The sequence below is a fragment of the Streptomyces sp. NPDC058274 genome (assembly GCF_042881375.1).
In the GTDB taxonomy this organism is placed as follows: domain Bacteria; phylum Actinomycetota; class Actinomycetes; order Streptomycetales; family Streptomycetaceae; genus Streptomyces.
In genome coordinates this window covers 226,851-284,180 of record NZ_JBHVXW010000010.1, presented here as the reverse complement: position 1 = coordinate 284,180, position 57,330 = coordinate 226,851, and the positions used below count along the sequence as shown (strand labels likewise).

Below are 57,330 nucleotides of genomic sequence, written 5' to 3'. Positions count from 1 at the left end.
GCGGGCCACGGCCGAGGTGCACACGGCGCTCGGCCGCGCGCTCCCCACGCTCACCGTCGGCCACAGCCAGCTGGAACTCATCGTCGGCGGGATGACCGAGCGGCTGGAGGCGGCGGCGCAGGCCGTCCCCGCGCTGCGGCCGTACGCCCCCGGACTGCGCTCCGCCTTCGAAGCGCTCGCCGATCTGGCCCGCGAGGGGCACACCTGGACCGCCCAGCGCATCCACGGTGATCTGCACCTCGGCCAGTGTCTGCGCTCCCCGTCAGGTGAGTGGTCAGTGATCGACTTCGAGGGCGAGCCGTCGAAACCGCTCGCGGAACGCCGGATGCCGCAGCCGGCCGTACGGGACATCGCCGGGATGCTGCGCTCCTTCGACTACGCGGCCCACTCGGCGAAGACCCCGGTGCCCGGCTGGGCCGAGGCCTGCCGGGCCGCCTACTGCAGCGGGTACGCCGAGGTCAGCGGGCGCGACCCGCGCACCGAACCGGTACTGCTGCGCGCCTACGAGACGGACAAGGCGGTCTACGAAGTCCTGTACGAGGCCCGGCACCGGCCCGACTGGCTGCCGGTACCGCTGACCGCGGTGCGCCGGCTCGCCGCGGACGCCGGCACACCGTGAAGCGCGTCCAGGTGACGTGCGTCCCGACCCCTCCCACCTCACCCCTGCCGAGGAGGCCCCGCCCGTGACCCCCCGTCCCCCGTCCGAGGACAGTCCGAAGAAGACCGGCGCGAACGCGAAGAAGCCGGCCGCCGCCGACAAGACGGCCGCCGGGAAGCAGGCGGCCGCCGCCAGGAAGGCGGCCGGGAAGAAGACCGCGGCGACCGCCAAGCGGTCCGCCGAGGAGAAGGCGGCGGTGCAGAAGGCGGCGAAGACGCCGAAGGTGTCCGGGAAGAAGGCCGGCCCCAAGCGGGACACCGTCACCGGGCCCGGAGCCACGCAGCCCACCGTCACCGGGCCCGGCGTCACGGACCCCCCTGCCGGCGAGCCCGGGGTGACGGGCGTGGGCGTCACCGAACCCACTGCTGTCTCCCCCAGCCCCGCAGACCCGCCGGAGGCGCCGCCCTTTGCCGGGGTCGAGTCCTGGGACCGGGAGCGGTTGCTCGGCGGCACGCATCACGACCCGCACGGCGTACTCGGCGCGCATCCCGTGCCCGGCGGCGTGGCCTTCCGCACGCTGCGCCCGTACGCCCTGAAGGTGGCCCTGGTCACCGACGGCCTGCGGGCCGAACTGGACGACGACGGCGACGGGTTCTTCTCGGGACTGCTGCCGCTGCGCGAGATCCCGGAGACGTACCGGCTGGTGGTGACGTACGAGGGGTCGGTCCTGGAGACCGAGGACGCGTACCGTTTCCTGCCCGCGATCGGCGAGTTCGATCTGCATCTGCTCGGTGAGGGCCGGCACGAGCAGCTGTGGAAGGCGCTCGGCGCGGAGCCGATGGAGCACCAGGGCGTGCGCGGCACCCGCTTCACGGTGTGGGCGCCGAACGCACGCGGTGTGCGCGTGGCCGGCAGCTTCAACTACTGGGATCCCACGGGGTATCCGATGCGCTCCCTGGGCTCCACCGGGGTGTGGGAGCTGTTCGTGCCCGCCGTCGGCGAGGGGGAGCTGTACAAGTTCGAGATCACCCGGCCCGACGGTTCGAAGACGCTGCGGGCCGACCCGATGGCCCGGCGCACCGAGGTCCCGCCGAGCACCTCCTCGATCATCGACGCCTCGCACCACGAGTGGCAGGACGCGTCATGGATGTCCGCCCGCGCGCTGCGGCCGGCGCACGAGGCCCCGTTCTCCGTGTACGAGATCCACCTCGCGTCCTGGCGGCCGGGTCTGACGTATCGTCAGCTCGCTGAGCAACTCCCGGCATACGTCTCCGACCTGGGCTTCACCCATGTGGAGCTGATGCCGGTGGCCGAGCACCCGTTCGGCGGCTCCTGGGGCTATCAGGTGACCGGCTTCTACGCGCCCACGGCCCGGATGGGCACCCCCGACGACTTCAAGTACCTGGTCGATGCCCTGCACCGGGCCGGGATCGGGGTCCTCATGGACTGGGTGCCCGCGCACTTCCCGCGCGACGACTGGGCGCTGGCCGAGTTCGACGGACGCCCGCTGTACGAGCACGAGGATCCGGCGCGGGCCGCCCACCCCGACTGGGGCACGCTGGAGTTCGACTACGGCCGCCGGGAGGTGCGCAACTTCCTGGTCGCCAACGCGGTGTACTGGTGCGAGGAGTTCCACATCGACGGGCTGCGGGTGGACGCCGTCGCCTCCATGCTCTACCTCGACTACTCCCGCGAGGCGGGGCAGTGGACCCCCAACGAGCACGGCGGCCGGGAGAACCTCGACGCGGTCGCCTTCCTCCAGGAGATGAACGCCACCGTCTACCGCCGTAACCCGGGTGTCGTCACGATCGCGGAGGAGTCGACCGCCTGGGACGGCGTCACCCGCGCCACCCACCACATCGGGCCCGGCGGTTTCGGCGGTCTGGGCTTCGGGCTGAAGTGGAACATGGGGTGGATGCACGACTCGCTCGACTACGTGCAGCACGACCCGATTCACCGCAGGTTCCACCACAACGAGATGACGTTCTCGATGGTGTACGCCTACAGCGAGAACTACGTGCTGCCCATCTCCCATGACGAAGTCGTGCACGGCAAACGGTCGTTGGTGTCGAAGATGCCGGGCGACTGGTGGCAGCAGCGGGCGACCGACCGCGCCTACCTCGGCTTCATGTGGGCCCATCCCGGCAAGCAACTCCTCTTCATGGGGCAGGAGTTCGCCCAGGGGGCGGAGTGGTCCGAGGCGCACGGGCCCGACTGGTGGCTGCTCGATCCCGCGTACGGGGCCGAGCCCGATCACCGGGGTGTACGCGATCTCGTCCGCGACCTCAACACCGTGTACCGGCACGAGGCCGCCCTGTGGGAGCGCGACACCGAGCCCTCCGGGTTCGCCTGGGTTGCCGGGGACGCCGCGGAGGACAACGTCTTCGCCTTCCTCCGTTACGACGCCGACGGCTCTCCGCTGCTTGCCGTGTCCCACTTCTCGCCGGTGGTCCGGCACGAGTACCGCCTCGGGGTTCCCGACGACGTCCCCGCCTGGCACGAGGTCCTCAACACCGACCTCGCCCGCTACGGCGGTAGCGACGTCACGAATCCCGACCCGGTGAAACCCGAGCCCCACCCCGCGCACGGCCGTCCGGCCAGCATCCGTTTGACCCTGCCCCCGTTGGCCACGGTCTGGCTCCGCCCCGCCTAGGGATTTCCGCCCTCGCCGCCCCTACCCGTCCCGGGGGCCAGCCCCCGGACCCCCGCTCCTCAAACGCCGGAGGGGCTGAATTTTCCCCGTCCGACCCGAGAAATCCTGCACCCCGGGCGGGGAAAGTCTTCAGCCCGTCCGGCGATTGAGGACGAGCGCGAAGCGCGACAAGGGGGTCTGGGGGCTGGCCCCCGGTAAGGGACGGGTAGGGGCGGCGGGGGCGAGAACCCCGTAGGGGCCGCCCCCGCCGAGGGGTCAGGGAGTCTTGAGGGAACCCGGCAGCTCCCCGGTGTGCAGCACGCCGAGTGACTGCGTGGCGCGGGTCAGTGCGACGTACAAGTCACTCGTGCTGTAGCGAGCAGGCTCGACCACCAGGACGGAGTCGAATTCGAGCCCCTTGGCCTGACGGGGGTCGAGCAGCACGACCGCCCGGGTGAGGTCGGGCTCCTCCCCGGCCGTCACCCCGTCGAGCCGCGCGGCCAGCGTTCGATGGAGATCACGGGGCGCGATCACCGCGAGCCGCCCCTCCACGGGGGCCAGCTCGGCGACGGCCTTGGCGACGGCACCGGGCAGATCGTGCGCGAGGCGCACCCAGGGCCGTACACCCGTCGACCGCACCGAACTCGGCGGTTCGAAGCCGGGGTTCTCGGCCCGCGGGACGGCCGCCGCGAGGTCCATGATCTCGGACGGGGTGCGGTAGTTGACGGCGAGCCGGGTGTGCTCCCAGCGGTCCTCGACGTACGGGGCGAGGATCTCCGACCAGGAGCCGACCCCGGCGGCCTCGGAGGTCTGCGCGGGGTCGCCGACCAGGGTCATCGAACGGGTCGGACTGCGCCGCATGAGCAGCCGCCACGCCATCGGCGACAACTCCTGCGCCTCGTCGACGATGATGTGCCCGAACGCCCAGGTGCGGTCGGCCGCGGCCCGCTCGGCGGCGCTGCGGTGGTCGTCCTCCTCGTGCCGCTCGGCGAACCGTTCCGCGTCGATGATGTCGTGCGCGGACAGGATCTCGGAGTCCTCCTCGTCCTTGTCCTCGAACTCGTAGGTACGGGAGGCGTAGGAGACGTCCAGCACGCCCTGGGCGTAGGCGACCTGTGCGTTCCGGTGCCGCTCGGCGAGCGCCCGGGCGATCCGGTCGTCCTCGCCGAGGAGTTCGGCCGCCTCGTCGAGGAGCGGGACGTCCGCGGTGGTCCAGTCCCGGGTGACGGGACGGCGGATCGCCGCCGCGTCCTCGTCGGACACGTATCCCCCGGGCTCCGCGAGGAAGTCCGCCACCAGACGGGCCGGCGTCAGCCGCGGCCACAACTGGTCGATGGCCGCCCAGACTTCGGGGTTCTCGGCGAGTTCGTCGCGGATCTGTGTGATGTCGCTCGGGTCGAGGAGGTTGGATCCGTCGAAGGGGTCCGTGCCGATGCGTTCGGCGAGCATGTCCGTGAGGGTGTTGAGGATGTGGCCCTCGAAGTGCTCGCGGGCCGCGTTGTGCGGGAGTCCCACCGCGCGGGTGCGCTCGCGGGCCACCTGCACGAGGCCCTCGTCGAGCATCAGTATGTCCCGGTCGTGCTCGACGGCGATCACCGGATCGGGGAGGGCCTGGCGGTCGCGTACGACGTCGACGAGGACGTCGGCCATGTCCGCACGGCCCTTCACGGCGGCGGCCCGGGGAGTGTCCTGGGCGGTCGCCTTCACGCCGGGGAAGAGCTCGCCGACCGTGGCGAGCAGGACGCCCGTCTCACCGAGCGAGGGCAGCACCTCGCCGATGTAGCCGAGGAAGGCCGGGTTGGGGCCGACGATCAGGACGGCCCGCTTGGCGAGCAACTCCCGGTGTTCGTAGAGGAGATAGGCGGCCCGGTGCAGTGCCACGGCCGTCTTGCCGGTGCCGGGGCCGCCTTCGACGACCATGATGCCCCGGTGCGGGGCGCGGATGATGCGGTCCTGCTCGGCCTGGATGGTCTGCACGATGTCGGCCATCCGGCCGGTGCGCGCCGAGTTGAGCGCGGCGAGGAGGACGGCATCGCCCGTCGGGTCCTCGTGGCCGGTGCGCTCCTGGTCGCCGAGGTCGAGGATCTCGTCGTGCAGGCCGGTGACCCGCCGGCCGTCGGTGGTCAGGTGCCGGCGGCGGCGCAGGTCCATCGGCGTATGGCCGGTGGCGAGGTAGAAGGGGCGGGCGACCGGGGCCCGCCAGTCGATGAGGATCGGGGTGAGCTCGGCGTCGTCGGCGCGGATGCCGATACGGCCGATGTGGTGGCTGACTCCGTTGGTGAGGTCGATGCGGCCGAAGCAGAGCGAGCCGTCCACGGCGTTCAGCGCGGCGAGCAGCCCGGACCGTTCGGCGACGAGGACATCCCGTTCGAGGCGGGCCTGCATGGGCGTGTTGCCCTGCCCCAGCGCGTCCACGACGGAGGCCTCGGTGCTGCCCCGCAGCGCGTCCACACGTGTGTACAGCCCGTCGATGAATTCCTGCTCCTGCCGCAATTCATCGTCTGGAAATTCGGTGTTTGACAATTCCGCTCCCGGCCGGATATACTGTGCCCAGTGAACTTCTTCGTGACCCAATATCCTTGAAGTCGCGAACCATTGAATATACGCAAAAGAATCCCCCGAGCGCAATTGCTCGAGGGATTCTTTTGCGTTCAGTGGCCGGTTCGGCCGGCCCGCCGGGTCAGAGCACGTCGGCCAGCTCCGCCAGCAGCCGCCTCTTGGCCCGCGCCCCCACCATCGATTTCACCGGCTCCCCGTCCCGGAACACCATGAGGGTCGGCATCGCCATGACGCCGTACGCGATGGTGGTCCCCGGATTCGCGTCCACGTCGAGCTGGACGACCTTGAGCCGCTCGCCCTCTTCGGCCGCGATGTCGCTGAGGACGGGGGCGAGCTGACGGCACGGGCCGCACCAGTCGGCGGTGAACTCCACCAGCACCGGCAGGTCCGCCCCGATCACCTCCGCCGCGAAGTCCGCGTCCGTCACTTCCGCCACGCCTGCTGCCTTGATCACTGCGTCCGTCCTCCCAGTTCGCACACGGGTTCCGGGCCGCCCGGAACCTCCGCGTCGGCCGCCAGCACGTCGCGCGCCCGCTCGGCCCTGGCCAGCTGGGCACCGACGTGCGCGCGCACGGCTTGCAACTCGCCGATCAGCGCGTCGAGTTCGCCGAGCTTGCGGCGGTACACGGCGAGCGACGCCGGGCAGGAGTCGCCCTCCGGGTGGCCGGCCCGCAGACAGTCCACGAAGGGCCGCGTCTCCTCGAGGTCGAACCCGAAGTCCTGCAGCGTCCTGATCTGCCGCAGCAGCCTCAGATCGTCCTCGTCGTAGGTCCGGTACCCGTTGCCGCCCCGCCGCGCGGGCAGCAGCCCCCGCGACTCGTAGTAGCGCAGGGTCCGCGTGGTCGTCCCGGCCCGCGCCGCCAGCTCGCCGATTCGCATGCCCCGACGGTAATCCTTGACGCCGACGTCAAGGCAAGCGGTCTCAGGGCGAGCGGTCGGCCACGGGCGGGAGCAGCGGCTTCCGCTCCACCGGGGAGGACAGCACGATCGACGTCGTCGTCCGGCCCAGGGCGGAGGTCTGTTCCAGGATCTCCTCCAGGTGAATGGTGTCCTGGACCGCGACCTTGAGGATCCAGCAGTCCTCCCCGACCACGTGGTGGACCTCCACGATCTCCGGGCGGGCGAGGAGTTCGAGGGTCCTGGGGTGCCTGAGGTTGTAACCGCCGTGCGGATTGACGCGGATGAAGGCCCGGATGCCGTAGCCGAGGCGGGCCGGCGCGACATGGGCGCCGTAGCCGGTGATCGCGCCCGTCGACTCCAGGCGGCGCACCCGCTCGGCGACGGCCGCCGGGCTGAGTCTGACCCGGCGGCCCAACTCGCTGAGCTTGATGCGGCCGTCGCTCTGCAGCAGCTCCAGGATCTGCCGGTCCAGCGCGTCGAAGGCCACCGATGTTTCGTTGGCGGCGGCGCGTAGATGCCGTGGTTCCTTCGGTGCGGCGACCAGATCTCCCATGACTCCCCCTTCAGACCTGCTGCGTACGGAGGAAGAATTATGACCACAGACAAGGCGGGAGCACGGCACAGAAGCCGCCGGAACAATCCGCGGGGAACAGTCGCGGGAATGGACATTCGGGAGGGACGTCGTGCGCGACGTATGTGTCATCGGTGGCAACCGGTATTTCGGAAAGAGGCTGACAGCCCGGCTGCTGGCCGCCGGGGACCGGGTCACCGTCATCAATCGCGGCTCTTCGGAGCCGCCCGTCGGAGCGATTCATCTGGTCGCCGACCGGAATGACGAGCATTCCCTGGAAAAGGCGCTGGGCTCGCGCACCTTCGACGTCGTCGTCGACCAGGTCTGCTACACACCCCGGCAGGCGGCCGTCGCACGCAGCGTCTTCGCCGGCCGCACCCGCCGGTACGTCATGACCTCCACGGTGGAGGTGTACGGATACGAGGACTCGGCAGCACCGGTGCGCGAGGAGGCCGTCGACCCCCGATCGGTCGCCGTCGACCTCGAACTCCCCTGGGACGACCCGGATTTCCTCGCATCCCACTACGGGGAGGGCAAACGGCAGGCCGAGGCGGTCCTGGCGAGCGACCCCGCCTTCCCGTACGTGGCCGTGCGCGTCGCCCATGTGCTGGGCGGGGGAGACGACTTCACCGGACGGCTCGACCACTACGCCCGGCGGATCGAGGCGGGTGAGCCGATTGCCGTACCGACGGTGAACCACCCGGCGACGTACATCCATGTCGACGAGATCAGCGATTTCCTGGCCTGGGTGGTGGACGGGGAATTCACCGGGCCGGTGAACGCGGCGTCCCACGGAGCCCTCACCACGGAGGAGTTGTGCGCGGCCGTGGCCGCGCGCATTCCGGGTGGAAGGACGGTGTTCCGGAGCGTGGAGGTCGGCGAGGTCTCGCCGTTCTCCTTCACCCGCTCGTACGGGATGGACAACTCCCGGGCCACCGGGCTCGGTTTCACCTTCGGGCAGGCCCGGGAGTGGCTGCCGCGCGCCGTCGCCGAAACCCTCGCCTCCGTATCTCCCGGGAAGGACAACTGACGTGCGATATCGCGCACTTGGCACGCTGCGCGTGGGGGCGGTCGGGCTCGGCGCGATGCCGCTGTCCATCGAGGGGCGCCCGGACGAGGCCCGCGCCCTGGCCACCGTGCACGCCGCGCTCGACGCGGGCGTCACCCTCATCGACACCGCCGACTCGTACCACCTGCCCGGCGACGGGCCCGGCCACAACGAGCGGCTCGTCGCCCGCGCGCTCGCCACCTACGGCGGTGACACGGCCGACGTGCTGGTCGCCACGAAGGGCGGCCGCGGCAGGCCGGCCGACGGAAGCTGGACGGTGACCGGCACACCCCGCCACCTCAAGGCGGCCGCCGAGGCCTCCCTGAAGCGGCTCGGGGTGGACGCCATCGGCCTCTATCAACTGCACAAACCCGACCCGCCGTCCCCTTCGAGGAGTCCGTCGGCGCCCTGCGCGAGATGCTGGACGAGGGCAAGATCCGGCTCGCCGGTATCTCGAACAGCGACACGGCCCGGATCCGGCAGGCGCACGCGATCCTCGGCGACAGCCTGGTCTCGGTCCAGAACAGGTACTCCCCCGCGGCCCGGGACAGTGACCCCGAGCTGCGCCTGTGCGCCGAACTGGGCCTCGCCTTTCTGCCCTGGAGCCCCTTGGGCGGGATCTCCCGCAGCTCCCTCGACGGACCGTCGGAGGTGGAGTCCGACGGCTTCGGAGCGTTCCATGAGGTGGCGCTCGCACGCGGAGTGAGTCCCCAACAGGTCTGCCTGGCCTGGCATTTGGCCCAGTCCCCCACCGTGGTCCCGATTCCGGGCGCGCGCCGCCCCGTGACGATCGAGGACTCGGCGGGCGCGGCGGACCTGGTGCTGGAGGCGGAGGAGCTGGCGCGACTGAACGCGGCGACGGGGCGATAGTGCTGTGCCGCCCCGGCAGGACCGCGGGACACCCGGGCGCACCGTCGGCACGCGGGACGGCACGGGTGCCCGTCGGAGCCCGGACCGTCGTGCGTCGCACCCGCGGAGCACAAGGGCGGAACCGGTGAAAACGGCGGTGCACCGGCGATGATTCCGCCGGGTCGAGGAAGTCTTACCTCAGAGACCACTCCCCTCCCGAAGGCGGACCGATGAGCACCCTGCACGACCTTCTCGAGCACTACGTCAGCGACGGCTGGACCCCCGGCGCCGTAGGTCTGATCGCCCGCGGTGACCAGGTCGAGGTGGCCGCGGTCGGTTCCCTCGACGTCGAGGGGACGGCGCCCATGGCACGGGACTCCGTCTTCCGTATCGCCTCCATCACCAAGCCGGTCACCGCCGCGGCGGTGATGATGCTGGTCGAGGAAGGGCGCGTCGCGCTGCACGACCGGGTGGACCAGTGGCTCCCCGAGCTGGCGAAACCGATGGTCGTACGGACGCCGGAGAGTCCCGTCGACGATCTGGTGCCGGCCGCCCGGCCGATCACCGTGGAGGACCTGCTCACCTCCCGCGCCGGGTACGGCTTCCCGTCCGACTTCTCGCTCCCCCAGGTCCAGGAGCTGTTCACGGTGCAGAAGGACGGCCGCAACCCGGAGAGCTTCCCGGCGCCGGACGAGTGGATGGCCGCGCTGGCCCGGATCCCGCTGCTGTACCAGCCCGGCGAGGCGTGGCTCTACGGCACCTGTTCCGACATCCAGGGCGTGCTGATCGCCCGGGTCACCGGCCGGCCCCTGCACGCGTTCATGGCCGAGCGGATCTTCGAGCCGCTGGGGATGACGGACACCGGCTTCGCGGTGCCGGCCGGCCGGCGCGACCGCTTCGCCGGCTACTACCAGGTCGACGGCGCGGGCGGCCTGGAGCTGGTCGACGGTCCCGACGGGCGGTGGAGCAGCCTGCCGGCCTTCCCGTCCGGCGGTGGCGGGCTCGTGTCCACCGCCGACGACTGGCTGGCCTTCGGCCGGATGCTGCTCGCCGGCGGGGCGGCCCCCGACGGCCGGCGTCTTCTGTCGCCCGAGTCGGTACGGCTGATGACCACCGACCACCTCACCGACGTCCAGCGCGCCGTCGGTGCCCTGTTCCTGGAGGGCCAGGGCTGGGGCTACGGCGGCTCGGTCGACATCGCGCCGCTCGCCCCCTGGTCGGTCCCGGGGCGGTACGGCTGGGTGGGTGGCACCGGCACCACCGCCCACATCATCCCGTCCACCGACACCGTGGCGATCCTGCTCACTCAGCGGGGCATGGAGAGCCCGCTGCCGAACGCCCTGCAGCGGGACTTCTGGCAGCATGCGGCCACCCACGGCGTCGGGCCGGCCTGACCTGCCGGCCGACCGACCCGCCTGCCGTCCGGCAGGCCCCAGGGGTTGGCACCCGCCCCCTGGGCACCCGCCCTCTCCGCCCCGGGGTCCCGCATCCCGAGCACGGCACGGGACCCGAGGACGGGGTTCCTTGGAACGTCAGCGCGTCGCGCCGTGGACGGACTCGGACTCGTCGGCGGACTCGTCGGCGGACTTCCCCGTGAGCGCCTCGGCGGACTTCTCCGTGAGCGCCTCCGTGCCGTCGCCGGCCGCCTTCGCGGACCCCTCCGTGAGCGCCTCCGTGCCGTCGCCGGCCGCCTTCGCGGACCGCTCCTCCGTGGGCCGCCCCGCCTCGGGCTGCTCCTCGGCCGCGTTCGACCCGCGCGGCAGCAGGACCGCCACCAGGACCGTGCCGATGCCGAGGATCACCGCGCCGACGAGGCTGGTGTGCGCGACCGCGTCCGCGAAGGACGAGCCGACCGCGTCCGCCATCTGCCGGGCGCCCTGGGTGAGCTGGTCGGCCTGGGCCTTCAGCTGGGCGGCCTGCTCGGTGCTGCCGGCGTGGGCCGCCTGCTCGCCGAGCTGCCGTGCCTTGTCCCCGATGCCCTGAGCCACCCCGTAGCCCGCGCCCACCGAATCCTGGGCGGTGGACAGGGCGCCCGCCGGCAGCTTGCTGCCGGCGACCTCGTCGGAGAGGTGCGAGGAGTACGAACTCGCCAGCACCGAACCGAGGATCGCGATGCCGAGCGAGCCGCCCAGCTCCAGCGACGTGTCGTTCACGGCACCGCCGACGCCCAGCTCGCTCTCGGGGAACGCGCCCATGATGGCGTCCGTGCAGGGCGAGAGCGCCAGCCCGATCGCGAGTCCCAGGATGGCAAGCGGCAGGACGAAGTCGCCGTACGAGGAGGCCGCGTCGACCTGGGTGAGCAGCGCGAGCGCCGCCGTGCCGCCGACCATGCCCGCGGTGACGGTGATCTTCATGCCGACGCGCGGGGTGAGGTACGCGGTGAGCGCCGAGCCGACGAACACGGCCCCGGCGAGCGGGAGCATGCGCACTCCGGTGTCCAGGGCGTCGTATCCGAGGACGAACTGGAGGTGCTGGGTGAGGAAGTAGAAGGCGCCGAAGACGGCGAGGAAGAAGAGCGCGACGGCGAGGTTGGAGCCCGCGAACCGGCGGTTGGCGAAGCGGCGCACGTCGATGACCGGGCGCGGGTGGCGCAGCTCCCACAGGACGAAGAGCACGAAGCCGGCGCCGGCGACCACCGCGGCGGTCACGGCCTTCACACCCCACCCGAAGTGCGGACCCTCGATGATCATGTAGACCAGCGAACCGATCCAGAGCACGGACAGCAGGCCGCCGACGTAGTCGATGCGGTGGTCGTGCCCGGCCTTGGACGGCGGTACGAGGACGAAGGCGCCGATGATGGCGAGCGCGGCGATCGGCACGTTGATCAGGAACGTCGAGGACCAGCCGTGGTGCTCCAGCAGGGCGCCGGCGACCAGCGGTCCGGCCGCGATGGCGAGTCCCGCGGTGGCCGTCCACAGCGTGATCGCCTTGGCGCGCTCGGCGCGCGGGAAGGTCGCGGCGAGGAGGGAGAGGGTGGCGGGCATGATGAGCGCCGCCCCGACGCCCATCACGGCACGCGCGGCGATGACACCCGTGGAGCTGTCCACGAGCGAGCCCGCGACGGCGCCGCCGCCGAAGACGACGAGGCCGAGGACGAGGGCGCCCCGGCGGCTGTACTTGTCGCCGATCGCGCCGAGCAGCAGCATCAGCGCGGCGTACGGGACGGTGTAGCCGTCGATGACCCACTGCAGGTCGGCGCTGGACAGACCCAGGTCCTGGGTCATGTCCGGGGCCGCGACCGTGAGGGCGGTGTTCGCCATCACGATGATCAGCAGACTCAGACACAGCACCAGCAGGGCCCACCAGCGACCCGCGTAGGGCCGGCACATCTGCTCGACCGGTTCGTTCTTGACGAGACGCATGGGTACGGTCGCCCTCCCTCAATCTACTTGCACACTGCTGTGCAACTACGTGACACTGGCAATGTAGGCCTGTTGCACACCGCTGTGCAAATCAAGGAGGTGAAGCCCTCGCGAGCGAGCCGTGGCTCGCCTCGGGGGCGGGCAGAATGGCAGCCATGACGACGGACAGCCCCAGCCGCGCGGAGGTGAACCGCCGCCGCATCCTCGACATCGCGCTCACGGAGCTGCTGCGCGACCCCGACGCGTCCATGGACCAGATCGCGAAGGCCGCGGGCGTGGTACGACGCACGGTGTACGGGCACTTCCCCAGCCGTGAGGCGCTGATCGGCACCCTGTTCGAAGCGGCGGTGCAGACGGTGGAGGCGGCGCATGCCGCGGGCCGGGAGGGGGTCGAGGACCCGGCGGAGTCACTGATCCGCTCGATGCTCGCGGTCTGGGAGATCGCCGACCGCTACCGGCTGCTGGTGGCGCTGGCCCAGCACAGTGTCACGGTCCAGGGCATTCGCGAGCGGCTGGCCCCGGTCCGCGATGCCTGCGTGGAGGTGCTCCAACACGGCCTGGACCAGGGCGTGTTCGAGTCGCCGCTGCCCGCCCCCGCACTCGCCTACGCGCACGAGCAGATGCTGTTCGCCCTCATGGAGGCGGTGAACGACGGGCTGCTGGCACCGGAGGAAGCGGGCCGCTCCGCTGTGATCACCGTGATGACGACGGTGGGCGTACCCCTCGCGCGCGCCACCGAGCTGGTGACGGAACTGAGCGGCTGACCCGGCCGAACCGGCGGGAACCGGGTGCCACGGACACCCACCGCACCGCCGTCTCCGCTGACCCCGCCGAACCGGCAGGAACCGGGCGCCACGGACAGCTGCCGCGTCGCCGGCCGAACCCGCGCGGAAATGACCGAGTGGCCCGGCCACGGGGGATGGCCAGACCACTCGGCCTGAACCGAGGGCCAGGCCAACGGGGGGTGACCCGGCCACTCGGCGGCTTTTCTTGAGCGGCGCCCGTGCGGGCGACGCGGGGCGGCTACGCCTTGGCGAGCTCCTTCTCACCGCCCTGCTCGGGCACCTCCGCCGGGACGGGGTCCCGGCCGTCGTCCAGCAGGGTCTTCTCGTCGAAGGGCAGTCCGCCCGCGAGGACCAGGTCCACCCGCGCCTTGTCGACCTCGCCGGTCCAGGTGCCGATGAGCAGCGTGGCGACCGCGTTGCCCGCGAAGTTGGTGACGGCGCGGGCCTCGCTCATGAAGCGGTCGATGCCGATGATCAGGCCGACGCCGTCCACCAGGGCGGGCTTGTGGGACTGCAGACCACTGGCCAGTACGGCGATACCGGAGCCGGAGACACCCGCGGCGCCCTTCGAGGCGATCATCATGAAGAGCAGCAGGCCGATCTGCTGGCCGATGCCCATCGGCTGGTCCATCGCGTCGGCGATGAAGAGCGAGGCCATGGTCAGGTAGATCATCGTGCCGTCGAGGTTGAACGAGTAGCCGGTCGGCACGGTGATGCCGACGACCGGGCGGCTGACACCCAGGTGCTCCATCTTCGCGATGAGTCGCGGCAGCGCGGACTCGGACGACGAGGTGGAGACGATCAGCAGGAACTCCCGGCCGAGGTACCTCAGCAGGTGGAAGAGATTGACCTTGGCCACCAGCTTCACCAGCGTGCCGAGCACGATCACGATGAACAGGAAACAGGTGATGTAGAAGCCGAACATGATCGTGGCCAGCGCCTTGAGCGCGTCCATGCCCGTCTCGCCGATGACCGCGGCCATCGCGCCGAAGGCACCGACCGGAGCGGCCCACATGATCATGCCGAGGACCCGGAAGACCAGCTTCTGGATGTGTTCGACCCCGCGCAGCACCGGCTCACCGGCGCGCCCCATGGCCTGCAGCGCGAAGCCCACGAGCAGCGCGACCAGCAGCGTCTGCAGCACCTGGCCCTCGGTGAACGCCGAGACGAACGTGGTCGGGATGATCCCGAGCAGGAAGTCGACCGGTCCCTCGGCGGCGGCCTGCGCCTGGGTGTGGCCCACGCCCTTCACGGCCTCGGTCAGATGCATCCCGCTGCCCGGGTGGATGATGTTGCCGACGACCAGGCCGATGGCCAGCGCCACGAAGGACATGCAGATGAAGTAGCCGAGGGCGAGACCGCCGACCTTGCCGACCTTGGCCGCCTTGCGGACCGAGCCGACCCCGAGCACGATCGTGCAGAAGATGATCGGCGAGATCATCATCTTGATCAGGTTCACGAAGCCCGTGCCGATCGGCTTGAGCTCCTTGGCGAAGTCCGGCGCGGCGAACCCGACGATGATGCCGAGAACCACCGCGGCGATCACCGCGATGTACAGGTAGTGCGTGCGGTCCCGCTTGGCGGCGGGTGCGGCAGGTGCCGCTTCGGGTGTGCTGGTCACGACTGCCCTCCTTGACGACGTCGTCGGCATCATCCGGCGTGCGGCTCACGTCCGGGGGGACCGGGGGCCTGCCCCGGGTGGGGGCCGAACCAGGAGCGAGGCTCCCGGGTCGGGGTCGGACCGGGGTCTCGTTCCCGGGCCGGTCCCGGAAACACGCGACCGGGATGCGGTGACTATCTCCCGCCCTGTGAGGGCGGTCACCCTTCCGTTCATTTAGTTCACACTGATACGGGGAGGCAGACTGACGACATGCGCATTCCCCGCGTACCGCGCCCCCGCAGTCTGGCCGGCCAGCTGTTCGCCATGCAGGCCGTGCTGATCGCCGTCGTCGTGGCCGGGTACGCGCTGTTCACGTACATCAGCGACCGCAGCCAGGCCGAGGAGGCGGCGGGCCGCCAGGCCATGGCCGTCGCCCGCTCGGTGGCGGACGCCCCTTCGGTACGGGCGGCGATCCGCACCGACGACCCGACGAAGACCCTTCAGCCGTACGCCCTCCAGGTGCAGCGGCACACCGGCGTCGACTTCGTCACGATCATGAACCCGCAGGGCATCCGCTGGACCCACCCCAACGAGAAGCTGATCGGCGAGCACTTCCTCGGCCACACGGCCCGTGCTCTGCGGGGCGAGTCCTTCACGGAGACGTACACGGGCACCCTCGGTCCCTCCGTGCGCGCCGTCACGCCGATCGACGACGGCGGGCAGGTCGTCGGCCTGGTCAGCGCGGGGATCAAGGTCGAGGCGATCAGCGCGCGGGTCCAGGACCAGGTGACGGCCCTGATCGGGGTGGCGGCGGGCGCCCTGGCGCTGGGCGGTCTCGGCACGTACGTGGTCAACGCCCGGCTGCGCCGGCACACCCACAACATGAACGCGGCCGAGCTCAGCCGTATGCACGACTACCACCAGGCCGCCCTGCACGCCGTACGCGAGGGTCTGCTGATGCTGGACGGGCAGTACCGGGTGGCGCTGGTCAACGACGGGGGGCAGGAGCTGCTGGGGGTGTCCGGCGACGCTGTCGGGCTGTCGGTCGCGGAGCTGGGCCTCCCGGCGCCCCTGACCGGCGCGCTGCTGTCCTCCGAGCCACGGATGGACGAAGTGCATCTGACGGCCACCCGGGTCCTGGTGGTGAACACCTCACCGGTCTCGGGCGGCGAGCGCCGGGGCACCGTCGTGACCCTGCGCGATGTGACCGAACTCCAGTCCCTGATGGGTGAGTTGGACTCGGAACGCGGCTTCACCCAGGCGTTGCGCTCACAGGCGCACGAGGCGGCGAACCGCCTGCACACCGTGGTGTCGCTGATCGAACTGGGCCGTGCCGAGGAGGCGGTCGACTTCGCCACCGCGGAGCTGGAGCTGGCGCAGACCCTGACGGACCACGTGGTGGCGGCGGTCAGCGAACCGGTCCTGGCCGCCCTGCTCCTGGGCAAGGCCGCGCAGGCGAACGAGCGGGGCGTGGAACTGGTGGTCGCGCAGGAGAGCGCCATCGACGACGGGCTCCTGCCCGACTCGCTGCCCGCGCGTGACCTCGTCACCGTGCTGGGCAACCTGATCGACAACGCGGTGGACGCGGCTCAGGGCACCGCGGGAGCCCGCGTCACCGTCACCGCGGTCACCGACGACGACGGCCTGGTGCTCCGGGTCGCCGACACCGGTACCGGAGTGGACCCGGCCCACGCGGAGGCGGTCTTCCAGCGCGGCTGGTCCACGAAGCCCGCGGGACCCGGTGGCCGGGGGCTCGGGCTGGCTCTCGTACGGCAGGCGGTGAGCCGGCACGACGGGACACTGACGGTGCGGGAGGCGGCCGGGGGCGGGGCGGAGTTCGAGGCGCGGTTGCCGTTGCCTACGGTTGCCTCGGCACCGGCGGTCGCCGGCAGGGCGGACGCCGGGCCCGCCGAGTCCGCCCGCGGGAGCGACTCCGTGTCTCAGCACGTCAAGCCCGCCCAGCCCGTGCCTGGAGGCGACGTATGAACGAGCCGATCCGCGTCCTGGTCGTGGAGGACGACCCCGTCGCCGCCGACGCGCACGTCCTGTACGTCGGGCGCGTGCCCGGCTTCGTCGCGGTGGGCAAGGCGCACACCGGCGCGGAGGCCCGGCGCGCCCTGGACCGTACGCCGGTGGACCTGTTGCTGCTGGACCTGCATCTGCCCGATGTGCACGGCCTGCAGCTGGCGCGCTCGCTGCGCGCCGCCGGCTACCACGCGGACGTGATAGCGGTGACGTCCGCACGGGACCTGGCCGTCGTACGCGAAGGGGTCTCGCTCGGGGTCGTCCAGTACGTCCTGAAGCCGTTCACGTTCGCCACCCTGCGCGACCGTCTCGTGCGGTACGCCGAGTATCACGCGGCGGCCGGTGAGGCGAGCGGCCAGGACGAGGTGGACCGTGCCCTCGCCACCCTCCGCGCCCCCGGCCCCGCCGCGCTCCCGAAGGGGCTGAGCGCCCCGACCCTGGAACGCGTCACGGTCACCCTCCGGGACTGCGCCGGGAGCGGCCTGACCGCGGCCGGTGTCGCCGAGGCGGTCGGCATCTCCCGGATCACCGCGCGCCGGTATCTGGAGCACCTGGTGGACTCCGGCCGGGCGGCCCGCAGCCCGCAGTACGGCCAGGTGGGCCGGCCGGAGCTGCAGTACCGCTGGGTGAAGGGGTAAGCCCGTCAGACGCGCACGAACCCGGCGGCGGGCCGGCCCGGCAGACGCGTGACGGCCACGAACACCCCGTCAGTCACGCACGGGTCCGCCGGCAGGCCGGCCCGGCAGACGCGTGACAGCCACGAACACCCCGTCAGACACGCACGGGTCCGCCGGCAGGCCGGCCCGGCAGACACGTGACAGCCACGAACACCCCGTCAGACACGCACAGGCCCGCCGGCAGGCCGGCCCGGCAGACACGTGACGGCCACGAACACCCCGTCAGACACGCACGGGTCCGCCGGCGGGCCGGCCCGGCAGGCGCGTGACGGCCACGAAGATCGCGAAGGCGGCCAGGCTCCCGGCGGCGAGGCCGGGGTAGTCGGCCCAGTCGGGATCGGTGGGCGCGGACGTCACGGCCCGGACGAGCCGGTCGACCGCCCAGCCGGCTCCCAGCGCGGCCACGAAGGCCGGCCACCGGTGCCGGACCCCGTTGTTCACCTCGTCGACCAGGGCGTGCAGCACCCCGAGCACGCACACGATCACCACCATGTCCCCCCAGCCGAGGGCGGCGAAGCCGGCCCCGACCACGGCGAGGGCGGCCCAAACCCGGGCCAGGGGCCGGATCGGGGCGGCATCGCGCGGGGCGTCCCGCGGCAGCCAAAAGAACCGCCGCACGCTCCGCGTGAATCCGCGCGGGGCGTGGTCCGAGGTGTCGTCCGAGGTCATGGCGCTCCCTGACGGGTGAAGGTGATCGATTCCCCTTATATGCGGACCAGTTCGGCCGGCACCAAGTGGACTCGCCACCACGCCCGATGGTTGCGCGCCCGCGGCACGGCGTGCTCCCTTCGACCGTAGCCACTGCACAGTCATTGACCTGACATACGCACATCTCATACGTTCACGAGCAGCCAAACTCGGCCACCGACGATGTCGGCCAGTAGGAGGTCGTGCCCGTGCGCCCCACCGCCGCCCGCCCCCGTACCACCGCTCCCCTGCTCCTCGCGGCCCTGCTCACCGTGTCCGCCGCCGGAACCCTGACCGCCTGCGGCAGTGGTTCCGGAAGCGATCCCGACACGGTGAAGGTGTCCTTCAAACAGTCGACGGACAACTCGATCAAGGTGACGGACACTTATCTGGCGGACATCAAGAAGCAGTTCGAGAAGGCGAACCCGGGCAAGAAGGTCGAGCTCGTTCCGATCAAGGCCCCGGACTCCGAGTACTACACGAAGGTCCAGCAGATGCTGCGGTCGCCCAAGACCGCGCCCGACCTCGTCTACGAGGACACCTTCCTCATCAACTCGGACATCACCAGCGGGTACTTGAAGCCCCTCGACCCCTACCTCGACAAGTGGCAGGACTGGGACCAGTTCGTCGACACGGCGAAGACCGCGGCGAAGGCGCAGGACGGGAAGACGTACGGCGTCCCGGACGGCACGGACACCCGGGGCCTCTGGTTCGACAAGGGGATCTTCAAGAAGGCGGGGCTGCCCGCCGACTGGCAGCCGAAGACCTGGGAGGACGTCCTCACCGCGGCCCGCGCCATCAAGAAGAAGGTGCCGGGCGTCACGCCGCTCAACGTCTACACGGGCAAGCCCGCGGGCGAGGCCGCCACCATGCAGGGCTTCGAGATGCTGCTGTACGGCACGGGTGACGGGAAGTCCGACCCCCTGTACGACACGGCGTCCAAGAAGTGGATCACCGGAAGCCAGGCCTTCAAGGACTCCCTTGAGTTCGTGGAGACGGTCTTCAAGGAGAAGCTGGGCCCCGATGTCTCGGACGCCCTCGACCCCAACATCCAGACCGCGGTCCGCGGTGACCTTCTTCCCCAGGGCAAGCTCGGCATCGACCTGGACGGCAGCTGGCTGCCGCAGGACTGGCAGAAGGGGGCCGGGCACGAATGGCCCGAGTGGTCCCAGAAGCTGGGTCTCGCCGCCATGCCCACGCAGCACGGGCAGGCACCGGGCAAGGTGAGCATGTCGGGCGGCTGGACCTGGTCGATCCCGGCGAAGGCGGGCAACCCCGACCTGGCCTTCAAGTTCATCGAGACGATGCAGACGAAGGCGAACGCCCAGAAGTGGTACATCGCCAACTCCGGTATCGCCGTGCGCAAGGACGTGGCGTCCGACCCCGCGTACGCGAAGGCGCAGCCCGGCATCAAGTTCTTCACGGATCTCGTGGCGAGCACGCACTACCGGCCCGCGTACCCGGCGTACCCGAAGGTCTCGACCGCCATCCAGGAGGCCATGGAGGGCGTGACGACGGGTGACAGTTCGGTCGACAAGGCGGCGAGCGGCTACGACGAGGAGCTGAAGTCGGCGACCGACGACCAAGTGATCAAGAAGTGAGCGTCGGCACGCGGGCGGTCCGGCCACCGGCTCCGCCCCGCCCCGCCGGCCCGAAGGCCGCCTCCCCGCACCGGGGCGGCCTTCGCCGCTCGCTGCTGCGCGCGCTGCCGGTGTCCCCCGCCGTCATCCTGCTGGTTCTCTTCCTCGCCGGGCCGATCGGTTACTGCGCCTACATCGCCTTCACCGATCTCCAGCTCACCGGCCAGGCCCACGCGTCCTTCGTCGGCTTCAACAACTTCCGCGACGCGTTCCAGGACGACGCCTTCCTGAACGCGGTCTGGCTCACGCTCGTCTTCACCGTGCTCTCGTCCCTGATCGGCCAGAACACCCTGGGCCTGGCGCTGGCCGCGCTCATGCAGCGGGCGTCGAAGCCGGTCCGCACACTGGTCGGCGCCATCGTCATCACGGCATGGGTGCTGCCGGAGGTCGTCGCGGGCTTTCTCCTCTACGCCTTCTTCCGCCGCGAGGGCACCCTGAACGCGATCCTGGACTGGCTCCATCTCCCGTCCCAGAACTGGCTGTTCACGCTCCCGATCCTGGCGGTGTCCTTCGCGAACGTATGGCGGGGCACGGCGTTCTCGATGCTCGTCTACTCGGCCGCGCTGAACGAGATCCCGCAGGAGATCACGGAGGCGGCCGAGGTGGACGGCGCGGGCGGCTGGCGCCGTATGTGGCACATCACGCTCCCGATGATCCGCCGTTCCATCGGCACCAACCTGATGCTCAACACGCTCCAGACCCTGTCGGTCTTCGGGCTGATCTGGGTCATGACGCGGGGCGGCCCCGGCAACAAGAGCCAGACCCTGCCCCTCTTCATGTACGAACAGGCCTTCCAGAAAAGCATGATCGGATACGGAACCGCGGTGGCTCTTCTGCTCCTGGTGGTCGGCTCGCTCTTCTCCCTCGTGTACATGCGGCTGCTGCGGACGGAGGTGTGACATGGCCCTTCTGACGCGCACCACACTCACCTCGCGCCGCACCGGCAGGCGTCTGGCGGCGGACGCCGGACTGCTCGTCGTGGCCGCCGCGTTCGTGCTCCCGCTGGCCTGGGTGATCCTGTCCTCGCTGGACCCGCACGCCGACCTGAGGGTGAAGGTCCCGGACGGCGTCACGCTGGACAACTTCGACGCCGTCCTCAAGCCGGACATCCTCTTCACCCCGCTGCTCAACAGCCTGATCCTGTGCGGGGGCGGGACGGTGCTGACGGTGGTCTGCGCGGCGCTGGCGGCCTATCCGCTGTCCCGCTTCCGCTCGCGGCTCAACCGCCCGTTCCTGCTGACGATCCTCTTCGCGACGAGCCTGCCGATCACCGCGATCATGGTCCCGGTGTACGCGCTGTTCGTCCAGGTGAACCTGATCGACACCGTGCAGGGCACGATCTTCTTCTTCGCGGCCTCCCAACTGCCGTTCGCCATCTGGCTGATGAAGAACTTCATGGACGGCGTGCCGAAGGAGCTGGAGGAGGCGGCCTGGACGGACGGGGCGTCGTCGTTCCAGTCGCTGGTGCGGATCGTGCTGCCGCTGATGGGGCCGGGTGTGTCCGTGGTGACGGTCTTCTCGTTCGTGATGATGTGGGGGAACTTCTTCGTCCCGTTCATGCTGCTGCTCACCCCGGACCAGATGCCGGCGTCCGTGAGCATCAACGAGTTCTTCGGGAACCGCGGGATGGTGGTGTACGGGCAGCTGGCGGCGTTCTCGGTGATCTATTCGACGCCGGTGCTGCTGCTGTACGTGCTGGTCGCCCGGCGCCTCGGCGGGGGCTTCGCGCTGGGCGGGGCCGTCAAGGGGTGAGGCGGTGGCGCCCGGCGCCCGGAAGGAGTGGCGGGGCGGGGCGGTGGGATTGCGCCGGGCTCCACGTGACCCTCGGCCGCTTGGCACCTGACGTACCCGCCCTCGATGTCGAACCGCCGGTGGGCGACTCGCGGCGTTCCACCGCACCGCGGCCGACGCGGGCGGGTCCGGGCAGCCGTCCGCGCATATGCCCGCTCACCTTGCCCTTCGCTTGGCCGTCGGCGCGCCGGGCGCCGGACCGAGGAGCTCGGCCTCCGCTCGGAGCGGGTGGCCGGCGCCCGTTCCGGGGTCTTCGATCAGCTCCGGCCACGGCCGAAACCGTATGTTACTACAATCCGTGATTGTGGCCGAACAGACCGTAGTCACCGCAGTCCCGTGCTCATAGCTTGTGCGCGTGCACCAGCCCCCTGCCCCTCAGCCCACGCCGCCCTTCAACGCCCTCGCCGCCCGCCGGTTCCGCGCCGGTCTCGGCATGGGGCCCGAGCATGTCGCGTACGGACTGCGCGCCTCGTACGGCATGCCCTATGCCACGCCCGACCTCGTCGTCGCCTGGGAGCGCGGCATCGCCTCCCCGAGCAGTGCCGAGCTCACCGCCCTCGCGGGCGTGCTGTGGTGTTCACCGGGTGAGCTCATCGGCGCGCCCCGGACGCTGCGGGAACACCGCATCTCGCGCGGTCTGGCCGCGGAGGACGTCGCGCGCACGGTCGGTCTGGAACTCCTCGCCTACCAGCGGATGGAGGAGACCGACGAGTGGCGGGGCAACGAGCGGCAGTCGTCCGTGCTCGCCGATCTGCTCGAACTCTCGCTGCCCGACTTCATCACCGTGACCGGGCGCGACGAGCGGCTCGCGGAGTTGCTGCGCAGTGCGGTGGCGACGCGCTGGCAGGCGTATGTGCGGCCGGTCGGCAAGATGGTGCCCCTGGACCGGCGGATCCTGGAGGAGGCCCTCCAGGAGCTGCACACCGACTACCAGGGGCAGATGGCCGCCTCGCTGAGCTGGGCGTCCGGCTCGGCCGCCGGGGACTCAAGCGACGCCGGCCGGGACTTCCTGGACCGGATCGTCGACAACTTCTGGTCGATGGTCCAAAGGAGCACGTACTGAGGAACGGGATGTAGGCACAGGGCGAGGAGTGCGCCCCGGGCCAAGAAGCCTGGGCCCGGGCCACTCCATCCGGAAGCCCTTGGAAGACCGGTCTAGAAGACCGACTCCGCCTCGTCCATCCGGTCCTTCGGGACCGTCTTCAGCTCGGTGACCGCCTCCGCGAGCGGCACCATCTCGATCTCCGTGCCGCGCAGTGCCGTCATACGGCCGAACTCGGCGCGGTGCGCGGCCTCCACCGCGTGCCAGCCGAAGCGGGTGGCGAGCACCCGGTCGTACGCGGTCGGCGTGCCACCGCGCTGGATGTGACCGAGGATGACCGGCTTGGCCTCCTTACCGAGGCGCCGCTCCAGCTCGTACGCGAGGGCCGCGCCGATGCCCTGGAAGCGCTCGTGGCCGAACTGGTCGATCGCGCCGTGGCCGTAGTCCATCGTGCCCTCGGCGGGGTGGGCGCCCTCGGCGACGCAGATGACGGCGAACTTCTTGCCGCGGGCGAAGCGCTCCTCCACCATCGCGACGAGGTCCGAGGGGTCGAAGGCCCGCTCGGGCAGGCAGATGCCGTGCGCGCCGGCGGCCATGCCGGACTCCAGGGCGATCCAGCCGGCGTGCCGGCCCATGACCTCGACGACCATCACGCGCTGGTGCGACTCGGCGGTCGTCTTCAGGCGGTCCATCGCCTCGGTGGCGACACCGACCGCGGTGTCGAAGCCGAAGGTGCGGTCCGTGGAGGAGATGTCGTTGTCGATCGTCTTCGGGACGCCGACGACGGGCAGACCCGCGTCCGACAGCATCCGGGCGGCGGTCAGGGTGCCCTCGCCGCCGATCGGGATGAGCGCGTCGATGCCGAATTCGCGGGCCATGTCCTGCGCGTTCTCGCAGGCCTCGCGGAGCCGGTCGCGCTGGAGGCGCGAGGAGCCGAGGATGGTGCCGCCGCGGGCGAGGATGCCGCTGACCGCGTTCAGGTCGAGGGTGCGGTAGTGGCCGTCGAGCAGGCCGGCGTAGCCGTCCTCGAAGCCGATGACCTCGTCGCCGAAGTTGGTGACCGCTCGGTGCACGACCGACCGGATCACGGCGTTCAGCCCCGGGCAGTCGCCGCCTGCGGTGAGAACTCCGATGCGCATCGTGCTGTGTCTCCTGCTCGCTGTTGGTACGTGTGAGCCAATCCGATTGTTTCACGGCCCACAGGGGTCCGCCGCCCCCGCCCACACCGCCCCGCGCCGCCGTTGTGGGACCTCGGCCCCCTCACCAGGACGTTCGCCCTGACGGGCGCCTTAGCCAGCGCCAGAGGTATTGTCAAGAGGGCTCTGCTCACGTTGGCGGGGCCACTTTTCGGAGCCCCGGACACCGCTACTTTTCGGAGCCGGAACACCGCGACGCAACGGATGGAGAGCACGCGTGACCCGCAGCGTGTACGTGACCGGGATCGACCGCGGCGACGGCCGCCAGGTCGTCGAGCTGGGAGTCATGGAGCTCCTGACCCGCCAGGTCGACCGGGTGGGGGTCTTCCGGCCCCTCGTCCACGACGGCCCGGACCGGCTCTTCGAGCTGCTGCGCGCCCGCTACCGGCTCTCCCAGGACCCGGCGACCGTGTACGGCATGGACTACCACGAGGCGTCCGCGCTCCAGGCCGAGCAGGGGACGGACGAGCTGGTGTCGACCCTGGTCGACCGCTTCCACCTGGTCGCACGCGACTACGACGTGGTCCTCGTCCTCGGCACCGACTTCGCCGACACGCAGTTCCCGGACGAGCTGGCGCTCAACGCCCGGCTGGCCAACGAGTTCGCCGCCTCGGTGATCCCGGTCGTCGGAGGCCGTAAGCAGACCGCCGAGTCGGTGCTCGCGGAGACCCGCAACGCGTACCGCGCCTACGACGGGCTCGGCTGCGACGTCCTCGCGATGGTCGTGAACCGGGTCGCCGCCGCCGACCGCGACGGGATCCACGAGCGGCTCGACTCCCGTCTCCCGGTGTCCTGTTACGTGCTTCCGGACGAGCCCGCGCTCTCCGCGCCGACCGTCGCGCAGATCACCCACGCGCTCGGCGGCAAGGTGCTCCTCGGCGACGACTCGGGCCTGGCGCGCGACGCGCTCGACTTCGTCTTCGGCGGTGCGATGCTGCCGAACTTCCTGAACGCGCTGACCCCCGGATGCCTGGTGGTCACCCCCGGCGACCGCGCCGACCTCGTCATCGGCTCGCTCGCCGCGCACAGTGCAGGGACGCCCCCGATAGCCGGCGTGCTGCTGACCCTGAACGAACGGCCCAGCGACGAGATCCTCACCCTCGCGGCCCGTCTCGCGCCCGGCACCCCGGTCGTCTCGGTGGCCGGCAACAGCTTCCCGACGGCGACCGAACTCTTCGGCCTGGAAGGCAAGTTGAACGCCGCGACACCGCGCAAGGCGGAGACGGCCCTCGGCCTCTTCGAGCGGTACGTCGACACCGGCGACCTGCTCAAGCGGGTCTCGGCGCCGAGCAGCGACCGCCTCACCCCGATGATGTTCGAGCACAAACTGCTGGAGCAGGCCCGCTCCGACAGGCGCCGCGTCGTCCTGCCCGAGGGCACCGAGGCCCGCGTCCTGCACGCGGCCGAGGTGCTGCTGCGCCGGGGCGTGTGCGACCTGACCCTGCTCGGCCCGCTCGACCAGGTCCGCAAGAAGGCCGCCGACCTCGGCATCGACCTGGCCGGCGCGCAGCTCATCGACCCGGGGACCTCCGAGCTGCGGGACCGCTTCGCCGAGAAGTACGCGCAACTGCGCGCCCACAAGGGCGTCACGGTGGAGCTGGCGTACGACGTCGTCGCGGACGTGAACTACTTCGGCACCCTGATGGTCCAGGAGGGACTGGCCGACGGCATGGTGTCGGGCGCCGTGCACTCCACCGCGGCCACGATCCGCCCGGCCTTCGAGATCATCAAGACCAAGCCGGACGCGAAGATCGTCTCCTCCGTCTTCTTCATGTGCCTGGCCGACAAGGTCCTGGTCTACGGCGACTGCGCGGTGAACCCCGACCCGAACGCGCAGCAGCTCGCCGACATCGCCGTGCAGTCCGCCGCCACCGCCCGGCAGTTCGGCGTCGAGCCGCGGATCGCGATGCTGTCGTACTCCACCGGCACCTCCGGCTCGGGCGCGGACGTCGACAAGGTCCGGGAGGCCACCGAGCTGGTCCGCGCGCGCCGCGACGACCTGAAGATCGAGGGCCCGATCCAGTACGACGCCGCCGTCGAGCCGACCGTCGCGGCCACCAAGCTGCCGGGCTCCGAGGTCGCCGGCCAGGCGTCCGTGCTGATCTTCCCGGACCTCAACACCGGCAACAACACCTACAAGGCCGTGCAGCGCTCGGCCGGCGCGATCGCCGTCGGCCCGGTCCTCCAGGGGCTGCGCAAGCCGGTCAACGACCTGTCGCGCGGTGCCCTCGTCCAGGACATCGTGAACACCGTCGCCATCACGGCGATCCAGGCCCAGACCCCGAACGAGAAGGCTCCCCAGCAGTGACCGCGACTCGTGTCCTCGTCCTGAACTCCGGCTCGTCGTCGGTGAAGTACCAGCTGCTCGACATGAGTGACCACAGCCGGCTGGCCATGGGCCTCGTCGAGCGCATCGGCGAGGAGACGAGCCGCCTCAAGCACACCCCGCTCGTCGGGGACGGCGCCGGGACCCGCGAGAGCACCGGCCCGATCGCCGACCACGCGGCCGCGCTGAAGGCCGTGGCCGAGGAGCTGGCCAAGGACGGCCTCGGCCTGGACTCCCCGGAGCTGGCGGCGATCGGCCACCGGGTGGTGCACGGCGGCAAGTTCTTCACCCGGCCGACCGTCATCGACGACAGCGTGCTCGCGGAGATCCAGCGGCTGATCCCGGTGGCCCCGCTGCACAACCCCGCCAACCTGACGGGCATCCTCACGGCCCGCACCCTGCGCCCCGACCTCCCCCAGGTCGCCGTCTTCGACACCGCGTTCCACACGACGATGCCGGAGTCGGCGGCGCGCTACGCGATCGACGTGAAGACGGCCGACGAGCACCGCATCCGCCGGTACGGCTTCCACGGCACCTCGCACGCGTACGTGTCCCGGGCGACGGCGAAGCTCCTGGACCGGGCGCCGGAGGACGTGAACGTCATCGTGCTGCACCTGGGCAACGGCGCCTCGGCGTCGGCGGTGCGCGGCGGGCGGTGCGTGGACACCTCCATGGGACTGACCCCCTTGGAGGGGCTCGTGATGGGTACGCGGTCCGGTGACATGGATCCGGCCGTCATCTTCCATTTGATGCGTGTTGGCGGAATGTCCACGGACGAGATCGACACTCTTCTCAACAAGAAGAGCGGTCTGGTCGGCCTGTGCGGCGACAACGACATGCGGGAGATCCGGCGGCGGATCGACGAGGGCGGCGCCGACGCCGCGTCGGCCCGGCTCGCCTTCGACATCTACATCCACCGTCTGAAGAAGTACATCGGCGCCTACTACGCGGTGCTCGGCCGGGTCGACGCGGTCGCCTTCACGGCCGGGGTCGGCGAGAACGCCGCCCCGGTGCGGGAGGCCGCGATCGCGGGCCTGGAGGAGCTGGGGCTGGCGGTCGACGGCGAGCGCAACGCCGTGCGGTCGGGCGAGCCGCGGCTCATCTCGCCCGAGTACGCGCGGGTCGCGGTGGCCGTCGTGCCGACCGACGAGGAACTGGAGATCGCCACGCAGACGTACGCACTCGTGGGGCCGTCTCACACCCCGTCCGACGACCTCACCTGAGCGGCATCCCGCCCTTTTGTATCTTCCGCCAGACGGAATATTCCGTAGCGAAACAAACCGATAGGATCGCCCCATGCGCCGTTCGAAAATCGTCTGTACCCTCGGCCCCGCGGTCGACTCCCATGAGCAGCTCGTCGCGCTGATCCAGGCCGGCATGAACGTGGCTCGCTTCAACTTCAGCCACGGCACGCACGCCGATCACCAGGGGCGGTACGACCGCGTCCGGGCTGCCGCCGCCGAGACCGGCAAGGCCATCGGTGTCCTCGCCGACCTGCAGGGCCCGAAGATCCGTCTGGAGACCTTCGCCGAAGGCCCCGTCGAGCTGGTGCGCGGTGACGAGTTCACCATCACCACCGAGGACGTGCCCGGCGACAAGTCGATCTGCGGCACGACCTACAAGGGTCTGCCGGGCGACGTCTCCAAGGGCGACCAGATCCTCATCAACGACGGCAACGTCGAGCTGCGGGTCGTCGAGGTCGAGGGCCCCCGAGTCCAGACGGTCGTCATCGAGGGCGGCGTCATCTCCGACCACAAGGGCATCAACCTGCCCGGCACCGCCGTGAACGTGCCGGCGCTGTCCGAGAAGGACGTCGAGGACCTCCGCTTCGCCCTGCAGATGGGCTGCGACATGGTCGCCCTGTCCTTCGTGCGCGACGCCCACGACGTGAACGACGTGCACAAGGTGATGGACGAGGAGGGCCGCCGGGTCCCCGTCATCGCCAAGGTGGAGAAGCCGCAGGCGGTCGAGAACATGGAGGGCGTCGTCGCGGCGTTCGACTCCGTGATGGTGGCCCGTGGCGACCTGGCCGTCGAGTATCCGCTGGAGAAGGTCCCGATGGTGCAGAAGCGCCTCGTGGAGCTCTGCCGCCGCAACGCCAAGCCGGTGATCGTCGCGACCCAGATGATGGAGTCGATGATCACCAACTCCCGCCCGACGCGCGCCGAGGCCTCCGACGTCGCCAACGCGATCCTCGACGGCGCCGACGCGGTCATGCTGTCCGCCGAGTCGTCCGTGGGCGCGTACCCGATCGAGACGGTCAAGACGATGTCGAGGATCGTCGTGGCGGCCGAGGAGGAGCTCCTCTCCAAGGGCCTGCAGCCGCTGGTCCCCGGCAAGAAGCCGCGCACGCAGGGTGGTTCGGTCGCCCGCGCCGCCTGCGAGATCGCCGACTTCCTCGGCGGCAAGGGCCTGGTGGCCTTCACCAAGTCCGGTGACACCGCCCGCCGGCTGTCCCGCTACCGCGCCTCCCAGCCGATCCTGGCCTTCACCACGGACGAGGGCACCCGCAACCAGCTCACCCTGAGCTGGGGCGTCGAGTCCCACGTCGTGCCCTTCGTGCACAGCACGGACGAGATGGTCGACCTCGTCGACAAGCAGCTCCAGAAGCTCAACGTGTTCAGCGACGGCGACGTCGTCGTCATGACCGCCGGCTCGCCTCCCGGCGTCCCCGGCACCACCAACATGGTCCGGGTCCACCACCTGGGCGAGGGCAACCGTCCCTGACGGCCCCGCACCCGCACGCACGGCAAAGAGCTGCGGCCCGGCCCCCCGAAGTGGTGGGGGACCGGGCCGCAGCTCTGTGTGCGGCTCCCGGAAAGGTCTGTGCGACGGTCAGCTGACGTACTGGTGCAGCCCCGGCACCGTCAGATCGCCGCCGAACTGGCCGGCCTGCGTGACCTTCACATTGGTGAAGTAGATCAGCGGGATGTTCAGGGGCGGCGGGTTGTCCGGGTCGAACGTGACCGGGATCAGGCCGAACAGGTTGCCGGAGATGCTCTCCGTGTACATCACGGTGTCACCGTTGCGGATGGTGGACGTCGAGCCCTTGGCCGCCTGTACGTGGTACGTCTTGCCGGACTGGGCGTCCTTCGTCGTCTGGTGCAGATCGCCGATGTCGGTACCGCCGGAGATCACGTACTTCAGGACTTCCTTGACCGTGCCGTTGGCGGTACGGACCTTCACCACGCCCTGGTAGTCGGCACCCTTGAGCAGCAGTGAACTGGCGTTCAGATACCAGGGGTCGTCGGGCAGGGCGGCTGTCTTCTCGACCCCGCCCTCGTCGTCGGTGGAGGTCGGGCAGCCGTCCGCGTCGGTGCTCGCGCTCGCGGACGGGCTGGGCGTCGCGGAGGCCGCCGCGGACTCGGCCGCGGCGCTCGCCTCCTTGGCGGCGGCCTTGGCCTTGTCCGTGGTGTCCTCGACCGTCTTGCCGGCCTTGTCGACCGTGTCCTTCGCCGTCTCGGTGACCTTGTCGGTCGTGTCCTTGACGGGGTCGGAGGCGTCCTTGCTCGCGCTCGCCGAGGGGGTGGCGGACGGTGTGGGCGTGGAGCTCTCCGGCTTGTCGGGCGTCAGGATGTCCTTGAGCGCGTCACCGAGGCCCAGCGGGTCCAGCGGGTTGCTGCTGCTCGCGGACGCCGACGGGGCCGGCGTGGCCGTGTCGCCGCCGCTCTGGCTCGACTTGCTCGCGGTCGGAGCCGGCGTGGACTCGCCCTTGTCGTCGGAACCTGAATCCGGCGAAGAGGTCTTGTCCGGGGACGGCGTGGCCGAGGGAGTCGGTGTCGCGTCGGGGGACGCGGAGGAACTGGTGGAGGCGGAGGGCGACGGCGAGGCCGACGCGTCCTTGGCGCCGTCCAGGGCGTCGACGCACTTCTGGTACTCGTCGGCCGTCAGACTCTTGGACGACGGGTGGTCGTCGGCGAGCGCGAGGGTCGGCGTGAGGCCCATCCCCATGAGGACGGCGGTCGGCATCGCCGCGAGGGCTATGGCCTTGCCCGCGGGCACGTTCAGCCGGACGAGCAGCGGCTTCCTGGGCGCGGCATGCCGCGGTCCGGTTCTCGCACGGGACTCTCCCGCAGAGTCCACGTGGGTCACCTCGTCAGCCGGCACTGTGCCTCCCGTTCGCCCCGTTGGTCGGGCTTGTTCCTGACAGATCGTTCGGCTCCCCCGGCGCGTCCGCGGTTGCCGGAGCCACGCTGCCCGTAGCCGCGTGCGCGCCCTTGCGGGCCGGTGCGGCCGGCTGCTCGTCGGGCTCGCCCGGCACCCAGGAGATCGCCATCGCCCCGCCGATCAGGGCGAACAGGAAGCCGATGAGGAAGCCACCGAGGTTGGACACCGGGATGGACACCAGCGCCAGCAGAATCGCGGCGACGCCCGCGAAGGTCCGTACGTGCTTCTGGAACCACAGACTGACGCCGAGTACCACCAGGAGCACGCCGATGATCAGGGAGCCGGCACCTCCGGTGGTCGCCATGGCCAGGGTGAGATGGCCGATCTGGAGGTTCGCGTACGGGAAGTACATGATCGGAAAGCCACCGAGCAGGACGAACAGACCGGCCCAGAACGGACGGCCGCCCCGCCATTCGCGGAACCGCAGCCGCCAGTGGGTGAATTGGCCGCGCGCGGCAGGAGTCTCGGCGCTCATGGAAAACAGCTCCCTGGAACGGCTTTGCTGTGAGAAGTACGTACTACGAGAGAGGGGTGGGGCGGGCGGATCGGCAGGAGGCCTCCCCGCCCGCCCCCGGAGTGCCTAGTAGCACTCCTTGACACCCTTGGAAACCGACATCTTCAGGCCGCTGAGCTTGAAAGTGCCGGCCGTGGTCGCCCACGCCGTCTGCTTCACGTCGGTCAGCTTGGCCGAGTCGGCCTGCTGGGCGAACCCGTAGGGGTTCGCCTGGTCGCCCTTGGCGACACCGGGACCCTTGTTGGCGTCCTTGGCGGCGACGCCGATGTCAATGCCGTAGAACGTGGCATTGGCCTCGAGGTCCTCGACATCGATGTAGAGGTTCTCCGCCTCCACCGGCGTACCGCCGCCGCCCGCCTTCAGCGTCAGGCTGACGGAACCGAGCAGCGGGATGTCCGGGGTGACGACGGACTGGCACATGTCCGTGATCGACGCGGACTTGAACGCGGACACCGCAACCGGGTGAGCCGTCTTCTTGCCGTCGAGGGTGTACCCCGAGTCAATGGCTCCGTACTGCGAGAAGCCCGTGCCGTTGAGCTCCTTCGCCGTCACCTTGAACGACTGACCCGACACACTGAACGACGCGGCGAGAGCGCCCTGCGCGAGGGCGACACCTATCGCAGCCGTGGCGGCCACGCTGGGCACCATCACGACGGCGAACCGCTTCCATCTGGTCCCGCCACGCACCTGGGACTCCATATTTCCTCCTTCTCGGACGTACATCTCCTGGCCCTGACTGCCCCAATGACGGCGGCTCAGCCGGGCAGGGATGGGAGAAGTGCTACGTCCTCGGGAAGGAGAGCGCCCGATCTCGGAGGCACGAACAGCGCCCGAATCACCGGCGATCACCCCCGAGCGACAACCACTGGTCGCGCCTGACACGCATCACGCACAACCTGCTGGACAGGCTCCACCGAAGGCGGAGACCCCCCTGTCCAAGAACCGGCGCCACTGCCGCCGGCCCTACTCGGTGGGGACCCAGAAAAGCCGTTGACCCGATTGGCTGTCGGGGTACGGGAATGGACCGAGCGTCGCCGATCGTGGTGCATTCTGGCCGCCCGCACAAGGGGGTTCGTTACTGGCTAGTAACGGCCGGATAACCGAACAACGACCCGCCGGTATCGGTCAGCAACGCAGGGTGGTGCCCACCCCGGGGTCAAAGTGCTTGATTTGCGGACGGAATCCGACAGAAGACCGCTTCAGCCTTACTCCAAGTAACAGCGGCCGCGATTACCAAGATTTGGTAAAGCGCGGCCGCATGGTCACCGGGGGAGCCAATGTTTCACTCGGGCATCACAAGTCCGAGCGTTTAGGGACTGGTCAGAACAGGGCTCGCGCGAGGGCCCGTCGTGCCGCCGTCACCCGCGGGTCGTCCCCGCCGACCACCTCGAAGAGCTCGAGCAGCCGCACCCGTGCGGCGTCCCGGTCGTCACCGACCGTGCGCCCCACCGCGTCGATAAGTCGTCCGAAAGCGTCCTCGACGTGACCGCCCACCAGATCCAGGTCGGCGGCCGCGATCTGCGCCGATACGTCGGCGGGCTTGTCGGCCGCCTCCTTGCGCACCTGCTGCGGGTCCGCACTCTGCACACGCTGGAGCAACTCGGCCTGCGCCAGGCCCAGCTTGGCCTCCGTGTTGCCGGGGTCGTCGCTCAGTACGTTCCGGTACGCCTGGACGGCACCGCCCAGATCGCCCGCGTCCAGGGCCTGTACGGCCGCTTCGAGCAGCGCGTCATAGGGGCCGGCCGGGATCTCGGGAGCCTTCGGCGCGCTGCCGGGCTCGGTCTCCGCGTCGACGGTCAGACCGGTGAGCCCGAAGCGCTGCTCGGCGACCTGCACGAGCTGGTCCAGCGTCCCCCGGATCTGCTCCTCGCCCGCGGCACCCTGGAAGAGCGGCAGCGCCTGTCCGGCGACCACCGCGAAGACGGCCGGGATCCCCTGGATCCCGAACTGCTGCATCAGCATCTGGTTGGCATCGACGTCGATCTTTGCCAGAACGAAGCGCCCGTTGTACTCGAGTGCCAGTCGCTCCAGGACCGGGCTCAGCTGCTTGCACGGCTCGCACCACTCGGCCCAGAAGTCGATGACGACCGGTACCTCGGTGGAGCGCTGCAGGACATCGCGCTCGAATCCCGCCTCGTCTACGTCGATGACGAGACCGGCGGGGGACACGGCCCCGCCTCCGTCGCCCTGCCTGGCGGCTTCGGCGCGCGCCTGCTCCGCCTTCGCCTTGGCCTCCTGGGCCGCCTTCACCGCGGCGAGGTCGACGACTCCGCTCATGGACATGTTCCGTGGCTGCATGAGTACATCCTCCCCCCTCCGCGCGCACGTGTGAAAAGCGTGCTGAAAGCCAGACCCGCTACGGCCTGATGTGGTCGTTCCCCGTGGTGCTCAGTGCGTGTGGTCGGCGCCGGGTCCCCACCTGGCGCCAGTGGTCGTCGCCCGCGCACATGACATGCGTACGAGCTTTCGCTACGAGTCGTAGCGTAACTGTACCGACCGGCGGCCGGATGCCATACCCCGGTGATCTCCCTCACGGCTTCACACAACCGCCGGATATGGTCGCCGACATGCCCGGATATGGTCGCTGACATGCAGAACCGCACCTCCGTCCCCCGTACGGGACGTCCCCGCAGCGCCGCCGCGGACGCCGCGATCCTGGACGCGACGCGGGCGGCGCTGGTCGAACTGGGCTGGTCCAAACTGACGTTGGGGGATGTCGCGACCCGTGCCGGAGTCGCCAAGACCACCCTCTACCGCCGCTGGGCGGGCAAGAACGAGCTCGTCGTCGACGCCGTGGCCGTCCTCTTCGACGAACTGGTGCTCCCCGACCGCGGTTCGCTCGCCGCCGACATCGAGGGCGTGGTCCTCCAGTTCGCGGCGATCCTGGGGCGTCCGGAGACCAAGACGGCCCTCATGGCGGTCGTCGCCGAGTCGACCCGCGACGAGCCCCTCCGGGAGCGCATCCGTACGTCGATCGTGGACCGCCAGAAGCGGCTGGTCCTGGAGGGCCGGGCCCGCGCTCAGGCACGCGGCGAACTGCCCCCCGAGGAGGACGCCGAGTCCGCCGCGCGCACCGCGGATCTCATCTTCGACGTGGTGGCGGGAGCCGTGGTCCACCGCACCCTGGTCAGCGCGGAGCCCGCCGACGAGGAGTGGGTCCGCAGCTTCACCCGAGTACTCCTGCTGGGCCTGACGGGGGCCACGGGCCAGGACTGAATCTCAGCCCGTCCGGCGATTGAGGACGAGCGCGTCAGCGCGACACGGGGCCCGGGGGCGGAGCCCCCGGTACCGAGCCCCCGCGCCGGGACCTCAGAACCCCGCCGGCTCCGTGTACACCCCCCACTCGTCCCGGAGAACCCCACAGATCTCCCCGAGCGTGGCCTCCGCGCGAACCGCCTCCAGCATGGGAACGATCATGTTGCCCCCATCCCGCGCGGCAGCGAGCATCGCGTCCAACGAGTCCCGCACCCGCGCCTCGTCCCGCGCCGCCTTCCGCGATCCGAGCTCACGGACCTGATCCCGCTCCACCTCGTGGCTGACGCGCAGGATCTCCAGGTCGCCGGTCACCGAGCCGTGGTGCACGTTCACACCCACGACCCGCTTGTCGCCCTTCTCCACCGACCGCTGGTACTGGAACGCGGACTCGGCGATCTCGCCGGTGAACCAGCCGTCCTCGATACCCCGCAGGATGCCCGAGGTGATCGGACCGATCGGGTGCTGTCCGTCCGGGTGGGCCCGCAGCCCCCGTTCCCTGATCTGCTCGAAGATCTTCTCCGCGTCGGCCTCGATCCGGTCGGTGAGCTGCTCGACGTACCAGGAACCGCCCAGCGGGTCGGCGACGTTGGCGACGCCCGTCTCCTCCATCAGCACCTGCTGCGTACGAAGGGCGATCTCCGCGGCCTGCGCGGAGGGCAGGGCCAGGGTCTCGTCCAGCGCGTTGGTGTGCAGCGAGTTGGTGCCGCCGAGCACCGCGGCCAGCGCCTCCACGGCCGTACGCACCACGTTGTTGTACGGCTGCTGCGCCGTGAGCGAGACACCGGCGGTCTGGGTGTGGAAGCGCAGCCACTGCGCCTTCTCGGACCGCGCGCCGTACACGTCCCGCATCCAGCGGGCCCAGATCCGGCGCGCGGCGCGGAACTTGGCGATCTCCTCGAAGAAGTCGACGTGCGCGTCGAAGAAGAAGGAGAGGCCGGGGGCGAAGACGTCGACGTCCATGCCGCGCGAGAGGCCCAGCTCCACGTACCCGAAACCGTCCGCGAGCGTGTACGCCAGCTCCTGCGCGGCCGTCGCCCCCGCTTCCCGGATGTGGTAACCGGAGACGGACAGCGGCTTGTACGCGGGGATCTTCGTCGCGCAGTGCTCCATCAGGTCCCCGATGAGCCGCAGATGCGGCTCGGGCTGGAAGAGCCACTCCTTCTGCGCGATGTACTCCTTGAAGATGTCGGTCTGGAGCGTGCCGTTCAGCACCGCGGGGTCCACGCCCTGGCGCTCCGCGGCGACCAGGTACATACAGAAGACCGGCACCGCCGGCCCGCTGATCGTCATCGACGTCGTCACGTCGCCCAGCGGGATGTCCTTGAACAGGACCTCCATGTCGGCCGCGGAGTCGATGGCGACCCCGCAGTGGCCGACCTCGCCGAGCGAGCGCGGGTCGTCGGAGTCGCGGCCCATCAGCGTCGGCATGTCGAAGGCGACGGACAGTCCCCCGCCGCCGTTGGCGAGGATCATCTTGTAGCGCTCGTTCGTCTGCTCGGCGTTGCCGAATCCGGCGAACTGCCGGATGGTCCACGTACGCCCGCGGTAGCCGGTCGCGTGGAGCCCGCGCGTGAACGGGTACTCGCCGGGCCAGCCGATACGGTCGAAGCCCTCGTACGTGTCGGTGGGCCGGGGCCCGTACACCGGCTCCACGGCGTCGCCGGAGAGCGTGGTGAAGTCGGCCTCGCGCTTGCGCGAAGCGTCGTAGCGGGCCTGCCAGCGTCGGCGGCCTTCCTCGATGGCGTGAGCGTCCATACCATTGAATTTACTAGGACGTCCTAGTAAATGTCGATGGGCAACCGCCGCGAGCCCTGCCCGCGGCGGTGAATCAGGCCTTGGCGACCGCCGGAGCGTCCTCGGCGAAGCCGGCTTCCAGCTCGCGGCTGACCTTGCGCTCCACGAAGAAGGCGGCCGTCGGGATCGTGCCCGCGAGAAGCACCCACAGCTGCTTGCCGACCGGCCACTTCGCCTTGGAACCCAGGTCGAAGGCGAAGACGAGATAGATGACGTAGAGCCAGCCGTGCGCGATGCCGACGACGCGCGTGAAGTCCGCGGCACCGTCCATGTCGAGCACGTACTTGGCGATCACACCGAGGGTCAGCAGGACCAGCAGCACACCGGTGACGTAGGCCATCACGCGGTAGCGGGTCAGCACGCTCTTTTTCATGGGTACGAGCGTAACGGCCGGTTTCGCACGATCTTCGGGCACCCCCGCGCCCCGGCGAAGCGCCCCGCCGCCTGCCGAAAGGCGCCCTGTCGCAGGTCGTGCGGGAGCCCTGTCGCAGGTCGTACGGGCGCCCTACTCCTCGTCGAAGTCGTGCGCCGCGATCCGCAGCGGCCGGAGCATCGCGAAGATCTCCGCGCACTCCTCCGCGTCGTACGCGCCGAGCCCGAAGTCCATCGCCATCAGGTCGCGGGTGGCCGCGTCGACGACCTCGCGGCCCTTCTCGGTGATGGAGGCCAGCGTGCCGCGCCCGTCGTTCGGGTTCGGGCGCTTGTCGACCAGTCCGGACCTGACCAGCCGGTCCACGGTGTTGGTGACGGAGGTCGGGTGCACCATGAGCCGCTCGCCGATCTTGGACATCGTCAGCTCGCCCTCTTTGGAGAAGGTGAGCAGCACCAGCGCCTCGTACCGCGCGAAGGTCAGCCCGTAGGGCTTGACGACCGCGTCGACCTCCGCGAGCAGGATCTGGTGCGCGCGCATGATCGAGGTGATCGCGGACATGGACGGAACGGATCCCCACCGCCGCTTCCAGAGTTCGTCGGCGCGGGCGATGGGATCGAAGGCGAGACTGAGGGGCTTCGGCACGGCAAAGACCCTACCGGCCGGTCATATCGTGGTCAGCCCCGTCTCGCCTTTCGGTCGGCCGACACCACTACGTGGAGCTCTTCGCCCGGCGCCGCCACCAAAACGAACCGCCCCGCCCGCCCTCCGTACGGCGGGCCTCCACCGCCAGCAGGACACAGCACAACGTGCCCAGCGCACCGGCGCCCGCGACGGTGGCGGCCGGCCCGGCGAACTCCGCGGCGACCCCCGCCAGCGCCATCCCGACCCCCTGCAGGGTCATCAGCCCCGCCGTGTTGAGGGCCATCGCCCGCCCGCGCAGCTCTTCCGGCACCGCCCGCACGAACCACTGGTCAAGGCCCAGCGTGTACGCGGACCCGGCGCCGGCGAGCAGCAGCAGGAGCAGCGACCACACGAGGCCGGGGTGCAGGAGGTACCCCAGGTACGGGAGCAGGGTCACGCAGACCAGCGGCAGGGTGAGGCGGGTACGGGCGGCCGGTCGCAGCCGTGCGCCCGCGTACAGCTCCCCGGCGATGGTGCCGACGGGCAGCGCGCACATCAGCAGCCCCAGCCCCACCGATCCCGCGCCGAGCCGGTCCGCGTAGGGGGCGGCCAGCGCTTCGGGCGCCACGGCGAACATCGGCGGCACCCAGAAGAGCAGCAGCAGGACCCGTACGCGCCGGTTGGCGAGGACCTGCCGGGCACCCCGGAGGGATTCCCTCACCAGGGCCGCGCCGGTGTTCGCCCGCGCGGCGCGCCGTCTGGTGCCGAACCGCAGCAGCGCGGCGGAGGCGAGGAAGGTGACCACGGTGACCAGCAGCGCGTGGCGCGGTGACACCACGGCGAGCAGGACACCGCCGAGCCCGAACCCCACGAGCAGCGCGCTCTGCGAGACGATCCGCAGCAGCGAACGCCCGAGGACGAACAGGTCGCCGTCGCCGAGGACATCGGCGAGGGTCGCCATCCGCGCCCCCTGGAACACGGGCGAGACGACGGCGAGCGCACACCGCATGGCCAGCAGCACGGCGATGTGCGTTCCGGGTACGACCATGACGGCCACGCATCCCGCGCACACCAGGTCGCACAGAACCAGGACCCGCCGGGCGGGGAACCGGTCCGCGACCCCCGCGAGGAGGGTCCCGCCGATCAGGTACGGCAGGAAGCCCAGCGCGAACGTCAGCGCGCTCATCAGGGGCGAGCCGGTCAGGTCGTAGACGAGGACCGACAGGGAGATCTCGCTGACGACGAGGCCCAACAGGGAGAACGCGTGGGCGGCGAAGACGGCCCGGAACTCGCGTACGGCGAAGACGCGGCCGTACCCGGCGCGCTCGCCGGGCTCCTCGGCGTCCGGCTCCCCGCGGCCCGGTTCCCCGCGGCCTGGCTGCTCGGGGGTCGGTTCCCCGCGGGTCGGCTCGTCGGGGCCCGACTCCTTGCGGCTCCGCTCCTTGCGCTCGGGCACCGTCGTTGTGCCCTTCGATTCTGTTTCCGGCATGGGCAGCAGCGTGCGGGCGCGCGTGCTCGGGGACGTAGAGTTTCGGTGAGCGCCGAATCTTCCCGCCGCGTCTTCAGAGCCTTCAGACTCTTCGGGGGTGTGATGCCGTTCCATCTGCACTTCGGGGCCGACGACCTGCTGCGCTGCCGGTTCGCGGTGTCCCCGCTGTGGGAGACGCAGGAGGCGGTGCGCACGCTGGCCCGGCCCGAGCGGCACGGCTATCACGCGCACTGGCTCCGCCGGATCCGCACGGCGGCCGCCGGGCTCGAACTCACTCCGCTGTGGCTGCTGATGCCCCGGCGCGGCCACACCCCGGACTGGCTCGGCCCGCCGCCGATCGGCCCGGCCGCCGCCTTCGAGGAGGAGATCGCGGCCGTGCGCGCGGCCGATCCGGAGGCCGCCCGCGAGGACACCGCGCGGGCGCTCGCGGACACGCCCGGTGCCCTCGGCTCCCCGCTGGGCCGCGCTCTCCTGGCGGACCCGGAACGCATGATCGGAGATCTGGCGGACCTCATGGAGACCGCCTGGCACGCGCTCGTCGAACCGGACTGGCCGCGGCTGCGCGCCCTGCTGGAGGCGGATGTGGCCTTCCACTCGCGCCGGCTGGCCGAGGTAGGCCTCGGCGGACTCCTGCCGGAACTGGACCGGCGGTTCGTGTGGAACACCGGGACGCTCACCGTCGACGCCAGGACCTCCCACGAACGGGACCTCAGCGGTCAGGGCCTGGTCCTGATGCCGAGCGTCTTCTCCTGGCCGGACGTGGTCAGCGGCTTCGACCCGCCCTGGCAGCCGACCGTCGTCTACCCGGCCCGGGGCATCGGCGGACTCTGGGCCGAGCCGGCCGACCGGACCCCCGACGCGCTCGTACGTCTCCTGGGGCGCGGCCGGGCCGCCGTGCTCGCGGCGCTCGACGACCCGGCCACCACGACGGCGCTCGCCCACCGTCTGCGCCGTGCCCCGTCCTCCGTGTCCGAGCACCTCGCGGCGCTGCGCGGCGCGGCCTGCTCACCTCGCGCCGGTACGGGCACCAGGTGCTGTACGAGCGGACCCCGATGGGCATGGCGCTGACGTCGGGCGAGGGCTGACGGCGCTTCAGCCGGCTGATCGTCGCACCGGCCATCCGGCCATGTCGGTTCCCGGCCGATCAGTACTTTTATGTCACGATTGCCGATAAATCGTCACTGATAGTCACCTCGCCCAAGGGGGCAGCATGTCCCGGCTGATCCGTACCTTCGCGGCGCTGGCGTCGCTCGGGCTCGCGGCGGGCTGCTCGTCCGCACCCGGTGTCGACGAGGCCTCCGTCGCCCGCGGCCCGTCCCAGCAAGCGGCCTCCCCGTTCTGGGTCGACCCGGCCAGTCCGGCGGTCCAGCAGAGCCAGCTGTGGCGGCGGCAGGGCCGCACCCAGGACGCCGACCTGCTGAAGCGGATCGCCGAGCAGCCGGTCGCGCAGTGGCCATCGGGCGACGACCCCGGCTCCATGATCAGGGCGGCGACATCGGCGGCGACCCAGGAAGGACGTACGGCGCTCTTCGTCGCGTACGACATCCCGCACCGCGACTGCGGTCAGCACTCGGCGGGCGGGGCGGTGGACGCCGACGCCTACCGGCAGTGGATCGGGCGGTTCGCGGAGGCGCTCGGCGACAGCAAGGCGCTCGTCGTCCTCGAACCGGACGCGGTCGCGCACATCGTGGACGGCTGCACCCCGGGCGAGTACCACGAGGAGCGCGAGCAACTGCTGTCCGAGGCGATCGTCCGGCTGAAGCAGCAGCCCAACACCAAGGTGTACCTGGACGCGGGCAACCCCGCCTGGATCCAGGAGCCCTCGAAGCTGGTCGAGCCGCTCAGACGCGCGGGCGTCGAGCGCGCCGACGGCTTCTCCCTGAACGTCTCCAACTTCCAGACGGACGCGACGACGAAGACGTACGGCGTCCAGCTGTCGCAACAGCTCGACGGCAAGCACTTCGTGGTCGACACCAGCCGCAACGGCAACGGCCCGCTGCACGGCGACCGCAGCCAGGCCTGGTGCAACCCGCCCGGACGGGCCCTGGGGACCCGGCCGACGACCGAGACCGGCGAGGCCGCCCTCGACGCCTACCTGTGGATCAAGCGGCCCGGCGAGTCGGACGGTCAGTGCCGGGGCGGCCCGGCCGCCGGTCAGTGGTGGCCGGACTACGCCCTCGGGCTCGCTCGCAACACGAAGGCGTAGCCGGATCAAGTCCGGTGAGATCGGGTCCGGCCTGATCACAATCGGTCTGATCACAATCGGCCTGATCACAATCGGTCTGATCACGCTCTGCCGGATCGCGTTCGGCCGGATCGCGTTCGGCCGGATCGCGTTCGGCCCGGCTACTTCACCTGGATCCACTTCGCCTCGGACGACGTGCCGTCCTTGTCCGTCACGAAGAGCATGTACCAGCCGGGCGGGACGAGGCCCGGGTCCTTCGGCACGTCCACCGTCACCGAGTTCCCCTCCTTGGCCAGCCCCAGTTCGATGGACCGCTGCTCCACGTCCGTGGTGTGCGTGACCGCGCTGGGGCGCATCAGACGGGCCTTCACGATCCGGTCCGCGTGGTCGGTGGCGAAGGTCGCGCGGTGGTGCCTGTCGAGCTCCTCGGGCCCCTCGCCGAGGACCGGGCGGTTCTTGCCGCCGCGGTGGAGGGACGGCGGGGTGAAGATCTCCATGCGCTGCTCGAAGTGGCCCAGCTTGGTGTTCTGCTGGTCGTCGAAGAGCGGGTCGGAGCCGAAGGTGGCGACCCGGCCGTCGGGCAGCAGCAGCGCCTCGGAGTGGTAGTTGCGGCCCACCCGGGGCGAGGCGGCCTCGTGGAAGGCGTTGGACCTGGGGTCGTAGAACTGCGCCTTGAGGATGTTGCTGGAGCTGCGGCCCCGGTAGTCCTCCGAGCCGTTGGTGGTGAACACCGAGTCGTCCGGCATGATCACGCTGTTCAGATACCGCGTGCCCTGGGGGAGGTTGGGGCCGTCCTTGAAGGACGGGTTGTCCTTCGTCAGGTCCACCACGGCCGTGCGCGGGGTCGACCTCTTGGACTCGCCGACCCCTCCGCCGCCCAGGATCATCACCTTCTGGTCCTGGGCCGGGGGCAGCAGCAGGGAGGCCGAGGTCTCGGTCTCCTCCGCGTCCCGCAGCCCGGGCACCTTCTCGAACTTGTTGGTCTTCAGGTCCCACAGCCCGGCCTCGCGGCCCTGGTCGGCGGGCCCGTAACCGGCGTTGGACGCCGGGTAGAAGAGCTTGCCGCCCTTGGTGAGGAAGAGCGCGGGATAGGTCGGGAAGTAGCGCTTGGGGCCGGGGGTCCACTTCTTCTTCTTCGGGTCGTAGATCTCGTTGTCGCCCGGGTCGATCACCCCGACGTCATCGAGACCGGAGACCGCGAGCACCCGGCCGTCGTCGAGCCCGACGAGCGTCGGATACCAGCGCGCCTTGTCCATCGGGTCGACCGAGATGTACTTCTCCGCCTTCGGGTCGAACTCGTAGGCCGCCCTGATCCCCTGGAAGTCCTGCTTGTCCAGGGTGATCTTCTCGGAGAGCCCGTAGGTGTTGTCGGCGTCCTTGCCGCGCAGACCGACGATCTCGTACTGGGCCTGCTTGTCGGTGGCCGAGAGCGGGCCGTCCTCGGTGGCCTCGACGAAGACCCGGGCCTCGCTCGCGGTGACCTTGGTCTTCCAGGGCTGCATGACGCCCGCGCCGTTGTACGTGATCTGCTGGGTGCGCTTGGCCTTGGGGATCTTGACGTCGAACTTGCTGACGTACTCGACCCCGGCCGGTGAGCGGAAGCGGGTCCCCTTCTTCAGGACCATCGCCTTGTCGGGGTTCTCGTTCTTCACCCGCATACCGCCGCCGGCCCGCTGGACCTCGTCGCCCAGCCGCTCGTAGCGGGCGGTGCCGCCCGCCACCAGGAGCCTGCCGTCGGGGAGTTGGGCGTGCCCTGAGCAGAAGAAGTCGTCGGGGGTCGGGATCTTCTTGAAGGTGTCCGTCCTCGGATCCCACAGGATGGTGTCGAAGGACCCCTTGTCGAACTTCTTCACCTCGTTGCCCGAGCCCGCGACGATCAGCACCTTGCCGGTGTGCAGCAGGGCCGCGTGGATGGCGTTGGTGCGGAACTCCTTGGGGATGCCGAGCTGCGTCCAGGAGCCGTACTTCGCCTTGTACGCGGGCTGGGCGATCTTGTACTCGTAGTACTGCTTCTCGGCGAACCCGAGCGCCGCCGGGGCGTTGAGGCCCGCGAGCACGGCGATGCCTCCGATGCCAAGGACCGTCTTCTTGGTCTTCTGCGAGGGCTGGTAGGCCATGGCCTAGTTGCCTCCTGTCGTGGAACCGGAGACCGAGGTCGGGGTGCCGCCGGTGGCGAGCGCGGGTTCCTTGGCATCGGTGAGCCGCGCGGTCGAGCGCCGCGTCACGACGGCCCTGCGGTCCTTGAACCGGGTGGACAGCCACACCCCGACCGGGGCCAGGGAGATCGCCATGGCGAGGACGGCCCAGGTGCGCATGGCCGCGTGGGTGTGGTCCAGGACGAACGAGGCGACCAGCGAGACGCCGAGGAGCGTCGCCCAGAACAGATGGATACGGAAGGTCAGCGGCCGGTCGGGGCTGGCGTCGCCGCCCTTCGGGGTGACCACGAACCGGCAGGGCCTGCGGACCAGGGCGGACCCCAGCGACTTGAGGTAGATGGGAGCCGCCAGCGCCGACATCGCCATGCCCGCGAGGCCGCCGGATCCCTCCGGTTCGTGCGGGGAGACGTTGTGCCGCCGGTTCCAGAGGTACAGCCCGATCTGCAGGGCCGCGGCATCGCTGTACAGCATCAGCCAGACGGACGCGGCGACCTGGGTCCCGGACGCCCCGAACCAGAGGAACAGGACACAACTGAGGATGCCCAGCAGCCAGTTGACGGCCGTCATCGGGTAGTAGACGAGCATCATGGTGTACGAGAAGAGGCGGCCGGGAGGCATCGTGAACGGCGCCTTCCAGTACTGCTTGAACAGCGTCTCGTACGTGCCGCGCGACCAGCGCATCTGCTGAGTGAAGAAGTCCGTCCAGGAGGCGGGACCCTCCCCCACGGCGAGCACGTCCGGGGTGTAGACGGACCGCCAGTGACCGCCGGTCTTCGGGTTCTTGTGCCGGTGCAGCTCGAAACCGGTGGCCATGTCCTCGGTGATCGAGTCGTACAGGCCGCCGATCTGTTTCACGGCCGCGACGCGTACGACGTTGTTGGTGCCGACGAACATGGGGGCGCGGTAGCGGTTGCCGGCGCGCTGGATCAGCGCGTGGAACAGGAACTGCTGGGACTCGGCGGCCTTGGTGACGGGGCTGTCGTAGTTGCCGTAAACCTGCGGTCCGACGACGAACGCCACGTCCGGGTCCCGGAAGTAACCCATCATCCGTTCCAGGAAGTTGGGCAGCGGGACGTGGTCGGTGTCCACGGAGGCGAAGAAGTCGTACGCGTCGCCGTGCATCGCGATCCACGCGTTGTAGTTGCCGTGCTTGGTGCGTGCCTTGTGGACGCCCTTCTCGCGGTTCCACTCGGGCACACCGTGCCGGGTGAAGTGCCGGACGCCGAGTTCGGTGCAGAGCGCCTTGGCCTGTTCGTCGTCGCCTTCGTCGAGCAGCCAGACGTCGAGCGGGCCGGTGTGGGTGATCTTCACCGCGCCCTCGAGCGTGGCGCGAACCGTCGAGAGGGGTTCCTTGCCGGGCACGAACGTGGTCAGGAACGCGACGCGGGTGCCGGCCGCCGGGGTCACCGGGACGGGGTCCCGGGCCACCATCGTCGCGTGGGCGATGGATGCCACGTTGACGACCATGAACAGCTCGATCAGACCGATGGCTATGAGCATCGTGGTGTCGAGGCCGACGAGCCAGCGGGCGCCGCCCTCGCGTTCCACCCAGTGGGTGGGCCACACCAGATAGACCAGGAGCGCGCAGGTGAGCAGGGGCGCGAGGGTCATCAGCAGGGTCGCGCGTATTCGGTGCGGCTCTCGTGAGAGGAGCTTGGTGTACTGCACCCGGTAAGCCTTGACGGACGGCTCAGTCAGCGGTCCGGCGAGTCGGCTGTAGGTGTCGTAGTCGTAGCCCTCGGGCCGCACAGCGCCCTCCAGTGATTGAACAGGTCCGGTGATCGAACAAGCCGATACCCCTACACAAGTGGAGGTTTGGTGGCGTGTCGAACGGGGCGCGTCCGAAGGGGTAATCGGCCTCGCCGGACCGGACACGGCAAAACCCCGGCCCAGAAGGACCGGGGTTCGCCTGGCTGAGGGACTACGCGGACAGGTGGCGTTCCACCGTCTCCACCTTGGAGGTCAGACCGTCCGTCACACCGGGACGGATGTCGGCCTTGAGGACGACCGAGACCCGCGGCGCCCGCTCCTCGACCACGGCGACGGCACGCTTGACGACCGCCATCACCTCGTCCCACTCGCCCTCGATCGAGGTGAACATCGCGTCGGTGCGGTGGGGCAGCCCCGACTCGCGTACGACCCGCACGGCGTCGGCGACGTACTCCCCCACGTCCTCGCCGACACCCAGCGGCGTCACGGAGAAGGCGACGATCATGACGTCTCCACCACGCCCTCGCGGCGGGCGCGGGAGGCGATCACCGCGTCCTCGGACTCGCGCCGCAGCTTGCGCTCGGCGAAGAAGCCGCCGGTCGGCAGCACGGAGAGGACGAAGTAGAGGGCCGCGGTCTTCAGGGGCCACTTGGTGCGGTTCCAGGCGTCCGCCCAGAAGAGCACGTACAGGATGAAGAGGGCGGCGTGGATCAAACCCATGGGACGTACCGCGTCGAACTCCGTGGTCCGCTTCAGCACCGAGCAGACGAGGAGGATCAGGAAGGAGATGGCCTCGGGGGCCGAGACCAGGCGCAGGCGGCGGAGGGAGGTGGCGGTCTTTATGTCCACGGGTCACCTTCGGTGGGAGATTCGCTGCGGCGGGAACGCCGCCTTGTGAACGCAAGCACAAGCGTTCCGGCCATTGTGGCATCCGGGGCCCGGCCGATACCCCCTAGGGGTCCGATCAGGGTCGGGATCCACCCGTGGGCCCTGTTGGCGGCGGCGGCCGAGGGCTACCTTCGCAGCGTGGCAATGTTCCGACTCCAAGGCAGCAAGGTGCTGGCCGTAGACGTGACCGGCGACGCCGTGAAGGCGAAGAACGGCTCGATGGTCGCGTACGACGGGCAGATGGCCTTCAAGAAGCTCAGCGGCGGCGGCGAGGGTGTCCGGGGCATGGTCACCCGGCGCCTCACCGGCGAGCAGATGACCATGATGGAGGTGAGGGGCCAGGGGACCTGCTGGTTCGCCGACCGGGCCTCCGAGATCAACCTCGTGAGTCTCCAGGGGGACAAGCTGTACGTGGAGTCGAGCAATCTGCTCGCGACGGACGCGGGCCTGCGCACGGGCACGTCCTTCACCGGCCTCCGCGGCGCCTCCCAGGGCAACGGACTGTTCACGACCACCGTCGAGGGCCACGGCCAGGCGGCGATCATGTCCGACGGCCCGGCGGTGGTGCTGCGCGTCAGCTCCCAGTTCCCGCTGACGGTCGACCCGGGCGCGTACATCGCCCACCAGGGCAACGTCCGGCAGTCCTTCCAGTCCGGTGTGACGTTCCGCACGTTCATGGGCGAGGGCGGCGGCGAGGCCTTCCAGATCCGCTTCGAGGGCGACGGCCTGGTCTACGTCCAGCCCAGTGAGCGCAACACGATCGCCGGGGATGTGTGACATGCCCTTCCGTGAGATCAACTCGAAGATGATCGAGGCGACCGTCGGCCCGGGCCAGCGGCTGTTCAGCCAGCGCGGCGCGATGCTCGCCTACAAGGGCGAGGTCTCCTTCACCCCCAACATCCAGGGCGGCCAGGGCGGTGTGATGTCGATGCTCGGCCGCCGGATGGCCAACGAGGCGACGCCCCTGATGACCGTCGAGGGTTCCGGCACCGTGTTCTTCGGGCACGGCGGCCACCACATCGAGGTCATCAACCTCACCGGCGACACCCTGTACGTGGAGGCGGACCGCCTGCTCGCCTTCGACGGCACCCTCCAGCAGGGCACGATGTTCATGGGCTCGCAGGGCGGGGTGATGGGCATGGTGCGCGGCCAGGTGAGCGGCCAGGGCCTGTTCACGACGACCCTGAAGGGTCATGGCGCGGTCGCGGTCATGGCGCACGGCGGGGTGATCGAGGTCCCGATCACCCCCCAGCGTCCGGTCCACGTCGACCCGCAGGCGTACGTGGCGCACCACGGCGACGTACGCAACAAGCTGTCCACGGCGCTCGGCTGGCGCGACATGGTGGGCCGCGGCTCGGGCGAGGCGTTCCAGCTGGAGCTGAGCGGCAGTGGTGCGGTGTACGTCCAGGCCTCGGAGGAGAAGCTGTGAGCGCGTACGGGGCCGCCGGCCCGGTCATCCTCGACCCGACGACCCTGCCGGTCGACGACAACGTGAACAAGTACACCTTCTGCGTGGAGCTCAAGGGGAGCCAGTGGTTCCTGCAGAAGGGCAAGATGATCGCCTACTACGGCTCGATGGAGTTCAACGGCATCGGGTACGGCCGTCTCGACCGTCTGGTGCGTACGTCGTTCCATTCGCCTCTGCACGCGAGCGACTGGGTGGTGGCCGAGGGCTCGGGCAAGATGCTCCTCGCTGACCGGGCCTTCGATGTGAATTCGTACGACCTGGACGAAGGCAATCTGACCATTCGCTCGGGCAACCTGCTCGCTTTTCAGCCAAGTCTCGCGCTGAAGCAGTCGATCGTCCCGGGCTTTCTGACGCTGATCGGAACGGGCAAGTTCGTGGCCGCGTCGAGCGGCCCGGTGGTGTTCATGGAACCGCCGATCCGGGTGGACCCCCAGGCGCTGGTCGGCTGGGCCGACTGCCCCTCCCCCTGCCATCACTACGACCACGGGTACATGACGGGCGTCATGGGCGGTCTACGTGCGATGACAGGCATCGGCGGGGCCTCCGGGGAGGAGCACCAGTTCGAGTTCGTGGGGGCGGGCACGGTGCTGCTCCAGTCGTCCGAGGCCCTGATGCCGGAGCAGGCCACGGGAGCGGTCCCGCAGCAGGCCGGCGTCCCGGGTGGCGGTGGGGTGCCCGGTCAGCACGGGCAGCAAGCCGGCGCACCGCGCCTTCCCGGACAGCTGGGGGACCTCCAGCGTCGCTTCGGGCTGTGAGCGGTAGTCTGCGGAGTGTGACGTCGAACGCGTGCGCGTAGTCACACCACCCTCACTAGTTCGCCTTTCAACCTTTTAGGTAGACTTCATTCATGGAGACCGAGACGGCCACGCGCTGGCTGACCGATGCGGAGCAGTGCGCCTGGCGCACCCACCTGGAGGTCAACAGGCTGTTGACGTATCAACTCGAAAAGGACCTTCAGCCGTTCGGACTGACAATGAACGACTACGAGATCCTGGTGAATCTCTCCGAGTCGGAGGACGTACGGATGCGGATGAGCGACCTCGCGTCCGCCACCCTCCAGTCCAAGAGCCGCCTCTCCCACCAGATCACCCGCATGGAGAACGCGAACCTGGTACGCCGTGAGAACTGCGAGTCCGACCGGCGGGGACTGTACGCCGTGCTCACCGAGCACGGTCTCGACACGATGCAGAAGGTCGCCCCGCACCATGTGGCGTCCGTCCGCCGGCACTTCATCGACCTGCTCTCCCCGGAGGCGCTCAACGACCTGCACAAGTCGCTGACGCCGATCGCTGAGCATCTGCGGGGACACCGGGGCCGCCCCTAGCGGCCGGCCCCTCGGCCTTTGCGGTGGATCATGCGGTTCGGCCCGCGTTGTGGGACCGGCCCGCATGATCCGCTGTACGGGGCCCAGGGCGGACACGCCCTAGGGGACCGGAAGCCTGAGTTCGAAGAGGGCGCCGCCTTCCGGCGCCTCGCGGACGGTGAGTGTGCCGCCGTGCCGCAGCGCGACATCGCGGGCGATGGCGAGGCCGAGTCCGGCCCCGCCGTCGTCCCGGCTGCGGGCGTCGTCCAGCCGTACGAACCGTTCGAAGATCCGCTCCCGCTCGTCCGGCGGTACGCCCGCTCCGTCGTCGGCGACGCCCAGCACCGCCCAGCCGTCCTCCGCGCGCAGGGTGACCGCGACCCGGCTTCGCGCATGCCGGTGCGCGTTGTCCAGCAGATTCGCCAGTACCCGCGCGAGCTGCCCCCGGGACCCGGCCACCTCCACGGACTCGGCCGTCACGGTGACGCCGGTCCGCTGGGCCGTCTCCTCCCGGACGAGCGCGCCCAGATCGAACCGCGCCTCCCCGGGCCCCTCCCCCGCGTCCAGCCGTGCCAGCAGCAGCAGATCGGCGGCCAGCCGCTGCAGCCGTACGGTGTCCTCGACGGCTCCCCCGACATCCAGCAACCCGGGGTGTGCGGCGCCCACTTCGAGCTGGGTGCGCAGGGACGCGATGGGGCTGCGCAGTTCGTGCGAGGCGTCGGCGACGAACCGCCGCTGCCGTTCCACGGACGCCTCCAGCGCGGCCAGTGTCTCGTTGGTGGTCCGGGCCAGCCGGGCGACCTCGTCGTGCGCGTCCGGCACCGGCACGCGTCGCGCGAGATCCTCCGAGGCCGTGATCGCCGCCATCTCGCGCCGGATGCCCTCGACGGGCCGCAGCGCCCGCCGGGTGACCAGCCAGGTCACCCCCGCCACCACCACCAGCAGCAGCGGCAGGCCGATCAGCATCACGGTCAACGCGGTGCGTACGGCGCTCTGTTCGGCCGCCAGGGGCGCGCCTGCGTACACCGTGAGCGTGCCCTTGTCCCGGACGCTCACCTCCACGGCGGCGAAACGGTAGTCCGCCGTGTCCCCGTCGATCGTGGCGGACCCGTCGCTGAAGTCCACTTCCTCGCCGATCGCGCCGGTCCGGAGCGCGTCGTCGTCCCCGTCGTCGTCATCGTCGTCGCCCCGGCCGGGCTGCGCGGGCTGCACCCGCACCGCGTCCGTGCCCGTGCCGCTGATCCGCTCCAGGTCCTTGCTCGCCGCGACCAGCCGCTTCGAACCGTCCACGATCTGGACGGGCTGGTCGTCGTTGTCGAGCGACAGCCGGTCGTAGCCGGCCCCACCGGACAGCTGGGTGGCCACCGCGCGCGCGGTCCGCTCCGCCTGCGTACCCGCCTGTCCGCTCAGGTTGGACCACAGCGACAGCAGTACGGCGGTGCCGGCGGCGACCAGCGCGATGGCGACGACGACGGTCGCGCCGAGGGTGGCCCTGGCCCGTACCGACCCGAAGAGGCGTCTCATTCCGCCGCCGCCTCCAGCCGGTATCCGGCGCCGCGCACGGTACGGATCAGCGTGGCCCCGAGCTTGCGGCGCAGCGTGCTCACGTACACCTCGACGATGTTCGGATCCCCGTCGTACGCGAAGTCCCAGACGTGCTCCAGGATGTCGGCCTTGGAGACGACCTCCCCGGCGCGCACGACCAGCTGCTCCAGCACGGCGAACTCCTTTGCCGTGAGGGTGACTTCGTCCTCGGCGCGGAAGACGCGCCGGGCGGCCGTGTCGACCTTCAGATCGCCCACGACCCGCACGGGCGAGCCCCCGGCCTGGCCGCCCCGCCGGAGCAGCGCCTTCACCCGCGCCACCAGCACCACGTACGAGAACGGCTTGGTCAGATAGTCGTCGGCGCCAGTGTCGAGCCCCTCGGCCTCGTCGTACTCGCCGTCCTTGGCGGTGAGCATCAGGATCGGCACCTGGTGGCCGGCGGCGCGCAGGGCGGCACAGATCCGGTAGCCGTTCATGCCGGGCAGCATGATGTCGAGGATCACGAGGTCGTACACCCCCTCACCGGCGCGGTGCAGGCCGTCGATCCCGTCGTGGACGACGTCCACGGCGAACCCCTCGGCCGTCAGGCCCCTGGCGAGCGACAGGGCCAGCCGCTTCTCGTCCTCCACGATCAACAGGCGCATGGGGCCAAGGGTCCCAAACGGAACCTGAAGAAGGCTTCAGGCGGCTTCAGGTCCGCTTCAGCGTCGCCCCGGCAGATTGGAACCCGTCGAACAACGTCGTAGCAGCAGAATCCGGGAGGAACCTCATGAAGCGCAACATCGTCATCGCCGGCGTCACAGCCGCGGCCCTGGTCGGCGGCAGCGCCGCGACAGCCCTGGCGACCACCGTGGACGGCGGGACGCCGACGCGGCAGTCGAGCGGGCCGGCGAACGGCGCCGCTCAGAGCATTTCCGTGCGGGATGACGACGGCGCCCGTGACGACGACGGCACGCGGGACGACGACGCCGCGCAGGTGAAGTCCGCGAAGGTGAGCGCCGCCGACGCCATCACCGCCGCGCTGAACAGCACGCCGGGCACCGCGGTGTCGGCCGACCTGGACGACGACGACAAGGGCGCCGTGGCGTGGGAGGTCGACGTCCTCGGCAAGGGCGACACCTGGCACAGCGTCCGCGTCGACCCCGGCACGGGCAAGGTCCTCGGCTCCCACACCGAGCACGAGGACGACACCGCCGAGGTGCGGGCCGCGCTGAAGGGCACGTCCACCTCGGCGGCACAGGCCGCTCGGGCGGCCGCCGCCAAGGGCACGGTCACCTCGATCGACCTGGACGAGGACGGCGGGACCCACGCCTGGGAGGCGGAGACCCGCTCGTCCGACGGTACGGAGCACGAGTGGCGGGTCGGCCTGGACAAGACCGACGTCACCGCGGACCGGACCTCGGACGACACGGGATCGGACGACTCGGGTTCCGACGCCACGGGTTCGGACCACTCGGACGACGACTGACCCGGATGCCTCGGACACCTCGGACACCTCGGACACCTCGGACAAGGACTGAGCCCGGACGACTCACACCACTCGGCGACTCGGGCGACTGAACCCGGAGCACATCAGCCGGCGGACCGCGCGGCCTCCTCGACAGGAGTGCCGCGCTTCGCCGTGTCACGGCGGGCGGGGTCGGTCCGGTCGTCCTCTTCAGTCCGGTCGGTCCGGTCGGCCCCGTCGACCCCGTCGGCCCCGTCGACCCCGTCGACCCCGTCGGCCCCGTCGGCCCCGTCGGCCCGGTCGACCCCGTCGCCCTGCGCGCCCCGGTCGTCCCGTGCCGGGCCGCGTACGGCGCCGCCCCGGGCCGAGGCGGCGGCCGCCAGCAGGGCGATCGCGCCCGCGGCACCGAAGCACAGCGCGAGGGGCAGCCGCCCCACCAGCAGTCCCACGGCCGCCGCGCCACCCGCACTGCCCGCGTTCACCGCGGTGTTGACCCAGGCCCCGGCCTGGGTGCGGAAGCCGGGCGGTGCGGACTCGTCGGCGATCAGGTACGCCGTGGTCAGCGCCGGAGCGACGAAGAACCCGGCGCAGGCCACCGCGACCGTGAGGGTGACCAGACCCGGGGCGAGTCCGGCGGCGGTCAGGGCGAGGCCGAGACCGACGGACATCCAGGGGAGCCTGGCGCGCGCCGGGCCACGCCAGTCGACCGCGCCGTTCAGGAGGCCGCCGAGCGCGCTGCCCGCGGACAGCGCGGCGAGGACCCAGGCCACGACGGCGTCGCCGTGGTGGCGCTCCTCGGCGAACGCCATCACCAGCAGATCGACGGCGCCAAGGGACAGGCCGACGCCCGCCGTCACGACAACGGGCTGCAGGAGCGCGCGGCCGGCCCGCCCGCGCCCTTCGGCGCGCGCCCGCTTCACCCGGCCCGGCGCCGGGCGCACCCGGCCGGCCAACGGGGACGTCACGAAGGCGACGGCTCCCGTCCCCACGAGCAGGGCGCTCAGGGCGACCCCGGCTGCGGGAGGCGCGAACTGCATCAGACCGCCGACGATCAACGGCCCGGAGACGAACAGCACTTCTTCGGCGACACCGTCGAGGCTGTACGCGCGCTGCAACAGCCGCCGGTCGTCGATGACTTCACCCCAGACGGCCCGCATGGTGGGGCCCAGCGGAGGTGTGCAGGCGCCCGCCGCGACAGCCACGCCGGCGATCATCGCGACGGGGGCGCCGGGCCGCCAGGTGACCACGGCCAGCACGCCGAGCAGCCCCGCGTACACCGAGGCCATCGGGATCAGGGACCTGCGGGGGCCGTACCGGTCGACGAGGGCCGCTCTCGCCGGTGACAGGAAGACGCTCATGGCGCCGAAGAGGGCCAGCACCGTGCCGGCCACGGCGTACGACCCGGTCGCGCGGGATACGGCCAGCATCACGGAGAGCGAGACCATGCCGTACGACAGACGGCCCACCAGGGCCGCGGTGAACGTTCTGCGGGCATGGGGGACGCGAAGGAGCGCGGCATACGTGGGCCGCGAAGAAGACGCAGACATGCGAAAGTTCCTCGGTCGAGGCGGAAGGGGGACGCCTGGTCGCCACGACTGCCGCAGCCGTGTGCTGCGAGGCTGTCGCGGGTCCGGGCGGGCCCTATGCCAAGAGAAGGAACATGCCCTCAACGTAACAGCGCCCCGGCCGAGTTGACCAGGGGTCGACTCAGTGGGCCAGGGGCCGGCCAGGACAGGTCCTAAGGGGCGTCGCCCTCCGCCTCGGTGAGCCCCGCCACCAGCTCGTCCGCCGCACCGTAGGGGTCCAGCTGCCCGGACACGATCCGTTCGGCCAGCGCGCTGAGCCGCCGGTCGCCGTGCAGGTCCCCGATCCGCTCCCGCAGCGCCGTGACCGCGATCGTCTCGACCTCCCGGGCGGCGCGCGCGAGCCGCCGCTCGGCCAGCACCCCCCGCTCCTCCATCCACGCGCGGTGCTTCTCCAGCGCCTCGACGACCTCGTCGATGCCCTCGCTCCGCGCAGCGACCGTCTTCACGATCGGCGGCCGCCAGTCCCCCGGCCCCCGGGACTCCCCGAGTCCGAGCATGTGGTTCAGCTCGCGGGCCGTCGCGTCGGCCCCGTCACGGTCGGCCTTGTTCACGACGTACACGTCACCGATCTCCAGGATCCCGGCCTTCGCCGCCTGGATGCCGTCGCCCATGCCGGGGGCCAGCAGCACCACGGACGTATCGGCCTGGGAGGCGATCTCGACCTCCGACTGCCCGACGCCCACGGTCTCGACGAGCACCACGTCGCACCCGGCCGCGTCCAGCACCCGGATCGCCTGGGGAGCGGACCAGGCAAGGCCGCCCAGGTGCCCGCGCGTCGCCATCGAGCGGATGTACACCCCGGGATCCGACGCGTGCTCGGACATCCGGACCCGGTCACCGAGCAGCGCGCCTCCGGAGAACGGCGACGAGGGGTCCACCGCCAGCACTCCGACCCGCCTGCCCTGCCGCCGGTAGGCGGTCACCAGCGCGGACGTGGACGTCGACTTGCCGACACCGGGCGACCCGGTCAGTCCGACCACGTACGCGTTCCCGGCGAGCGGGGCGAGCGCCGCCATGACCTCACGAAGCTGCGGGGACGCCCCCTCGACCAGGGAGATCAGCCGGGCCACCGCCCTCGGCCGCCCTTCCCTGGCCTGGGCCACCAGCGAGGAGACGTCCTGCATCACAGCTCCGTTCAGAGTCGTACGAGGTCGGACCTGGGTCCGACGGAAGAGGCCGGACCGGTCGGGAAGGACCGGCCGCTCAGCCCTTGGGTACCCGCACGATCAGCGCGTCACCCTGACCACCGCCGCCGCACAGCGCGGCCGCGCCCACGCCACCGCCGCGCCGCTTCAGCTCAAGGGCGAGGTGCAGTACGAGGCGCGCCCCGGACATCCCGATCGGGTGACCCAGGGCGATGGCGCCGCCGTTGACGTTCACCTTTTCCGAGGACACCCCGAGGTCCTTTATTGACTGCACCGCGACGGCCGCGAACGCTTCGTTGATCTCGATCAGGTCGAGGTCCTCGACCGCCAGCCCTTCCTTCTTCAGGGCGTGCTGGATCGCGTTGGAGGGCTGCGACTGCAGCGAGTTGTCCGGCCCGGCGACATTTCCGTGGGCGCCGATCTCGGCGATCCACTCCAGCCCCAGCTCCAGGGCCTTCGCCTTGCTCATGACGACGACGGCGGCCGCGCCGTCGGAGATCTGCGAAGACGTACCCGCGGTGATCGTGCCGTCCTTGGTGAAGGCGGGCCGCAGCTTGCCCAGCGACTCGGCGGTGGTCTCGCCGCGGATGCCCTCGTCCTGGCTGAACACCACGGCCTCACCGCGTCGCTGCGGAATCTCGACGGGCGTGATCTCGGCCTCGAAGATGCCGTTCTTCTGGGCGGCCGCCGCCCGCTGGTGCGACCGGGCCGCCACCTCGTCCTGCTCGGGACGGGCGATCCCGAGCTTCGAGTTGTGCTTCTCCGTCGACTCGCCCATGGCGATGCCCTCGAAGGCGTCGGTCAGCCCGTCGTACGCCATCGCGTCGAGCATCTCGACCGCGCCGTACTTGTAGCCCTCGCGGGACTTCGGCAGCAGGTGCGGCGCGTTGGTCATGGACTCCTGGCCGCCGGCGACGATCACCTCGAATTCGCCGGCGCGAATGAGCTGGTCCGCGAGCGCGATCGCGTCGAGACCCGACAGACACACCTTGTTGACGGTGAGCGCCGGGACGCTCATCGGGATGCCCGCCTTGACCGCGGCCTGGCGTGCCGGGATCTGCCCTGCCCCGGCCTGGAGCACCTGGCCCATGATCACGTACTGCACCTGGTCGCCGCCGATCCCCGCACGGTCGAGGGCGGCCCTGATCGCGAAGCCGCCGAGGTCGGCCCCGGAGAAGGACTTCAGCGAGCCCAGCAACCGTCCCATGGGCGTCCGGGCGCCCGCGACGATCACGGAGGTCGTGCTGTTCGTTCCAGACATGAGGTGCGATCCCCTTACCGGCCTGCACAGCCGAGGAGTGAACGAGGGTTTACTGAGAATGTACTGAGCGGTAGGCCACCCGTCATCCGGCCCGCGGTGTGATCGCGCGCACGTTGCGTAACCACGCCGGGAGCGCTGCACTGACTCCATGCTGACGCGAATCGACCACATCGGGATCGCCTGTTTCGACCTCGACAAGACCGTCGAGTTCTACCGTGCGACGTACGGCTTCGAGGTCTTCCACTCCGAGGTCAACGAGGAGCAGGGCGTACGAGAGGCCATGCTGAAGATCAACGAGACGTCCGACGGCGGCGCCTCCTACCTCCAGCTCCTGGAACCCACCCGCGACGACTCCACGGTCGCGAAGTGGCTGGCCAAGAACGGTGAAGGGGTCCACCACATCGCCTTCGGCACCGCGGACGTGGACGCGGAGGCCGCGGACATCAAGGACAAGGGCGTACGTGTCCTCTACGACGAGCCCCGGCGCGGCTCCATGGGCTCCCGGATCACGTTCCTGCACCCAAAGGATTGTCATGGAGTCCTGACAGAACTGGTCACTTCGGCGGCGGTTGAGTCACCTGAGCACTGACCGCCGTATATCTGGGCCGGTAGGGTTGGGGGCGGCCGTCGCCGTATTCGGGGACGGCCGGGGTCCCGTCGACTTCGCACGTCGGGATTCGAGGGCCGGGGTTCCAGGTTTCGGGGGACGAGCGTCGGGGCAGCAGCTCGTGCCCCGCCGTTGATCTGACACCATTCCCCGGGGGCCCCGTTCGGCGGATGGACGGAGCTCGTTCGGAAAGACTTGCGACCAGGGGACGGATGGGACCGCGCAGTGCGGGGCTACGAACGCCAGGAGCGAGAGCCGGCGGCTGACGTCGACCACCTCTCTCGGTTCGAGGCCGAGATGGAGCGGCTGAAGACCGAGCGGGAGAAGGCCGTCCAGCACGCCGAGGACCTCGGCTATCAGGTCGAGGTGCTGCGCGCCAAGCTGCACGAGGCGCGGCGCAGTCTGGCGACCCGTCCCGCCTACGACGGCGGCGACATCGGGTACCAGGCCGAGCAGCTGCTCCGTAATGCCCAGATCCAGGCCGACCAGCTGCGCGCCGACGCCGAGCGCGAGATGAGCCAGGCCCGCGCGCAGACGCAGCGGATCCTCCAGGAGCACGCCGAGCAGGCCGCGCGCCTTCAGGCGGAGCTGCATCAGGAGGCGGTCACCCGTCGCCAGCAGCTCGACCAGGAGCTCTCCGAGCGCCGGCAGACCGTCGAGTCGCACGTCAACGAGAACGTGGCGTGGGCGGAACAGCTGCGCGCCCGCACCGAGGCGCAGGCCCGCCGTCATCTGGAGGAGTCCCGCGCCGAGGCCGACCAGGCGCTGGCCGCCGCCCGCGCGGAGGCCGAGCGGATCGCCGCCGAGGCCCGCCAGCGGCTGACGAACGACGCCGAGGCGGCCCGCGCGGAGGCCGAGCAGCTGCTGCGCCGCGCCCGCACGGACGCCGAGCGCCTGCTGAACGCCGCGTCCAGCCAGGCCCAGGAGGCCACCGACCACGCCGAGCAGCTGCGCAGCTCCACGGCGTCGGAGTCGGACACCGCCCGCCGTCAGGCCACCGAGCTGAGCCGGGCCGCCGAGCAGCGGATGGCCGAGGCCGAAGCGGCGCTGCGCGAGGCGCGGGCCGAGGCGGACAAGCTCGTCGCCGAGGCGAAGGAGGCCGCGGCCAAGGCCCTGTCGAGCGCCGAGTCGGCGAACGAGCAGCGCACGCGGACCGCGAAGGAGCAGGTCGCCCGGCTGGTGAGCGAGGCCACCAAGGAGGCCGAGAGCACCAAGTCCGAGGCGGAGCAGGTCGTCGCGGAGGCCCAGGCGAAGGCCGAGAAGATCATCACCGAGGCCGAGGAGACCGCTCGCAGCCTCACGGCCGAGGAGACCGCCTCCCAGCTCGCCAAGGCGGCCCGCACGGCCGAAGAAGTACTCGACAAGGCGTCCGAGGAGGCGAAGCGGACCACCAAGGCCGCCTCCGAGGAGGCCGAGCGGATCCGCACCGAGGCGGAGACAGAGGCGGACCGGCTGCGCGCCGAGGCGCACGACATCGCCGAGCAGCTCAAGGGCACGGCGAAGGACGACACCAAGGAGTACCGCGCCA

48 protein-coding genes and 2 pseudogenes (2 of these 50 running past the window's edge) are annotated in these 57,330 nt (G+C 70.6%); 25 read left to right on the top strand and 25 right to left on the bottom strand.

Annotation, left to right across the window (positions count from 1 at the left end):
• Together ACFVYF_RS22000 and glgB are read left to right on the top strand one after the other, a co-directional pair.
• On the top strand, positions 1–619 hold the final stretch of the coding sequence (locus tag ACFVYF_RS22000; protein WP_389457684.1) for a maltokinase. It extends 788 nt beyond the left edge of the window; only the last 619 of its 1,407 coding nucleotides appear in the window; its start codon lies off the left edge, out of view; its stop codon occupies positions 617–619.
• Between the two features lie 64 nt (positions 620–683).
• Positions 684–3,251 carry a 1,4-alpha-glucan branching enzyme gene (gene glgB / locus ACFVYF_RS21995; protein WP_389457682.1) on the top strand — a complete coding sequence of 856 codons (2,568 nt, stop codon included), beginning with the start codon at positions 684–686 and terminating at the stop codon, positions 3,249–3,251.
• Between the two features lie 255 nt (positions 3,252–3,506).
• Here the strand turns inward: glgB and ACFVYF_RS21990 are convergent, their stop codons facing one another.
• The 4 genes from ACFVYF_RS21990 to ACFVYF_RS21975 form a co-directional block, all read right to left on the bottom strand.
• Positions 3,507–5,723 (bottom strand): HelD family protein, encoded by a 2,217-nt coding sequence (locus tag ACFVYF_RS21990; RefSeq protein ID WP_389457680.1) that lies wholly within the window; start codon positions 5,721–5,723, stop codon positions 3,507–3,509.
• Positions 5,724–5,910: 187 nt separating this feature from the next.
• A complete protein-coding gene (trxA, locus tag ACFVYF_RS21985; RefSeq protein ID WP_389457678.1) occupies positions 5,911–6,243 on the bottom strand; it encodes a thioredoxin in 333 nt (110 codons plus the stop codon).
• Complete coding sequence (locus ACFVYF_RS21980; RefSeq protein ID WP_389457676.1) at positions 6,240–6,668, bottom strand: MerR family transcriptional regulator; 429 nt, start codon at positions 6,666–6,668, stop codon at positions 6,240–6,242. The genes trxA and ACFVYF_RS21980 overlap by 4 nt, the downstream gene beginning before the upstream one ends.
• Positions 6,669–6,711: 43 nt before the next feature.
• Complete coding sequence (locus ACFVYF_RS21975; protein ID WP_389457674.1) at positions 6,712–7,242, bottom strand: Lrp/AsnC family transcriptional regulator; 531 nt, start codon at positions 7,240–7,242, stop codon at positions 6,712–6,714.
• Positions 7,243–7,372: 130 nt separating this feature from the next.
• Here ACFVYF_RS21975 and ACFVYF_RS21970 point away from each other — a divergent pair, with 130 nt between their 5' ends.
• The 3 genes and pseudogenes from ACFVYF_RS21970 (at position 7,373) to ACFVYF_RS21960 (ending at position 10,551) form a co-directional block, all read left to right on the top strand.
• A complete protein-coding gene (locus ACFVYF_RS21970) occupies positions 7,373–8,290 on the top strand; it encodes an NAD-dependent epimerase/dehydratase family protein (protein WP_389457672.1) in 918 nt (305 codons plus the stop codon).
• A 1-nt stretch (position 8,291) separates the two neighbouring features.
• Positions 8,292–9,178, top strand: a pseudogene (locus ACFVYF_RS21965) (aldo/keto reductase).
• A 209-nt stretch (positions 9,179–9,387) separates the two neighbouring features.
• On the top strand, positions 9,388–10,551 hold the full coding sequence (locus ACFVYF_RS21960; RefSeq protein WP_389457670.1) for a serine hydrolase domain-containing protein: 1,164 nt from the start codon (positions 9,388–9,390) through the stop codon (positions 10,549–10,551).
• Between the two features lie 138 nt (positions 10,552–10,689).
• Here the strand turns inward: ACFVYF_RS21960 and ACFVYF_RS21955 are convergent, their stop codons facing one another.
• Positions 10,690–12,519 (bottom strand): MFS transporter, encoded by a 1,830-nt coding sequence (locus tag ACFVYF_RS21955; protein ID WP_389457669.1) that lies wholly within the window; start codon positions 12,517–12,519, stop codon positions 10,690–10,692.
• 146 nt (positions 12,520–12,665) lie between these two features.
• Here ACFVYF_RS21955 and ACFVYF_RS21950 point away from each other — a divergent pair, with 146 nt between their 5' ends.
• A complete protein-coding gene (locus ACFVYF_RS21950; protein ID WP_389457667.1) occupies positions 12,666–13,283 on the top strand; it encodes a TetR/AcrR family transcriptional regulator in 618 nt (205 codons plus the stop codon).
• Between the two features lie 259 nt (positions 13,284–13,542).
• On the opposite strand, the gene ACFVYF_RS21945 is transcribed toward ACFVYF_RS21950, so the two are convergent.
• On the bottom strand, positions 13,543–14,958 hold the full coding sequence (locus ACFVYF_RS21945) for a cation:dicarboxylate symporter family transporter (RefSeq protein WP_389457665.1): 1,416 nt from the start codon (positions 14,956–14,958) through the stop codon (positions 13,543–13,545).
• Between the two features lie 216 nt (positions 14,959–15,174).
• On the opposite strand from ACFVYF_RS21945, the gene ACFVYF_RS21940 reads away from it, so the two are divergent.
• Both ACFVYF_RS21940 and ACFVYF_RS21935 read left to right on the top strand, forming a co-directional pair.
• Positions 15,175–16,890 (top strand): ATP-binding protein, encoded by a 1,716-nt coding sequence (locus ACFVYF_RS21940; protein ID WP_389457663.1) that lies wholly within the window; start codon positions 15,175–15,177, stop codon positions 16,888–16,890.
• Positions 16,887–17,567, top strand: a complete 681-nt coding sequence (locus ACFVYF_RS21935) for a response regulator (protein ID WP_389457661.1) — start codon at positions 16,887–16,889, stop codon at positions 17,565–17,567. The genes ACFVYF_RS21940 and ACFVYF_RS21935 overlap by 4 nt, the downstream gene beginning before the upstream one ends.
• Before the next feature lie 261 nt (positions 17,568–17,828).
• Here the strand turns inward: ACFVYF_RS21935 and ACFVYF_RS21930 are convergent, their stop codons facing one another.
• Positions 17,829–18,275 (bottom strand): hypothetical protein, encoded by a 447-nt coding sequence (locus tag ACFVYF_RS21930; protein WP_389457659.1) that lies wholly within the window; start codon positions 18,273–18,275, stop codon positions 17,829–17,831.
• Between the two features lie 221 nt (positions 18,276–18,496).
• Between ACFVYF_RS21930 and ACFVYF_RS21925 the strand changes: the two genes are divergently transcribed.
• From ACFVYF_RS21925 to ACFVYF_RS21910, 4 genes are all read left to right on the top strand, one after another.
• Positions 18,497–19,894: an extracellular solute-binding protein gene (locus ACFVYF_RS21925; RefSeq protein ID WP_389457657.1), complete on the top strand. Its 1,398-nt coding sequence runs from the start codon at positions 18,497–18,499 to the stop codon at positions 19,892–19,894.
• On the top strand, positions 19,891–20,832 hold the full coding sequence (locus tag ACFVYF_RS21920) for a carbohydrate ABC transporter permease (protein ID WP_389457655.1): 942 nt from the start codon (positions 19,891–19,893) through the stop codon (positions 20,830–20,832). Before ACFVYF_RS21925 ends, ACFVYF_RS21920 begins: the two co-directional genes overlap by 4 nt.
• A gap of 1 nt (position 20,833) precedes the next feature.
• Positions 20,834–21,685, top strand: a complete 852-nt coding sequence (locus ACFVYF_RS21915; protein WP_389457654.1) for a carbohydrate ABC transporter permease — start codon at positions 20,834–20,836, stop codon at positions 21,683–21,685.
• A gap of 472 nt (positions 21,686–22,157) precedes the next feature.
• The gene (locus ACFVYF_RS21910) at positions 22,158–22,787 is read left to right on the top strand and encodes an XRE family transcriptional regulator (RefSeq protein ID WP_389457696.1); all 630 of its coding nucleotides are present in this window, start codon (positions 22,158–22,160) and stop codon (positions 22,785–22,787) included.
• A gap of 92 nt (positions 22,788–22,879) precedes the next feature.
• Here the strand turns inward: ACFVYF_RS21910 and ACFVYF_RS21905 are convergent, their stop codons facing one another.
• Positions 22,880–23,905, bottom strand: a complete 1,026-nt coding sequence (locus tag ACFVYF_RS21905; protein ID WP_389457652.1) for an ATP-dependent 6-phosphofructokinase — start codon at positions 23,903–23,905, stop codon at positions 22,880–22,882.
• Positions 23,906–24,179: 274 nt separating this feature from the next.
• Between ACFVYF_RS21905 and pta the strand changes: the two genes are divergently transcribed.
• The 3 genes from pta (at position 24,180) to pyk (ending at position 29,015) form a co-directional block, all read left to right on the top strand.
• Positions 24,180–26,270, top strand: a complete 2,091-nt coding sequence (gene pta / locus ACFVYF_RS21900) for a phosphate acetyltransferase (protein WP_389457650.1) — start codon at positions 24,180–24,182, stop codon at positions 26,268–26,270.
• Positions 26,267–27,511, top strand: a complete 1,245-nt coding sequence (locus tag ACFVYF_RS21895) for an acetate kinase (protein ID WP_389457649.1) — start codon at positions 26,267–26,269, stop codon at positions 27,509–27,511. Before pta ends, ACFVYF_RS21895 begins: the two co-directional genes overlap by 4 nt.
• Before the next feature lie 73 nt (positions 27,512–27,584).
• The gene (pyk, locus tag ACFVYF_RS21890; protein ID WP_389457647.1) at positions 27,585–29,015 is read left to right on the top strand and encodes a pyruvate kinase; all 1,431 of its coding nucleotides are present in this window, start codon (positions 27,585–27,587) and stop codon (positions 29,013–29,015) included.
• A gap of 108 nt (positions 29,016–29,123) precedes the next feature.
• Here pyk and ACFVYF_RS21885 read toward each other — a convergent pair whose 3' ends face one another.
• From ACFVYF_RS21885 to ACFVYF_RS21870, 4 genes are all read right to left on the bottom strand, one after another.
• Positions 29,124–30,395 carry a hypothetical protein gene (locus ACFVYF_RS21885; RefSeq protein WP_389457645.1) on the bottom strand — a complete coding sequence of 424 codons (1,272 nt, stop codon included), beginning with the start codon at positions 30,393–30,395 and terminating at the stop codon, positions 29,124–29,126.
• Positions 30,385–30,930 (bottom strand): DUF6114 domain-containing protein, encoded by a 546-nt coding sequence (locus ACFVYF_RS21880; RefSeq protein ID WP_389457643.1) that lies wholly within the window; start codon positions 30,928–30,930, stop codon positions 30,385–30,387. The genes ACFVYF_RS21885 and ACFVYF_RS21880 overlap by 11 nt, the downstream gene beginning before the upstream one ends.
• A gap of 105 nt (positions 30,931–31,035) precedes the next feature.
• Positions 31,036–31,668: a DUF6230 family protein gene (locus ACFVYF_RS21875; RefSeq protein ID WP_389457642.1), complete on the bottom strand. Its 633-nt coding sequence runs from the start codon at positions 31,666–31,668 to the stop codon at positions 31,036–31,038.
• 621 nt (positions 31,669–32,289) lie between these two features.
• Complete coding sequence (locus ACFVYF_RS21870) at positions 32,290–33,267, bottom strand: tetratricopeptide repeat protein (RefSeq protein ID WP_389457640.1); 978 nt, start codon at positions 33,265–33,267, stop codon at positions 32,290–32,292.
• 291 nt (positions 33,268–33,558) lie between these two features.
• On the opposite strand from ACFVYF_RS21870, the gene ACFVYF_RS21865 reads away from it, so the two are divergent.
• Positions 33,559–34,185, top strand: coding sequence for a TetR/AcrR family transcriptional regulator (locus ACFVYF_RS21865; RefSeq protein ID WP_389457638.1), 627 nt, complete (start codon positions 33,559–33,561; stop codon positions 34,183–34,185).
• A 93-nt stretch (positions 34,186–34,278) separates the two neighbouring features.
• Here ACFVYF_RS21865 and ACFVYF_RS21860 read toward each other — a convergent pair whose 3' ends face one another.
• The 4 genes from ACFVYF_RS21860 to ACFVYF_RS21845 all read right to left on the bottom strand — a co-directional run bounded on the left by ACFVYF_RS21860 (position 34,279) and on the right by ACFVYF_RS21845 (position 38,501).
• Positions 34,279–35,979 carry a methylmalonyl-CoA mutase gene (locus ACFVYF_RS21860; RefSeq protein WP_389457636.1) on the bottom strand — a complete coding sequence of 567 codons (1,701 nt, stop codon included), beginning with the start codon at positions 35,977–35,979 and terminating at the stop codon, positions 34,279–34,281.
• Positions 35,980–36,052: 73 nt separating this feature from the next.
• Positions 36,053–36,391, bottom strand: a complete 339-nt coding sequence (locus ACFVYF_RS21855) for a DUF3817 domain-containing protein (protein WP_389457634.1) — start codon at positions 36,389–36,391, stop codon at positions 36,053–36,055.
• Positions 36,392–36,523: 132 nt separating this feature from the next.
• Positions 36,524–37,033 carry a MarR family winged helix-turn-helix transcriptional regulator gene (locus tag ACFVYF_RS21850; protein WP_389457632.1) on the bottom strand — a complete coding sequence of 170 codons (510 nt, stop codon included), beginning with the start codon at positions 37,031–37,033 and terminating at the stop codon, positions 36,524–36,526.
• Positions 37,034–37,100: 67 nt separating this feature from the next.
• Entirely contained in the window at positions 37,101–38,501 is a 1,401-nt protein-coding gene (locus ACFVYF_RS21845; RefSeq protein WP_389457630.1) for an MFS transporter, read from the bottom strand.
• Positions 38,502–38,603: 102 nt separating this feature from the next.
• Here ACFVYF_RS21845 and ACFVYF_RS21840 point away from each other — a divergent pair.
• Positions 38,604–39,586, top strand: a pseudogene (locus ACFVYF_RS21840) (DUF5937 family protein).
• A 125-nt stretch (positions 39,587–39,711) separates the two neighbouring features.
• Positions 39,712–40,707: a glycoside hydrolase family 6 protein gene (locus tag ACFVYF_RS21835; RefSeq protein WP_389457628.1), complete on the top strand. Its 996-nt coding sequence runs from the start codon at positions 39,712–39,714 to the stop codon at positions 40,705–40,707.
• Between the two features lie 140 nt (positions 40,708–40,847).
• Here the strand turns inward: ACFVYF_RS21835 and ACFVYF_RS21830 are convergent, their stop codons facing one another.
• The 4 genes from ACFVYF_RS21830 to ACFVYF_RS21815 form a co-directional block, all read right to left on the bottom strand.
• Positions 40,848–42,803: a galactose oxidase-like domain-containing protein gene (locus ACFVYF_RS21830; protein WP_389457626.1), complete on the bottom strand. Its 1,956-nt coding sequence runs from the start codon at positions 42,801–42,803 to the stop codon at positions 40,848–40,850.
• A gap of 3 nt (positions 42,804–42,806) precedes the next feature.
• The gene (locus tag ACFVYF_RS21825) at positions 42,807–44,591 is read right to left on the bottom strand and encodes a glycosyltransferase family 2 protein (protein WP_389457624.1); all 1,785 of its coding nucleotides are present in this window, start codon (positions 44,589–44,591) and stop codon (positions 42,807–42,809) included.
• A 172-nt stretch (positions 44,592–44,763) separates the two neighbouring features.
• Entirely contained in the window at positions 44,764–45,057 is a 294-nt protein-coding gene (locus tag ACFVYF_RS21820) for an MTH1187 family thiamine-binding protein (RefSeq protein ID WP_389457623.1), read from the bottom strand.
• Positions 45,054–45,401 (bottom strand): DUF3817 domain-containing protein, encoded by a 348-nt coding sequence (locus ACFVYF_RS21815; protein ID WP_389457621.1) that lies wholly within the window; start codon positions 45,399–45,401, stop codon positions 45,054–45,056. The genes ACFVYF_RS21820 and ACFVYF_RS21815 overlap by 4 nt, the downstream gene beginning before the upstream one ends.
• Positions 45,402–45,584: 183 nt before the next feature.
• On the opposite strand from ACFVYF_RS21815, the gene ACFVYF_RS21810 reads away from it, so the two are divergent.
• The 4 genes from ACFVYF_RS21810 to ACFVYF_RS21795 all read left to right on the top strand — a co-directional run bounded on the left by ACFVYF_RS21810 (position 45,585) and on the right by ACFVYF_RS21795 (position 48,232).
• A complete protein-coding gene (locus ACFVYF_RS21810) occupies positions 45,585–46,217 on the top strand; it encodes an AIM24 family protein (protein ID WP_389457694.1) in 633 nt (210 codons plus the stop codon).
• A 1-nt stretch (position 46,218) separates the two neighbouring features.
• The gene (locus ACFVYF_RS21805; protein ID WP_389457619.1) at positions 46,219–46,869 is read left to right on the top strand and encodes an AIM24 family protein; all 651 of its coding nucleotides are present in this window, start codon (positions 46,219–46,221) and stop codon (positions 46,867–46,869) included.
• A complete protein-coding gene (locus tag ACFVYF_RS21800; RefSeq protein WP_389457617.1) occupies positions 46,866–47,663 on the top strand; it encodes an AIM24 family protein in 798 nt (265 codons plus the stop codon). Before ACFVYF_RS21805 ends, ACFVYF_RS21800 begins: the two co-directional genes overlap by 4 nt.
• Positions 47,664–47,755: 92 nt before the next feature.
• Positions 47,756–48,232 carry a MarR family winged helix-turn-helix transcriptional regulator gene (locus ACFVYF_RS21795; protein WP_389457616.1) on the top strand — a complete coding sequence of 159 codons (477 nt, stop codon included), beginning with the start codon at positions 47,756–47,758 and terminating at the stop codon, positions 48,230–48,232.
• Positions 48,233–48,331: 99 nt separating this feature from the next.
• Here ACFVYF_RS21795 and ACFVYF_RS21790 read toward each other — a convergent pair whose 3' ends face one another.
• Positions 48,332–49,735 (bottom strand): ATP-binding protein, encoded by a 1,404-nt coding sequence (locus tag ACFVYF_RS21790; protein WP_389457614.1) that lies wholly within the window; start codon positions 49,733–49,735, stop codon positions 48,332–48,334.
• Positions 49,732–50,400 (bottom strand): response regulator transcription factor, encoded by a 669-nt coding sequence (locus ACFVYF_RS21785; RefSeq protein WP_389457613.1) that lies wholly within the window; start codon positions 50,398–50,400, stop codon positions 49,732–49,734. The genes ACFVYF_RS21790 and ACFVYF_RS21785 overlap by 4 nt, the downstream gene beginning before the upstream one ends.
• A gap of 125 nt (positions 50,401–50,525) precedes the next feature.
• Here ACFVYF_RS21785 and ACFVYF_RS21780 point away from each other — a divergent pair, with 125 nt between their 5' ends.
• The gene (locus tag ACFVYF_RS21780) at positions 50,526–51,224 is read left to right on the top strand and encodes a PepSY domain-containing protein (RefSeq protein WP_389457612.1); all 699 of its coding nucleotides are present in this window, start codon (positions 50,526–50,528) and stop codon (positions 51,222–51,224) included.
• Between the two features lie 104 nt (positions 51,225–51,328).
• On the opposite strand, the gene ACFVYF_RS21775 is transcribed toward ACFVYF_RS21780, so the two are convergent.
• The 3 genes from ACFVYF_RS21775 to ACFVYF_RS21765 form a co-directional block, all read right to left on the bottom strand.
• Entirely contained in the window at positions 51,329–52,750 is a 1,422-nt protein-coding gene (locus tag ACFVYF_RS21775; protein ID WP_389457611.1) for an MFS transporter, read from the bottom strand.
• Between the two features lie 191 nt (positions 52,751–52,941).
• Entirely contained in the window at positions 52,942–53,913 is a 972-nt protein-coding gene (meaB, locus tag ACFVYF_RS21770; protein ID WP_389457610.1) for a methylmalonyl Co-A mutase-associated GTPase MeaB, read from the bottom strand.
• Positions 53,914–53,992: 79 nt separating this feature from the next.
• Complete coding sequence (locus ACFVYF_RS21765; RefSeq protein ID WP_389457609.1) at positions 53,993–55,195, bottom strand: acetyl-CoA C-acetyltransferase; 1,203 nt, start codon at positions 55,193–55,195, stop codon at positions 53,993–53,995.
• A gap of 148 nt (positions 55,196–55,343) precedes the next feature.
• Here ACFVYF_RS21765 and mce point away from each other — a divergent pair, with 148 nt between their 5' ends.
• Both mce and scy read left to right on the top strand, forming a co-directional pair.
• Positions 55,344–55,784, top strand: a complete 441-nt coding sequence (mce, locus tag ACFVYF_RS21760; RefSeq protein ID WP_389457608.1) for a methylmalonyl-CoA epimerase — start codon at positions 55,344–55,346, stop codon at positions 55,782–55,784.
• A 243-nt stretch (positions 55,785–56,027) separates the two neighbouring features.
• On the top strand, positions 56,028–57,330 hold the 5' portion of the coding sequence (gene scy / locus ACFVYF_RS21755; protein ID WP_389457607.1) for a polarized growth protein Scy. The gene runs 2,546 nt beyond the window's last position; only the first 1,303 of its 3,849 coding nucleotides appear in the window; the start codon lies at positions 56,028–56,030; the stop codon falls past the right edge of the window.

Bases quoted from the DNA above. Each gene is read 5' to 3' on its own strand.
- meaB (WP_389457610.1), bottom strand. From the start codon at position 53,913: ATGCAGGACGTCTCCTCGCTGGTGGCCCAGGCCAGGGAAGGGCGGCCG.
- ACFVYF_RS21945 (WP_389457665.1), bottom strand. From the start codon at position 14,958: ATGATGCCGACGACGTCGTCAAGGAGGGCAGTCGTGACCAGCACACCC.
- ACFVYF_RS21975 (WP_389457674.1), bottom strand. From the start codon at position 7,242: ATGGGAGATCTGGTCGCCGCACCGAAGGAACCACGGCATCTACGCGCC.
- ACFVYF_RS21855 (WP_389457634.1), bottom strand. From the start codon at position 36,391: ATGAAAAAGAGCGTGCTGACCCGCTACCGCGTGATGGCCTACGTCACC.
- ACFVYF_RS21785 (WP_389457613.1), bottom strand. From the start codon at position 50,400: ATGCGCCTGTTGATCGTGGAGGACGAGAAGCGGCTGGCCCTGTCGCTC.
- ACFVYF_RS21830 (WP_389457626.1), bottom strand. From the start codon at position 42,803: ATGGCCTACCAGCCCTCGCAGAAGACCAAGAAGACGGTCCTTGGCATC.
- ACFVYF_RS21865 (WP_389457638.1), top strand. From the start codon at position 33,559: ATGCAGAACCGCACCTCCGTCCCCCGTACGGGACGTCCCCGCAGCGCC.
- ACFVYF_RS21820 (WP_389457623.1), bottom strand. From the start codon at position 45,057: ATGATCGTCGCCTTCTCCGTGACGCCGCTGGGTGTCGGCGAGGACGTG.
- ACFVYF_RS21935 (WP_389457661.1), top strand. From the start codon at position 16,887: ATGAACGAGCCGATCCGCGTCCTGGTCGTGGAGGACGACCCCGTCGCC.
- ACFVYF_RS21910 (WP_389457696.1), top strand. From the start codon at position 22,158: ATGGGGCCCGAGCATGTCGCGTACGGACTGCGCGCCTCGTACGGCATG.
- ACFVYF_RS21930 (WP_389457659.1), bottom strand. From the start codon at position 18,275: ATGACCTCGGACGACACCTCGGACCACGCCCCGCGCGGATTCACGCGG.
- ACFVYF_RS21875 (WP_389457642.1), bottom strand. From the start codon at position 31,668: ATGGAGTCCCAGGTGCGTGGCGGGACCAGATGGAAGCGGTTCGCCGTC.
- ACFVYF_RS21805 (WP_389457619.1), top strand. From the start codon at position 46,219: ATGCCCTTCCGTGAGATCAACTCGAAGATGATCGAGGCGACCGTCGGC.
- ACFVYF_RS21915 (WP_389457654.1), top strand. From the start codon at position 20,834: ATGGCCCTTCTGACGCGCACCACACTCACCTCGCGCCGCACCGGCAGG.
- ACFVYF_RS21780 (WP_389457612.1), top strand. From the start codon at position 50,526: ATGAAGCGCAACATCGTCATCGCCGGCGTCACAGCCGCGGCCCTGGTC.
- ACFVYF_RS21790 (WP_389457614.1), bottom strand. From the start codon at position 49,735: ATGAGACGCCTCTTCGGGTCGGTACGGGCCAGGGCCACCCTCGGCGCG.
- ACFVYF_RS21905 (WP_389457652.1), bottom strand. From the start codon at position 23,905: ATGCGCATCGGAGTTCTCACCGCAGGCGGCGACTGCCCGGGGCTGAAC.
- mce (WP_389457608.1), top strand. From the start codon at position 55,344: ATGCTGACGCGAATCGACCACATCGGGATCGCCTGTTTCGACCTCGAC.
- ACFVYF_RS21940 (WP_389457663.1), top strand. From the start codon at position 15,175: ATGCGCATTCCCCGCGTACCGCGCCCCCGCAGTCTGGCCGGCCAGCTG.
- ACFVYF_RS21775 (WP_389457611.1), bottom strand. From the start codon at position 52,750: ATGTCTGCGTCTTCTTCGCGGCCCACGTATGCCGCGCTCCTTCGCGTC.
- ACFVYF_RS21810 (WP_389457694.1), top strand. From the start codon at position 45,585: ATGTTCCGACTCCAAGGCAGCAAGGTGCTGGCCGTAGACGTGACCGGC.
- pyk (WP_389457647.1), top strand. From the start codon at position 27,585: ATGCGCCGTTCGAAAATCGTCTGTACCCTCGGCCCCGCGGTCGACTCC.
- ACFVYF_RS21765 (WP_389457609.1), bottom strand. From the start codon at position 55,195: ATGTCTGGAACGAACAGCACGACCTCCGTGATCGTCGCGGGCGCCCGG.
- ACFVYF_RS21795 (WP_389457616.1), top strand. From the start codon at position 47,756: ATGGAGACCGAGACGGCCACGCGCTGGCTGACCGATGCGGAGCAGTGC.
- ACFVYF_RS21860 (WP_389457636.1), bottom strand. From the start codon at position 35,979: ATGGACGCTCACGCCATCGAGGAAGGCCGCCGACGCTGGCAGGCCCGC.
- ACFVYF_RS21845 (WP_389457630.1), bottom strand. From the start codon at position 38,501: ATGCCGGAAACAGAATCGAAGGGCACAACGACGGTGCCCGAGCGCAAG.
- ACFVYF_RS21880 (WP_389457643.1), bottom strand. From the start codon at position 30,930: ATGAGCGCCGAGACTCCTGCCGCGCGCGGCCAATTCACCCACTGGCGG.
- ACFVYF_RS21950 (WP_389457667.1), top strand. From the start codon at position 12,666: ATGGCAGCCATGACGACGGACAGCCCCAGCCGCGCGGAGGTGAACCGC.
- ACFVYF_RS21870 (WP_389457640.1), bottom strand. From the start codon at position 33,267: ATGCAGCCACGGAACATGTCCATGAGCGGAGTCGTCGACCTCGCCGCG.
- ACFVYF_RS21955 (WP_389457669.1), bottom strand. From the start codon at position 12,519: ATGCGTCTCGTCAAGAACGAACCGGTCGAGCAGATGTGCCGGCCCTAC.
- ACFVYF_RS21960 (WP_389457670.1), top strand. From the start codon at position 9,388: ATGAGCACCCTGCACGACCTTCTCGAGCACTACGTCAGCGACGGCTGG.
- ACFVYF_RS21835 (WP_389457628.1), top strand. From the start codon at position 39,712: ATGTCCCGGCTGATCCGTACCTTCGCGGCGCTGGCGTCGCTCGGGCTC.
- ACFVYF_RS21980 (WP_389457676.1), bottom strand. From the start codon at position 6,668: ATGCGAATCGGCGAGCTGGCGGCGCGGGCCGGGACGACCACGCGGACC.